At 62.7% G+C, this 48,218-nt stretch carries 41 protein-coding genes and 1 tRNA gene (1 of these 42 only partly in view); 15 read left to right on the forward strand and 27 right to left on the reverse strand.

Translation table 11 applies throughout. The features are described from left to right. The 4 genes from AB4Z53_RS09370 to AB4Z53_RS09385 all read right to left on the reverse strand — a co-directional run. Positions 1-1,144 carry the start of a translocation/assembly module TamB domain-containing protein gene (locus tag AB4Z53_RS09370; RefSeq protein ID WP_441595619.1) on the reverse strand. Its footprint begins 3,035 nt before the window's first position, so the window shows 1,144 of its 4,179 coding nt (coding positions 1-1,144); the start codon lies at positions 1,142-1,144; its stop codon lies beyond the left edge, outside the window. A 119-nt stretch (positions 1,145-1,263) separates the two neighbouring features. Continuing rightward, a complete protein-coding gene (locus tag AB4Z53_RS09375; protein WP_441595620.1) occupies positions 1,264-3,177 on the reverse strand; it encodes an autotransporter assembly complex protein TamA in 1,914 nt (637 codons plus the stop codon). Between the two features lie 270 nt (positions 3,178-3,447). Continuing rightward, positions 3,448-4,677, reverse strand: a complete 1,230-nt coding sequence (locus AB4Z53_RS09380) for an MFS transporter (RefSeq protein WP_441595621.1) — start codon at positions 4,675-4,677, stop codon at positions 3,448-3,450. A 228-nt stretch (positions 4,678-4,905) separates the two neighbouring features. Continuing rightward, positions 4,906-5,163, reverse strand: coding sequence for a glycine zipper domain-containing protein (locus tag AB4Z53_RS09385; protein ID WP_113541022.1), 258 nt, complete (start codon positions 5,161-5,163; stop codon positions 4,906-4,908). 428 nt (positions 5,164-5,591) lie between these two features. Between AB4Z53_RS09385 and AB4Z53_RS09390 the strand changes: the two genes are divergently transcribed. From AB4Z53_RS09390 to hemA, 4 genes are all read left to right on the forward strand, one after another. Then, positions 5,592-6,080 carry a (2Fe-2S)-binding protein gene (locus tag AB4Z53_RS09390; protein ID WP_034802397.1) on the forward strand — a complete coding sequence of 163 codons (489 nt, stop codon included), beginning with the start codon at positions 5,592-5,594 and terminating at the stop codon, positions 6,078-6,080. Between the two features lie 80 nt (positions 6,081-6,160). Beyond that, entirely contained in the window at positions 6,161-8,506 is a 2,346-nt protein-coding gene (locus tag AB4Z53_RS09395) for a xanthine dehydrogenase family protein molybdopterin-binding subunit (protein WP_441595622.1), read from the forward strand. A gap of 11 nt (positions 8,507-8,517) precedes the next feature. Further along, on the forward strand, positions 8,518-9,315 hold the full coding sequence (locus AB4Z53_RS09400) for an FAD binding domain-containing protein (RefSeq protein WP_441595623.1): 798 nt from the start codon (positions 8,518-8,520) through the stop codon (positions 9,313-9,315). Positions 9,316-9,646: 331 nt separating this feature from the next. Continuing rightward, positions 9,647-10,861 (forward strand): 5-aminolevulinate synthase, encoded by a 1,215-nt coding sequence (hemA, locus tag AB4Z53_RS09405; protein WP_441595624.1) that lies wholly within the window; start codon positions 9,647-9,649, stop codon positions 10,859-10,861. A gap of 44 nt (positions 10,862-10,905) precedes the next feature. On the opposite strand, the gene dxr is transcribed toward hemA, so the two are convergent. Further along, positions 10,906-12,081 (reverse strand): 1-deoxy-D-xylulose-5-phosphate reductoisomerase, encoded by a 1,176-nt coding sequence (dxr, locus tag AB4Z53_RS09410; RefSeq protein WP_441595625.1) that lies wholly within the window; start codon positions 12,079-12,081, stop codon positions 10,906-10,908. Between the two features lie 207 nt (positions 12,082-12,288). On the opposite strand from dxr, the gene AB4Z53_RS09415 reads away from it, so the two are divergent. The 3 genes from AB4Z53_RS09415 to AB4Z53_RS09425 all read left to right on the forward strand — a co-directional run bounded on the left by AB4Z53_RS09415 (position 12,289) and on the right by AB4Z53_RS09425 (position 13,817). Next, positions 12,289-13,011, forward strand: coding sequence for an META domain-containing protein (locus AB4Z53_RS09415; protein ID WP_223725733.1), 723 nt, complete (start codon positions 12,289-12,291; stop codon positions 13,009-13,011). A gap of 152 nt (positions 13,012-13,163) precedes the next feature. Next, positions 13,164-13,325: a Thivi_2564 family membrane protein gene (locus AB4Z53_RS09420; protein WP_089044368.1), complete on the forward strand. Its 162-nt coding sequence runs from the start codon at positions 13,164-13,166 to the stop codon at positions 13,323-13,325. 126 nt (positions 13,326-13,451) lie between these two features. Next, entirely contained in the window at positions 13,452-13,817 is a 366-nt protein-coding gene (locus AB4Z53_RS09425; RefSeq protein WP_441595626.1) for a VOC family protein, read from the forward strand. Positions 13,818-14,016: 199 nt separating this feature from the next. On the opposite strand, the gene AB4Z53_RS09430 is transcribed toward AB4Z53_RS09425, so the two are convergent. After that, complete coding sequence (locus AB4Z53_RS09430; protein ID WP_441595627.1) at positions 14,017-14,739, reverse strand: SDR family NAD(P)-dependent oxidoreductase; 723 nt, start codon at positions 14,737-14,739, stop codon at positions 14,017-14,019. A 113-nt stretch (positions 14,740-14,852) separates the two neighbouring features. Between AB4Z53_RS09430 and AB4Z53_RS09435 the strand changes: the two genes are divergently transcribed. Continuing rightward, entirely contained in the window at positions 14,853-15,755 is a 903-nt protein-coding gene (locus AB4Z53_RS09435; protein WP_441595628.1) for a LysR substrate-binding domain-containing protein, read from the forward strand. 5 nt (positions 15,756-15,760) lie between these two features. On the opposite strand, the gene AB4Z53_RS09440 is transcribed toward AB4Z53_RS09435, so the two are convergent. Beyond that, positions 15,761-16,258, reverse strand: coding sequence for a GNAT family N-acetyltransferase (locus tag AB4Z53_RS09440; protein WP_441595629.1), 498 nt, complete (start codon positions 16,256-16,258; stop codon positions 15,761-15,763). Between the two features lie 131 nt (positions 16,259-16,389). Then, positions 16,390-16,466: transfer RNA gene (locus AB4Z53_RS09445), tRNA-Arg, on the reverse strand. Between the two features lie 251 nt (positions 16,467-16,717). Here AB4Z53_RS09445 and AB4Z53_RS09450 point away from each other — a divergent pair. The 4 genes from AB4Z53_RS09450 (at position 16,718) to metH (ending at position 23,213) form a co-directional block, all read left to right on the forward strand. Next, complete coding sequence (locus AB4Z53_RS09450; RefSeq protein WP_223725727.1) at positions 16,718-17,614, forward strand: ROK family protein; 897 nt, start codon at positions 16,718-16,720, stop codon at positions 17,612-17,614. A gap of 3 nt (positions 17,615-17,617) precedes the next feature. Further along, entirely contained in the window at positions 17,618-18,112 is a 495-nt protein-coding gene (locus AB4Z53_RS09455) for a heme-degrading domain-containing protein (RefSeq protein ID WP_441595630.1), read from the forward strand. 36 nt (positions 18,113-18,148) lie between these two features. Then, positions 18,149-19,276, forward strand: coding sequence for a mannose-6-phosphate isomerase Pmi (gene pmi, locus AB4Z53_RS09460; protein ID WP_441595647.1), 1,128 nt, complete (start codon positions 18,149-18,151; stop codon positions 19,274-19,276). A gap of 166 nt (positions 19,277-19,442) precedes the next feature. After that, positions 19,443-23,213, forward strand: a complete 3,771-nt coding sequence (metH, locus tag AB4Z53_RS09465; protein ID WP_441595631.1) for a methionine synthase — start codon at positions 19,443-19,445, stop codon at positions 23,211-23,213. A 39-nt stretch (positions 23,214-23,252) separates the two neighbouring features. Here metH and AB4Z53_RS09470 read toward each other — a convergent pair whose 3' ends face one another. Genes AB4Z53_RS09470 through AB4Z53_RS09480 form a run of 3 tightly spaced genes read right to left on the reverse strand, consistent with a single transcriptional unit; the run spans position 23,253 to position 26,588 of the window. After that, a complete protein-coding gene (locus AB4Z53_RS09470) occupies positions 23,253-24,089 on the reverse strand; it encodes an alpha/beta fold hydrolase (protein ID WP_113541036.1) in 837 nt (278 codons plus the stop codon). A 39-nt stretch (positions 24,090-24,128) separates the two neighbouring features. Beyond that, positions 24,129-25,151: a DUF1254 domain-containing protein gene (locus AB4Z53_RS09475; protein ID WP_113541037.1), complete on the reverse strand. Its 1,023-nt coding sequence runs from the start codon at positions 25,149-25,151 to the stop codon at positions 24,129-24,131. Between the two features lie 18 nt (positions 25,152-25,169). Next, a complete protein-coding gene (locus AB4Z53_RS09480; RefSeq protein WP_441595632.1) occupies positions 25,170-26,588 on the reverse strand; it encodes a DUF1254 domain-containing protein in 1,419 nt (472 codons plus the stop codon). Positions 26,589-26,758: 170 nt separating this feature from the next. Between AB4Z53_RS09480 and AB4Z53_RS09485 the strand changes: the two genes are divergently transcribed. Further along, the gene (locus AB4Z53_RS09485) at positions 26,759-28,978 is read left to right on the forward strand and encodes an adenylate/guanylate cyclase domain-containing protein (protein WP_441595633.1); all 2,220 of its coding nucleotides are present in this window, start codon (positions 26,759-26,761) and stop codon (positions 28,976-28,978) included. A gap of 35 nt (positions 28,979-29,013) precedes the next feature. Here AB4Z53_RS09485 and AB4Z53_RS09490 read toward each other — a convergent pair whose 3' ends face one another. The 9 genes from AB4Z53_RS09490 to AB4Z53_RS09530 form a co-directional block, all read right to left on the reverse strand. Continuing rightward, entirely contained in the window at positions 29,014-29,517 is a 504-nt protein-coding gene (locus AB4Z53_RS09490; protein WP_223725720.1) for a YHS domain-containing (seleno)protein, read from the reverse strand. Between the two features lie 23 nt (positions 29,518-29,540). Next, positions 29,541-30,131, reverse strand: coding sequence for an ankyrin repeat domain-containing protein (locus AB4Z53_RS09495; RefSeq protein WP_113541041.1), 591 nt, complete (start codon positions 30,129-30,131; stop codon positions 29,541-29,543). A gap of 134 nt (positions 30,132-30,265) precedes the next feature. Continuing rightward, positions 30,266-30,925, reverse strand: a complete 660-nt coding sequence (locus AB4Z53_RS09500; protein WP_113541042.1) for an aspartate/glutamate racemase family protein — start codon at positions 30,923-30,925, stop codon at positions 30,266-30,268. Next, a complete protein-coding gene (locus AB4Z53_RS09505; RefSeq protein WP_441595634.1) occupies positions 30,922-32,385 on the reverse strand; it encodes an MFS transporter in 1,464 nt (487 codons plus the stop codon). The genes AB4Z53_RS09500 and AB4Z53_RS09505 overlap by 4 nt, the downstream gene beginning before the upstream one ends. A 285-nt stretch (positions 32,386-32,670) precedes the next feature. Further along, complete coding sequence (locus AB4Z53_RS09510; RefSeq protein ID WP_113541043.1) at positions 32,671-33,513, reverse strand: MurR/RpiR family transcriptional regulator; 843 nt, start codon at positions 33,511-33,513, stop codon at positions 32,671-32,673. A 118-nt stretch (positions 33,514-33,631) separates the two neighbouring features. Then, positions 33,632-34,552, reverse strand: a complete 921-nt coding sequence (gene ppk2, locus AB4Z53_RS09515; protein ID WP_441595635.1) for a polyphosphate kinase 2 — start codon at positions 34,550-34,552, stop codon at positions 33,632-33,634. A gap of 118 nt (positions 34,553-34,670) precedes the next feature. Next, positions 34,671-36,149 carry an aldehyde dehydrogenase family protein gene (locus AB4Z53_RS09520; RefSeq protein ID WP_113541045.1) on the reverse strand — a complete coding sequence of 493 codons (1,479 nt, stop codon included), beginning with the start codon at positions 36,147-36,149 and terminating at the stop codon, positions 34,671-34,673. 102 nt (positions 36,150-36,251) lie between these two features. Further along, complete coding sequence (locus AB4Z53_RS09525) at positions 36,252-37,457, reverse strand: MFS transporter (protein ID WP_441595636.1); 1,206 nt, start codon at positions 37,455-37,457, stop codon at positions 36,252-36,254. Positions 37,458-37,701: 244 nt separating this feature from the next. Further along, entirely contained in the window at positions 37,702-38,190 is a 489-nt protein-coding gene (locus AB4Z53_RS09530; protein ID WP_223725712.1) for a DMT family transporter, read from the reverse strand. An 84-nt stretch (positions 38,191-38,274) separates the two neighbouring features. Here AB4Z53_RS09530 and AB4Z53_RS09535 point away from each other — a divergent pair, with 84 nt between their 5' ends. Next, positions 38,275-39,201, forward strand: coding sequence for a LysR family transcriptional regulator (locus tag AB4Z53_RS09535; protein ID WP_441595648.1), 927 nt, complete (start codon positions 38,275-38,277; stop codon positions 39,199-39,201). 74 nt (positions 39,202-39,275) lie between these two features. On the opposite strand, the gene AB4Z53_RS09540 is transcribed toward AB4Z53_RS09535, so the two are convergent. The 7 genes from AB4Z53_RS09540 to AB4Z53_RS09570 form a co-directional block, all read right to left on the reverse strand. Next, the gene (locus AB4Z53_RS09540) at positions 39,276-40,295 is read right to left on the reverse strand and encodes a Tim44 domain-containing protein (RefSeq protein WP_441595649.1); all 1,020 of its coding nucleotides are present in this window, start codon (positions 40,293-40,295) and stop codon (positions 39,276-39,278) included. 252 nt (positions 40,296-40,547) lie between these two features. Next, the gene (locus tag AB4Z53_RS09545; protein ID WP_441595637.1) at positions 40,548-42,143 is read right to left on the reverse strand and encodes a GMC family oxidoreductase; all 1,596 of its coding nucleotides are present in this window, start codon (positions 42,141-42,143) and stop codon (positions 40,548-40,550) included. 94 nt (positions 42,144-42,237) lie between these two features. After that, positions 42,238-43,233, reverse strand: coding sequence for a branched-chain amino acid ABC transporter permease (locus AB4Z53_RS09550; protein ID WP_441595638.1), 996 nt, complete (start codon positions 43,231-43,233; stop codon positions 42,238-42,240). Beyond that, a complete protein-coding gene (locus tag AB4Z53_RS09555) occupies positions 43,226-44,113 on the reverse strand; it encodes a branched-chain amino acid ABC transporter permease (protein WP_113541051.1) in 888 nt (295 codons plus the stop codon). The genes AB4Z53_RS09550 and AB4Z53_RS09555 overlap by 8 nt, the downstream gene beginning before the upstream one ends. 3 nt (positions 44,114-44,116) lie before the next feature. Continuing rightward, positions 44,117-44,818 (reverse strand): ABC transporter ATP-binding protein, encoded by a 702-nt coding sequence (locus tag AB4Z53_RS09560; protein ID WP_441595639.1) that lies wholly within the window; start codon positions 44,816-44,818, stop codon positions 44,117-44,119. A gap of 1 nt (position 44,819) precedes the next feature. Next, positions 44,820-45,602, reverse strand: a complete 783-nt coding sequence (locus tag AB4Z53_RS09565) for an ABC transporter ATP-binding protein (RefSeq protein ID WP_291156561.1) — start codon at positions 45,600-45,602, stop codon at positions 44,820-44,822. Between the two features lie 4 nt (positions 45,603-45,606). Then, entirely contained in the window at positions 45,607-46,812 is a 1,206-nt protein-coding gene (locus tag AB4Z53_RS09570) for an ABC transporter substrate-binding protein (protein ID WP_441595640.1), read from the reverse strand. Between the two features lie 229 nt (positions 46,813-47,041). Here AB4Z53_RS09570 and AB4Z53_RS09575 point away from each other — a divergent pair, with 229 nt between their 5' ends. Continuing rightward, positions 47,042-47,986: a LysR family transcriptional regulator gene (locus AB4Z53_RS09575; protein ID WP_113541055.1), complete on the forward strand. Its 945-nt coding sequence runs from the start codon at positions 47,042-47,044 to the stop codon at positions 47,984-47,986. Positions 47,987-48,218 lie beyond the last annotated feature (232 nt).

Genomic DNA, 48,218 nt, shown 5'->3' on the forward strand with positions numbered 1-48,218 from the left:
GGATTGCGGCCTGCGCGTCGCCGATCAGCGACAGGTTGACGGCGTTGATCTTCGCCAGCGCCTCGCCCTTCTGCAGCGGCCAGCGGAAGTCGATCGCGCCGTTGGTGCCGGCAAGCCGGGCCTGGAGATTGTTGTCGCCCTTGCTGTCGAAAGTACCAAAGGCGCCAAAGGTAAGCGCACCGGTCGCGATCTGCCCCTTGTCGACGCGCACCATGCCCTGGCCGTTGAACGCGGCTGCGACGTCGATGCTGGTCTCGCCCTCGAACATCGGCCGCAATGCCGGCGGCATCAGCGAGCCGAAGCCGCCACCGCCCGTCACGGTCAGCCGGTGCATGCCGTCCGGCGTCTGGACGTGGCGGCCGTCGAGCTTGAGTATCTCGCTGCCGTCGAGTGCTGCCGTTGCGGTGCCGGCCCAATCGGAAAGCGGTCCCTGGCCGGTCAACTTGATGTTGACTGCGGGCTCGTTGGGCAGGCGAAGGAGCTTTGCCAGGACGCCGTTGTTGGGCTCGTCCACGGTCGCTTCGAGCTTCAGCTCGTTGCCCGCGGGATTAAAGACGATATCGGCGACGGCGCGCGCTTCCGGCCGGTCGCGCTGGGCCGCGGTCAGGCTGAGGGCGATGCTCTCGTTGGTCGCATTGATCTTGCCGCTGGCGGTCAGGAACTGGTCTTCGCCGGCGATTGCCTTGCCAATGACGATCTCCTTCAGATCGATCGAGTCGATCTTGACGTCGACTGGAAGCGCGAAGGTCGAGCGCACCTCCTTGGTCTCGGTCGAGGGGATCGGTAGCCGTTCGACACGCACCGAGCCGGCGGAGATAGCCGCGGCGTCGAAGCGGAAGGAAAGGAGGGCTGCCGGCGACCAGTTGAGCTTGAGGTCGCGGACCTCTGCATAGACACCCTGGCCGTCGAAGAGCGTGATGCTTCCCGCTGCAAACTCACCGGTCAGGAGCGCGCTCGGGTCGGCGATCCGCACGATCTGGTCAGGTGTTGCCGCATATTTTTCGATTGCCCAGGCGACGAGGCGGGCGCCAGGAGTCGTGAAGCCCACGAAGGCGACGAGAAGGAGGGCAACGACCGCAATCACGCCAAGCACTCGAAGGCCATAGCGCAGCGTCGCGCGAAGGAAGCGGACGACCTGATTCATGCTCTATCCATAGCGCAAGTTGCGCTGCAGCGGAATCGCCACAGGGCGAAACTATCAATGGATGAGGGCGATTTGCCGAACCTTGAAGGGGAATCGGTCCGATTCACCAAAATCAGGAATCAGAAGGATTGGCCGATACCGGCGTAAATTCCGTACTTGGTGCCGCCGGGGTACTTGTTGAGAGGGACGGCGAAATCGAGACGGATGGGGCCGAAGGGTGTCGCATAGCGCAGGCCGATGCCGGCGCCCGCGCGAATGTCGGAGAAGTCGGGCGTCGTGTTCGCCGAGACCGTGCCGGCATCGATAAACGGCACCACGCCGATGGTGTCGGTGACCGCGATGCGGGCTTCGAGCGAGGTGTTGACATAGGAACGCCCCCCGGTCTCCCTGTTTTCGGAATTGCGCGGGCCGATCTCCTGGTAGGAATAGCCGCGCACCGAGCCGCCGCCGCCGAGATAGAATCGGCGGTTTGCCGGGATATCCTCAAGCCCACTGCCGCCGACGAGCATGCCGGCGCCGATCTTGCCGGCGAGAACGAAACGCTTCTCGTCGCCGAGCGCATGGTAGCCCGATGCCGACGCTTCGAAGGACGAGAAGAAGGTCTGGCCCTTGATCTCGTAACTCGGCTTGGCGTTGATCATCGCCCGGTAGCCTTCGGTCGCGTTCAGCTTGTCGTTGCGGGTATCGCGCACATATTCGAGCGGAATGGCGGCCGTCAGGTAGGAGTTCGAGCCGAAGGCGTCGTCGATATTGGCCCAGCTCAGCTCGCCGCCACCGGAGACGGTGTCGGTATCCGAGAGCTCGAAGGTTGCACCGGCGGCCCCCGTGAGGATCTTGGCGCGGTAGGCATCCGGGTCCTGGATGTTGGCCTTGAGGCTGGCGGTAAAGGTCGAGGCGGGGCCGAAGGCGCCGGGCTTGGCGAAGAGGATGCCGACCGAATAGTCGAGCTTGTCCAGCTCCTTCGTCTCGCCGATGCGGTCGACCGAGCCTTCGATGCGCAGCGATTCCGCCCGCCCGAAGAGGTTGCGGTGTCCCCAGTAGCCTGAAAGACCGAGGCCGTCGGTGGTCGAAACCTGGGCGCCGAAACCGAAATATTTGTGTTTGCCTTCGGAGACCTCGATCTTCATCGGGAGCGATCCATCCGGCGACAGCGTGTTGGCTTCCTTGATCGTGACGCTCGAGAACACGCCGAGCTGGCGCAGGCGCTCGGATGCCTTGCGGATATCCTCGGGCGAATAGGGCCGGCCTTCGTTGAGGCGTGAATAGTCGCGCACGAAAGCGGGGTCGACGGTCTTGGTGCCTGACACGCTGACATCGCCGACGGGTGCTACCGGCCCGCCGCTTGCACCGATGACGACGTCGACGGTGGAATTGGCGTGGTTGGCGACGGCGCTGCGTTCGGTGAGCTTGGCCATCGGCCGGCCCTGCTCGCGCAGGTCGTTCACGACCTTTTCGCCGGCCTTGATGATCAGGGTCGAGTCTGCGCGTCCGCCGGCCGGCAGGCCATAGTCAGCAGGGTTGAACCCTGCGGCATCGCCCTCGAACTTGACGGATCCGACCGTGAATGCCGGACCGGGCGTGACGGTGACGGTCACCGGGATCGCCTTCCCGTTGGGGAAGGACGGATCCGGCGGCAGGCTGTCGATGTCCTGGCCGTTGACGCGGATCGCCACGGTGCCGCCGTAGCGGGCCTTTTCGTAGAGCGCAGCGAGCAGCCGGTCGCGATCGTCGCGCGCGCGGATGGCAAGACCGAGATCGCCGGAGACGGGCTTTTCCTGCCCCTGGACAAGCTGAGAGCTGTTTTCGAGCGCTTCCTTCAGTTCGTCGTCTTCAGTGCCGGCGTCGAAGGTGAGCGTATAGTTGACCGGGTCGATGACCGGCGCTTCCTCTTCGTCGCTCTCGAAGAACTTCATGCCAAAGAGCTTGAAGGCATGGGCGCTTTTGACGGAAATCGGGCCGAGCGCAAACGAGAAGGCGACTGCAAGCGCAGTTGCGGCCTTCCAGTACGCAATACTCGACCGTGGTGGGGACATTCGCTTCCGCATCCCGTCTTCAGGCGACCCAATACAAACTGCCTTCATATGCGGCGGGGGTCACTATTGCATGCCTAAGGTTTTCCATCTGTTAACGATGACGGCCGGCTGCATCCACCCCCGATGCCGATTTTCGGTGCCGATTTCACGGAAAAAGCTTCGAAATGTTGTCTGCGCAGCACAACCATAGGCTCTGGACAGATGGCGGCCAGCCAAGCGCGCCGGCATCTTGCCGGGCGGTTGGCTGGCTTTGTCTGCGGCTGGTCGGGCTTAGGCGGCTTCCGGCAGCGCCCGCAACTGCGGCACGCGGGAGGCGATGATGACGAGAAACTGGATCAAAAAACCTGCGGCAGCAACGGCCAGACATGCCTCGACGCCGAAGCGCGTGGCGACGACCGCCCCAAGCGCTGCGCCGATCGGCCGAGCGCCGAAGGTGGCCGTGGTGATGAAGGCGGATACACGCCCGAGCATCGCATTCGGCGTGACAGCCTGGCGCAATGTGAGGGTCGCTATCGACCAGAGAACCGGGCCGGCGCCGAACAAAAAGAAGCTCAACCCGGCAAGCGCGCCGGAGGGTACCCAGATCGTCGAGAGCATCACGGCGGCCGCTGCCAACCCGCCGAGCGGACCAAGCGCAATCATCACCCCGAACGGGATGCGGCGCGCAATGGCAGGTGCGGCGAAGGCACCGATCATCATCCCGGCGCCATAGATGCCAAGCGTGATGCCGACGCCGGCCGCCGTCAGGCCGAGGGTGTGAATGGCATAGGCAACATAGACCGCCTGCAGCACGAACCATGCCGTATTGAAGACGATCGCCGTGACGAGAATGGGCCTGAGCAGTGTGTGGCCGGCAAGGAAGCGTGCGCCTTCGACCAGATCCTGAAGAAGCTTGCGCTTGGGGCTGCTCGGCTGGTGGTGATCACCGAGGCCAGCAAGCAGGACGACGGAGAGAAGAGAAAGCGAGGTGGCGGCGACATAGGCGAGCGACGCGCCGGTCCAAGCGACGATTGCGCCGCCGATTGCCGGCCCGCCGGAATACGCAAGGCTGCGGGCGAGCTCCAGCCAGCGATTGGCATCGGCCAGTTGGTTGCGGGGAACGATCGCCGGGATGAGAGCGGGGGCCGCGACATTGTAGCAGACGGTACCGATGGCGCCGACGAAACCCATCACGGCCAGAAGCGGCAGGGTCAACAGGCCGCTGAGCATCAGCAGCAGCGTGGCGACCAGCGACAGCGCGCGCAGCATTTCCGAGGTGACCATCAGCTGGCGTCGGGAGGCGCGATCAGCGACCAGGCCGGCCGGGATGGAGAGCAGGAGGAACGGAAGCGTCTGCGCCATCTGCAGCCATCCGGTCTCGGCCGGGCCGGCGGCAAGCAGAAGCACGGCCGCAAGTGGGGCGGCCGCCAGCGCCATCTGCTCCGAGAACTGCGCGAACAGGTTGGACCAGCCGATCCGCTTGAAGGCTGACGGCAATGGAGTGCTTGGTATTTTCGACATGGAATGACCTCGATGGTGACATCTCGAGGTCAGCAGACCGATTTGCGTGGACGATAACCACCCGGTTTGCGCACGCCGGATCATTTCTTGGGCCATGCCAAGATTTACCGGGCCGAGATTTACCGGGCGCCCGGAACGAAAAACCCCCTCAGGCTATCCGCCATGAGGGGGTGGACGGATCCTCCGGCGGGCTTGCGCCACGCCGAAGGAAGATCGCCTTTGCTCGCCTTAGCGCGGGCAGGAGTCGATGTAGCGGCGGCCGTAGCGGTCGCGGTAGTAGCACTGGCCCGGCTGTTCCGTGACATGGCCGATGACCGCGCCGGAAACGCCGCCGATGGCCGCACCGACCGCTGCGCCACGGACGTCGCCGGTGACCGCGCCGCCGATGATCGCGCCGGAAACGGCACCGATGCCGGCGCCCTTTTCCGTCTGGGTGCAGCTTGCGACCGACAGGGCGACCAGCACAAGTGCGATGGCTTTCTTCATGTTGTCCTCTCCGATCTCTACGGATCTCAGCCTGTTGCTGTGTCCGTACTTGGATGATGGCGGAGCCGGGATCATCCCGCTCCACCTGAACTTGCAGTTCGGAAAATACGCGGTCCCCATTGAAAGTCTACGGGGCCTGCGGCTTCTTCCGACGCGCAAGATAATGATATCGTTCCTGAACGGGACATGAAGGCGCAGTTCCCGCAGATACAACCGGTGTAGAAAAATTTTGTCGTCCGATGAGCCGTAGCGGTTGCGGCATTCCAAAAAAAGACAAATGATACAAACAAGCCTGCGAATTCCAGGAGGAGTGGATCCGTAGGCGAAGGGCATCGATATCAGTTGGCGCGTATCCTGGTCGCGTGAACCATCTCACCCGACTTTTTGGCCGCGCTCGTGTTGGCATTGACCGACCCCGGAGGAGCGAAATGGCGAAAGTGACAATGACGGTCAACGGCCGTCAGGTGAGCGGGCATTGCGATGACCGCACACTGCTGGTGCAATTCATACGTGAAAATCTTGGACTGACGGGCACCCATGTGGGCTGCGATACCTCGCAGTGCGGCGCCTGCGTCATCCATATGGACGGAAAATCGGTCAAAAGCTGTTCCATCCTCGCCGCGCAGGCGGCAGGGTCCACGATCACCACCATCGAAGGGTTGGCGGCGGACGGCGAGCTGCATCCGGTGCAGGCAGCGTTCAAGGCCAATCACGGCCTGCAATGCGGCTTCTGCACGCCCGGCATGGTGATGACCGCCGTCGACATGATCCGCCGGCATCAGGGCCAATTGGACGAGGCGACGGTGCGCGCCGAGCTCGAAGGCAACATCTGTCGCTGCACCGGCTACCACAATATCGTCAAGGCAATCCTTGCCGCTGCCGCCGAGATGAGCGGCGCCCGGGTGGCCGCGGAGTAGCGGCCCGATGAGGGCGGACAAGGCGTCGCCCTGCATGTCATCGAAGGACTGTCGCTGGAAATCTCGGGAGGAGATCGGCAATGGGAGTTGAAGGCATTGGCGCGCGCGTGGCGCGCAAGGAGGACAAGCGGTTCCTGACCGGCAAGGGCCGCTATACGGACGACATGTCCGTGCCGGGCATGAAATATGCAGTCTTCGTACGCAGCCCGCATGCGCATGCGAAGATCCTGAAGGTGGATGCGTCTGCGGCCAAGGGCATGCCCGGCGTGATCGACGTGCTCGACGGCAAGCAGATCCTCGCCGATGGCATCGGCAACCTGATCTGCGGCTGGATGATCCATTCCAAGGATGGCTCGCCGATGAAGATGGGCGCCTGGCGCCCGCTCGCGCATGAAACTGTTCGTTATGTCGGCGATGCCGTTGCAATCGTCGTTGCCGATAGTGTTGCCGAGGCGCGTGACGCGGCCGAGGCCGTCGTCGTCGATTACCAGGAGCTTCCCGTGGTGACCGATGCGTCCAGGGCGCTGGAGGCAGGGCAGCCGCAGCTTCACCCGGAGGCACCGAACAATCTGATCTTCGACTGGCAGATCGGTGACGAAACGGATACCGACAAGGCGATCGCCGCTGCGGCGCACGTCACCGAGATCACGATCCACAACAACCGGCTCTCGCCCAACCCGATGGAGCCGCGCGCGGCGCTCGGCATCTATGACGCCGGCGACGACCACTACACCTGCTACACGACCAGCCAGAACCCGCATGTGGCGCGGCTGGTGATGAGCGCTTTCTACAATGTCGCTCCGGAGAACAAGCTTCGGGTCATCGCACCCGATGTCGGTGGCGGCTTCGGGTCGAAGATCTACATTTATCCGGAAGAGATCGTCTGTCTGTGGGCCTCGAAGCGCACCGGCGTGCCGGTCAAATGGACGTCGGATCGCACCGAGGCATTCCTGACCGATGCGCATGGCCGCGACCACGTGTCGAAGGTGAAGATGGCGTTCGATGCGAACAATCGGATCATCGGGCTCAAGGTCGATACGGTCGCCAATCTCGGCGCCTATATGTCGCTCTTCTCCTCGGCGGTGCCGACCTATCTCTATGCGACGCTGCTCTCCGGCCAGTACGACATCCCGGCGATTCATGCGAACGTTCGCACCGTCTACACCAACACGGCGCCGGTCGATGCCTATCGCGGTGCCGGGCGGCCGGAAGCGACATACCTGCTCGAACGCACGATGGAGACGGCGGCGCGCGAACTCGGCGTCTCGCCTGCGGAATTGCGTCGGGTCAATTTCATCCGCTCCTTCCCGCACCAGACGCCTGTCATCATGAACTATGACGCCGGCGACTACGACGCCTCGCTCGAAGCGGCGATGAAGGCGGCCGACTGGAACGGCTTTGCCACGCGCAAGGCGGAAGCCGCCGGCCGCGGCATGAAGCGCGGCATCGGCATGAGCTGCTACATCGAGGCCTGCGGCATTGCGCCGTCGGCAGCGGTGGGTTCGCTCGGCGCCGGCGTCGGGCTTTGGGAATCGGCCGAAGTGCGGGTCAATGCAGTCGGCACGATCGAGGTCTTGACCGGATCGCACAGCCACGGCCAGGGCCACGAGACGACCTTTGCCCAGCTCGTCGCAGATCGCTTTGGTGTGCCGCTCGACAGCGTCAACATCGTGCATGGTGATACCGACAAGGTGCAGATGGGCATGGGCACCTATGGTTCCCGTTCCGGCGCCGTCGGCATGTCGGCCGTCGTCAAGGCGCTCGACAAGGTCGAGGCCAAGGCGAAGAAGATTGCTGCGCATCTGATGGAAGCGGATGAGAGCGACATCGTCATCGAAAACGGAGAACTGAAAGTCGCCGGTACCGACAAGGCGGTGCCCTGGTTCCAGATGGCGCTTGCCGCCTATACCGCCCATAATCTGCCGGCAGGCATGGAGCCGGGGCTGAAGGAGGGCGCCTTCTACGACCCGGCCAACTTCACCTTCCCGGCCGGTTGCTACATCTGCGAGGTGGAGGTCGATCCGGAAACGGGCCGGACCAAGATCATCCAGTTCGTCGCCGCCGACGACTTCGGCAACATCATCAACCCGATGATCGTCGAGGGACAGGTGCATGGCGGGCTGGCGCAGGGCATTGGCCAGGCGTTGCTCGAAGGCGTGCACTATGATGCCTCGGGTCAGCTTCTGACGGCAAGCTACATGGACTACGCCATGCCGCGCGCAGACGATCTGCCGTCGTTCCAGGTCTCGACCTCGAACACGCCCTGCCCGAACAATCCGCTGGGGATCAAGGGCTGCGGCGAGGCCGGCGCCATCGGCTCGCCACCGGCGCTCATCAACGCCATCACCGATGCCATCGGCAACAACGCGCTCACCATGCCGGCAACACCGCACAAGGTGTGGGCGGCGGTCAACGCGGCCAACTGAGGAGGACACTCATGTACGAGACCCAATATCACCGGGCGTCCTCGGTTCAGGATGCCGTCAGCCGAATGGAAGCGGCCGGCGAAGGCAAATATGTCTCCGGCGGCATGACGCTGATCCCGACGATGAAGCAGCGGCTGGCCGCACCTAGCGACCTGATCGACCTTCGCCATATCGCCGAGATGCAGGGCATCACGGTCTCGGGCCGATCGGTACGGATCGGCGCGGCCACCACCCATTATGACGTGGCCTCGTCGGCGGCGCTCAGAGCCGTTTGTCCGGCGATCTGCAACCTTGCCAGCCATATCGGCGACCCACACGTACGGCACATGGGTACGATCGGCGGCTCCATCGCCAACAACGACCCGGCGGCCGACTATCCGGCAGCGATGCTGGCGCTTGGGGCAACGATCGTGACCAACAGGCGCGAGATCGCGGCGGACGATTTTTTCGCCGGCCTCTTCGAAACGGCGCTGGAAGACAGTGAGATCGTCATCGCGATCAGCTTCGACGCGCCGGCGAAGGCCGCCTACCAGAAATTCGCCAATCCGGCATCGCGCTATGCGATGACCGGCGTCTTCGTAGCGAGGCGGGATAGTGGCGAGGTTCGTGTGGCTGTGACCGGTGCCGGTGCAAACGGTGTCTTTCGCCAGTCGGACATGGAAGCGGCACTTTCGGCCAACTGGTCGCCGGATGCGCTCGCCAATATCAGCGTCGATGCTTCGGACCTGCTCTCCGACATTCACGCCGATGCGGCCTATCGCGCCAACCTGGTGAAGGTCATGGCCAAGCGCGCCGTGGCGGCGGCTTGAACGGCGTCGACATCGCCAATGCGAACAGCAAAAAAGGACGGTTTCGGCCGTCCTTTTTTCATCCTTGCTTGACTTCGATCAAGCTTGCAGGAATGAACATGCGCTAAGGCTTTCTTTGGAATGTTTCAAAACTAGGGCTGTCTGGTTTGAAATGGTTTCCGTGAAAGCAGCGAAGATGCTTCGGCCCGAAAATGCTAGATCATCCGTGATGCATTCATTGGACGCGCAGCGCTTCAGGGGCCTTTTGCCGCAGTTGGCAGATGCCGAGCATTCCGAGGTTGACCCCAGGTCGCTTTGAATCAAGAAAAGCGACCGGGCACTGGAGAAAATGATGGATTTCGAGAATTTCTTTAAGAACGAGCTGGACGGGCTGCATCAGGAAGGCCGCTACCGAGTTTTCGCGGACCTCGCCCGTCATCGCGGCAACTTTCCGAAGGCAGCGCGCCATACGGCTGCGGGCGTCCAGGAAGTCACCGTCTGGTGCTCGAACGACTATCTCGGCATGGGCCAGCATTCTGTCGTCACCGAGGCCATGAAGCGCGCCATCGACGAATGCGGCGCCGGCGCCGGCGGCACCCGCAACATCTCCGGTACCAACCACTACCACGTCCTGCTTGAGCGCGAGCTCGCGGACCTGCATGGCAAGGAATCGGCGCTGCTGTTTACCTCGGGCTACGTGTCCAACTGGGCCGCCCTTGGCACGCTCTGTTCCAAGATTCCTGGCGTCATCGTCTTCTCGGACGCCGGGAATCACGCTTCGATGATTGAGGGGATCCGTCACTCCAAGTGCGAACGCGTCATCTTCAAGCACAATTCGGTCGCTGACCTCGAAGCCAAGCTCGCCGCCGCCGATCCGCGCGCGCCGAAGCTCATCGCCTTCGAGTCCGTCTATTCCATGGACGGCGACATCGCGCCGATCAAGGAATTCTGCGACCTCGCCGACAAGTACGGCGCCATGACCTATCTCGACGAAGTCCATGCCGTCGGCATGTACGGTCCGCGTGGCGGCGGCATTGCCGAGCGCGAAGGCCTGATGCACCGCCTAACGGTCATCGAGGGCACGCTCGGCAAGGCCTTCGGCGTCATGGGCGGCTACATCACCGGCTCCGCGGCGCTCTGCGACTTCATCCGCTCGTTTGCCTCCGGCTTCATCTTCACGACGGCGCTGCCGCCGACGCTTGCGGCCGGCGCGCTCGCCTCGATCCGTCACCTGAAGGAAAGCCAGGTCGAGCGCTTCGCGCACCAGGAGCGCGTGCGTCGCCTTCGTTCGCTGCTCGACCAGCGTGGCATTCCGCATATGCCGAACCCGAGCCATATCGTGCCGGTCATGGTGGGCGATGCTGCCAAGTGCAAGTGGATCTCCGACCTGCTGCTCGACAACTTCGGAGTCTATGTTCAGCCGATCAACTATCCGACGGTGCCGAAGAAGACCGAGCGTCTGCGCATCACGCCTACGCCGCTGCACTCGGACGCCGACATCGATCACCTCGTCGGCGCGCTGCATTCGCTGTGGTCGCGCTGTGCGCTGGCCCGCGCCGTGGCCTGAGGCCAATCAAGCCGGCGCCGGGTGCGCCGGTCGAAAAAAATGGACTACTGAAGAAGCCCGGCCGCCAGTTGCCGGGCTTTTTCGTCTGCGGCGAAGACGTCGTCCATGGTTGCGGCGGCCGGTAGGTCGGCGAGCTTGTCCATGACCTTTTCGACGATCTCTGCCATGGCGAGAAAGCCGGTGCGGCCGGCAATGAAGGCGTCGAGCGCCGTTTCCTTGGCGCCGTTGAGCACGGCGCCCTGAACACCGCCTTCGACCATGGCGCGCCGCGCCAGGCGGATGGCCGGGAAGCGCACTTCATCCGGCGCTTCGAAATCGAGCCGCGACAGCTTGGCGAAATCGAGCCGCTCGATCGGCAGGTTGCAGCGGCTCGGATAGGACAGCGCATAACCGATGGCGGTGCGCATGTCCGGGCAGCCGAGCTGCGCCAGCACCGAGCCGTCGGTGTAGCCGACCATCGAGTGGATGACCGACTGCGGGTGCACGATCACTTCCACCTGTTCAGGCTTCAGCGCAAAGAGGTGCTTTGCCTCGATCATCTCCAATGCCTTGTTGAACATCGAGGCGCTGTCGATCGAGATCTTCAGGCCCATCGACCAGTTCGGATGCGCGCGCGCCACATCCGCGGTCACGTGGCGCATCTCCTCGAGCGACTTGGTGCGGAAGGGGCCGCCCGACGCCGTCAGGATAATGCGCTCGACCGCGTGGCGCTGGTGCTCTTCCAGCACCTGGAAGATGGCGTTGTGTTCGCTGTCGACCGGCAGCAGTCGGCCGCCGCCCTTCTTCACCGCCTCGATGAACAGGCTGCCGGCGGAAACCAGGCACTCCTTGTTGGCGAGCGCGATGTCTGCGCCGCGGCGCGCGGCGGCGAGCGTCGGGGCAAGGCCGGCATTGCCGACAATGGCCGCCATCACCCAGTCTGCGTCACGTTCGGCCGCTTCAATCAGCCCGGTCTTGCCGGCGGCAACGGCAATGCCGGTGCCGGCAAGTGCCGCCTTCAGGTTTTCGTATTGGTTTTCGTTGGCGGTGACGGCGAGCTCTGCGCCAACTTTCACGGCCTGCTCGGCGAGCAGGGGAATGTTGCCGTTGCCGGTGACGGCAACGACGTCGAACCGCTCGCGGCCGCCGAGACGCTCGATGACGTCGAGCGTGTTGGTGCCGATCGAGCCGGTCGAGCCGAGGATCGTCAGTCGGCGCTTCGCACTGTCGCGGGATGCCATGCCAATACCCATGTTCTTCTTTTCGGACGGGGTGCCGGCGCAGCTTTCGCCGCGGACACGTGATCTTCGCGAGATCCATCCGAGTTTTTATGTTGTGCGCTAGGCTCTACAGGCGAATTTCGCCGGCAACAAGGGCGCGGCCTTCAATCCGTCGCGTCCACGGGTTAAGAATCGGACATCTTGAGTCGACGCCGGAAGGAATTCGCGATGCTGAAAGTCATTACCGCCGTTTCCTGCGCTTGCGTGACCATCGAGATGGCCTCGATGCAGCCCGTTGCGGCCGAAGACGTGCCACAGCAGCTGGTCGGCACTTGGCTTGCCGAGGATATCGGTGGCGGCGGCGTGATCGACAATCTGCAATCGACGCTCGAAATCCGCGAGGACGGCACGTATGGCGGCATGGCCGGCTGCAACCATTTCACCGGCACCTTCAGCCTTTCGGGCTCGAAGATCACCTTTGGTCCCGCTGCTGCAACGCGCAAGATGTGTGTGCCGGCGGCGATGACCCAGGAGCAGAAATTCCTGGAGGCGCTTCGCAGCGAACTCTCCTGGACCGTCGAGGGCTCCAAGCTCGTGCTCGACAAGCCAGAGGGCCGGACTGCGATCAAACTGGCGTTGATGGCGGCCGGTTCCGAAGGGGCCGACGTGACCTTCCGCGTCCCGGGCGCCGGTGCCGTCGATCGGCAATCGATGCGCTACGATTGCGGCGGCAAGCCGGTGGAAGCCGAGTACATCAATGCCGGGCCGGTCTCGCTGGTGACTTTCACCATCGACGGCACCTTCGTCGTGGCATCGAACGTGATCTCGGGCTCGGGCGCCAAATATGCCGGTGGTCAGTACATCTGGTGGACCAAGGGTGACGAGGCGACGCTGTTCGATGCGACGAAGGGCGAAGGTGATCAGGGGATCGCATGCAAGCCTGCCTCCTGACGCCGATCCTTCGGCGGCGTGAACCGCATTCTCCCCGCGCGTATCAGCCTGTCGGCCGTATAAGTTCACGCCCCGATTGGAACTTTTGCCCTAGCCTCATAGTTACATTTCCGACGCCATCGCGGCGCTGTTGTGAAAATGGGAGTTGATCCATGGGGCTGCTTATCGGAATTCTGATTACTTTTCTTGTCATCGTGCTGGTGCTTTATCTCGTCCAGCGGCTGCCGCTCGACGCGCGTGCCAAACAGATCGTCCAGATCATCGTGATCATCATCGGTATCATCTCTCTGTTGAAATACCTGGCCGTCTTCTGACGTGCCGCCTTCCAGCCAAAGGCCGCCGGATCGCAAAGTCCGGCGGCCTTTGGCTATGCGCTGCATGCTGACAAAATCTGACAGCGGTAACGTCTAGGTTCCGGGCATCGAAAAGGAGATCCGACGATGCTGTCACCGAACCTCATCCTCTATGTGAACGATCCGGCAAGAAGTGCTGCGTTCTATACCGACCTCTTTGGGCGCGACTCCGTCGCATCCTTCCCGACCTATGTCGCCTTCGCGCTCGAAAACGGCTTGACCTTCAGCCTCTGGTCCACTGCGGCGAGGGACTTCGTCTCATCAGGCACAGGGCATCGTTCGGAGGTGGCTTTCATGGTGAGGAATGACGCGGAGGTCGAGCGTCTCTATGATGGCTGGCGGGGCCAAGGGATTACGATCGAGCAGGAGTTGAAAACAGCCGTTTTCGGCCGCACCTTCGTCGCGCTCGACCCGGATGGCCATCGCCTGCGCGTATGCAGGCCGGATGATTGAAGGCTCGCCTAAGCAGTCCGTCCCAACAAAAAAGGCCGGGGCAAACCCGACCTTCCTCATCACCTTCCGTCGATGCCAGTTCATCCGTGGTCATCAAGAAGGTGTGACTGTTCAATAGCTTGTGTTCGTGACAGGCAAATGACGAACCGCTCTTTCTGATCGAACTGATCGAGTGCGAAGCGGCCGGTGCCGTTTGCGGTCACCATTTCCCCAGGTGCGCGCCGCCATCGACGTTCAGCACCTCACCGGTTATCCGCGGCGCCCTGGTCAGGAACAGCACGGCATCGACGATCTCGTCGACACTGGAAATGCTGTGCATCGGCGAGAGCGTGCTCAGGAAATCCTTCGGGTTGTCCTTGTGGAGCGGTGTGTCGACGACGCCTGGTGCCACGACGTTGACGCGGATTCCGTCCCTTGCGTATTCCATGGCGATATTCTTCGAGATCGCGTTGATGCCGCCCTTGGTCAGCATGGCGACCGAGGCGTTCATGCCTGCGATCGGGCGATCGGCGAGCGGCGTCGTGATGCTGACGATGCTGCCGCCTCGCTTCTGCGCAAGCATCTGCCCGACGACCAGTTGGGTCAGGTGCAGGAAGCCCTCGATGTTGGTGGCACTCAGCAGTCGATAGTCCTCAGCCGTGTAGTCGACAAAAGGCTTGGTGAAGAAGATGCCGGCATTGTTGACGAGCGCGTCGATCGAACCGAAGCGGTCGATCGCGGTTTCGACGACGCGCCTGGCGGTGGCGGGATCGGCGATATCGCCGTCGACCCGCGCGAGTCTGTCCGACCCGGTGATTTCGCGCGATCCGCTGACATTGCGCGAGGTCGCGACGACGCTATAGCCCTGTGCCAGAAAAGCATTTGCCAGGCCCGCGCCGATGCCCTGGGATGCACCGGTGACGATGGCGACTTTGTTTGTCATCTGATCTCTCCGTGGTTGGACGGTTTCGGTGAGATCAATATGGCTGCCACCCGATTGCGCGATTAGATGGAAATATATGGAATTACTTTTCCAGTAGTGCAAAAATAATCGGCATGGTCGATCTGAACGACATCGCGGTCTTTGCGGCCGTTGCCCAATTCGAGAGTTTCAGCCGGGCGGCGCGGGCGCTCGGCATGCCGGTCTCCACCGTCAGCCGCAAGGTCACGGCTTTGGAGGAACGGCTCGGCGTCACACTGATCCAGCGGACGACGCGCAAGCTCAGCCTCACGGCGCAGGGGCGCGCCTATCATGCGGAGTGCAGCGAACCGCTGAACCAGCTTCGCGACGCGGAACGGGTGCTGAGCGAAGCGCAGAGAAAACCCGAGGGATTGCTGCGGGTCACCGTTCCCATGACCCTCGGGCAGCCTCCGTTCTTCGACTTCCTGTCCGCATTCCTGAAGAAGTACCCGGATATCGAGGTCGATCTGCTCGTCACCAATATGTTCATGGACCTCGTCGCCGAAAATATCGACGTGGCGGTGCGATTTGGCGAATTGCGCGATTCGTCGCTTGTCGCGCAGCGCATCGGCAGAAGCACGCACTTCCTTGTGGCAGCTCCGGATTATCTCGACCAACAGGGCGTGCCGTTGCAGCCCGAAGATCTACGCGGCCACCGCTGTGTGCTGGTCAATGCCCGCAGCAACGAAGCCGAATGGCACCTGGTCAAGGGTGCCGAATCGATCAGGCTTCCCGTGACCGGAGCGGTTTCTGTCCACGATATTCAATCGGCGAGCGCCATGACCGAACGCGGCCACGGCATCGGCCGACTTCCGCCGATCTTCTGCGACAGCCTGCTGGCGAGCGGCAAGCTCGTGCGCGTGCTTCCGGGGTGGTCGGCACCGGATGTTTTCGTGCACGCGGTTTATCCGACCCGGCGGTTCCTGCCATCGCGCCTACAGGTGTTTCTGCAGGAGCTTAAGGCTTGGCGAGGGCCGGCATGGCAACCACTTCGGTGAGCGCGCTAGGCGATCTCTTCGTGCTTTTGCGCAAAGACGCTGAAACCGGCGCGGCGATAAGTGTCTTGCGCCTTGGGGTGATCCCATTCGTCGGTGTGCAGCCAGACGAGGTTCGGTCTGCGGACCCACACGGCGCGTAGCGCGCTGTCGAGGAGGAACGGTCCAAGCTTTCTGCCATACGCCTCCGGTATAAGGCCGAAATGGGTGAGCTCGATATCCGGCGTATCGACACGGTCAAACTCGCAGAGCCCGATCGCGCGACCATTCAAGCGGAGAATGTAAAAGCCCGCCGCGGGACTGCTGAGGAAGCCGCCGAGATCGGCTGCGGGCATGTGCAGCCGCTGATCCCAGCGCAACGGTTCCCCGACGGCGCGATAGAGCGACAGAAACGCGGCGGCATCCGGACGTTCGGACGCGACCGCTGCATGCTCGATCGGCGGCGGAAGCGCTTCGCCCGCGGGCTGCGTGCGCATTTCCATGTAGGTCACGAGCAGCTCGACCATGCGTGCACCAGAGTAATGCGCCTGGCTGCGATCTCACGTTTTTGGCAGGGCATGGAGCGTTGCGCAAACATAAGTGGGAACGCCTGTCGGAACGTGTAGGATCGCGCTCCACTGTAAGTGTCTGAAATTAATGGTGATCCCGCCGCGATTCGAACGCGGGACCCCCAGATTAGGAATCTGGTGCTCTATCCTGCTGAGCTACGGGACCACTTGGATAGCACCCATACAAAAGCGCGGCCTCTTCGCCAAGTGTTTTTGCGCATGGGCAGGCGGAAATGCAGGTGGCACCAAGCTTTGGCTGTCTTGACAGGCGGCGCGTTGGCGCCATCGCCCGGGCGTTTAAATCGATTACGAAACGGGGCTGGTCTTTCAGGTCTTTCGAATGCTAAGCAAGGCGGGCGTCGGCTTGAGGAGGCGGGCGCTCCCCTTTGAGACCTTCATCAGAGACCTGATCCACATATGTTCATCGGAATAGATTGGGGCGGCACGAAAATGGAAGTCATCGCGCTTGGCCGCGATGGCGAAATGCGCGCCCGTCATCGCGTCTCGACCCCGACCAGCGGCTATGACGATTGCATTCGCGCCGTTCTCGATCTCGTTGCCGCGGCCGAACAGACGGCCGGCGAAAAGGGCTCGATCGGCATAGGCATTCCCGGTAGCCCCAATCCGCGCACCGGCATCGTGCGCAACTCCAACGCGGTGCTGATCAACGGCAAGCCGCTCGGGCGTGACCTCGAAACGGCGCTTGGCCGTCCGGTGCGGCTCGCCAACGACGCCAACTGCCTGGCGGTTTCAGAAGCGGTCGACGGCGCCGGCAAGGACGCCCATGTGGTGTTCGGCGTCATCGTCGGTACCGGCCATGGCGGCGGGCTGGCGATCGACAAGAAGGTCCATGCCGGCTACCAGGGCGTTGCTGCCGAGATCGGCCATTATCCGCTGCCCTGGATGACAAGGGACGAATATCCCGGACACAAGTGCTGGTGCGGCAAGCACGGCTGCCTCGACATGTATGCCTGCGGCACCGGCGTCGAGCTCGACTACCGGATCACCACGGGCGTCGAGCGCCGTGGCCGCGACATCATCGAAGCGAAGCGGGCTGGCGATCCGGTTGCGACGGGCGTCTACGAGCGTTTCGTCGACCGGCTGGCGCGGAGCCTGGCGCTCCTTACCAATATCGTCGACCCCGACGTCTACGTGCTTGGCGGCGGCATGTCGAATGTGGATGAGATCTATGACGACGTCCCGCCACGGGTGGTCAATTATCTCTTCGGCGATACGTTCGAAACGCCTGTTCGCAAGGCCCTGCATGGTGACAGCTCCGGCGTGCGCGGCGCAGCCTGGCTCTGGAAGGAATGACCCATGAATATCGACAAGGATCTGAGCCGCATCGCGCGGCAAGAACAGGAATTGCAGTTCGAGCGCTTTGATCTCGAAACGGCCTGGGAACTCGGCGCACTGCTGCGCAAGATGGCGGTCGAGCGCAAGCTCGGTGTCGTCATCGACATTACCCTCTTCTCGATGCAGGTGTTTTATGCCGCGCTCGAAGGGGCGACACCCGACAATCCGAACTGGGTGCGCCGCAAGCGCAACACGGTGTTCCGGCTGTTCAAGAGCAGCTATGCCACCGGCCGCGAGCTCGCGAAGGCGCAGACCAATCTGCAGGCGAAGCTCGGGCTATCGGATGCCGACTACGCTGCCCATGGCGGCAGCTTCCCTATCGTCGTCAAGGGCACGGGCTGCGTCGGTGCAGTCACGGTTTCCGGCCTGCCGCAGCGCGAGGACCACAACATGGTCGTAGAGGCGCTGGCGCTTTTGCTCGGCAAGGATCATGACACGTTGAAGCTCGAGGGCTGAGTGTTGGCAGGCGATATCTTTTCTCAGTCTCAGCGCATGTCTCAATGGCTGGCCGACAAAGCCCTGCCGCTCTGGCGCGACAAGGGCGTTGATGCGGCCGGTGGTTTTGTCGAAACTATCGATATGGCCGGTGAGGCGACGCGCGCCAATCGGCGTGCGCGTGTACAGCCGCGGCAGGTCTATTGCTTTGCCGAAGCCGGCAGACGCGGCTGGTCCGGTGACTGGCGCGGTGCTGCCGAAGGCGGACTTGCCTATTTCGATCGCGTCTTCAAGCAGCCGAGCGGCTTCTACGGCGCGCTCGCCGATGCCGACGGCAATCTGCTCGACGGATCCTTCGATCTTTACAACCAGGCTTTCGCCCTGCTCGCCTTCGCCTATCTGGCCGAGGTCACGCCGGCGCGCAAGGCAGAGATGATCGAACGCAGCAACGATCTTCGGTCTCGGATCGAGGCGCATGTCAAGCATCCGGTCGCCGGTTTCGAGGAAGACAATCCCCCACGCCTGCCGCTCTGTTCCAATCCGCACATGCATCTCTTCGAGGCGTGCCTCGCCAGCGAGGCCGTAGTCGGTTTCGATCAGGTCGCCTGGGCCAATCTCGCCGACGAGATTGCGGATCTGGCGATGGACCATTTCATCGACGCCGAGATCGGGGTGCTGCGCGAATTCTTCGACCACGACTGGGCGCCGATGGCCGGCGAGAAGGGCCGCATCGTCGAGCCCGGGCATCTCTTCGAATGGGCGTGGCTGCTGCTTCGCTGGGCGGAGCGTCGCGGCAGCGCCGAGGCGATCGTGAAAGCGCGGCGGCTCTTCGAAATCGGCGAAGCCCATGGCATCTGCGCGGATCGAAACGTCGCGATCATGACGCTTCTCGACGATTTCTCGGTGGCAGACCCGATCGCGCGGCTCTGGCCGCAGACCGAGTGGCTGAAGGCGGCAGTCCGCTTTGCGGCGCTTACCAATGGCACCGAGCGTGAGCGCTATCTCGCTTCGGCCGCGCGGGCGGCTGCAGCACTCCAGACGTTCCTGGAGACGCCCGTTGCTGGCCTCTGGCGCGACAAGCAGAAGGCCGACGGCAGCTTCGTTGACGAACCGGCGCCGGCGAGCAGCTTTTACCACATCCTCTGCGCCATCTACGAAACAGAGGACTGCCTGGCGCGGCTCTAGGATTACCGTTCCGAATCAGGGGTGTGCTCGATGGCCCGTCGCAATTGCGGCGGGCCATTTTCTTTGATTTGTCGGGCAAATGTGATCATGTCATATGTTGACATAAAGATATCTTTATGTGATTGACTCGCTTATTGTTTGTCGTTTTCAGAACGGGAGATTTCCCATGTCCGCCATCGGCGCCCTTTTCGGTGACGTTTCCTCCAAGCCGGATGGCTCCGAGATCAAAGAGGCGCTCGCCCGCGCGGCGCGTGAGCGCATCCTGATCATGGATGGCGCGATGGGCACGGAAATCCAGCAGCTCGGCTTCATCGAGCAGCATTTCCGTGGCGACCGATTCGGCGGCTGCGCCTGTCACCAGCAGGGCAACAACGATCTTCTGACGCTGACGCAGCCGAAAGCGATCGAGGATATCCACTATGCCTATGCGATCGCCGGCGCCGACATCCTCGAGACCAACACCTTCTCCTCGACCCGGATCGCCCAGGCCGATTATGGCATGGAGGACATGGTCTATGAGCTCAACCGCGACGGCGCCCGGCTGGCGCGCCGCGCCGCCAAGCGCGCCGAGGCCGAGGACGGCCGTCGCCGCTTCGTCGCCGGTGCGCTCGGACCGACAAACCGTACGGCGTCGATTTCGCCCGACGTCAACAATCCCGGCTATCGCGCCGTCACCTTCGACGACCTCCGGATCGCCTATGCCGAGCAGATCCGCGGTCTCATCGACGGCGGCGCCGACATCATTCTGATCGAGACGATCTTCGACACGCTGAACGCCAAGGCGGCGATCTTCGCGACCAAGGAAATCTTTACCGAAAAGGGCGTCGACCTGCCGGTCATGATCTCCGGCACGATCACCGACCTCTCGGGCCGCACGCTTTCCGGCCAGACACCGACGGCGTTCTGGCATTCCGTGCGCCATGCCGAGCCCTTCACCATCGGGCTCAACTGTGCGCTCGGCGCCAATGCCATGCGCGCTCACATCGATGAGCTCTCCGGTGTTGCCGATACCTTCGTCTGCGCCTATCCCAATGCCGGCCTGCCGAACGAGTTCGGCCAGTATGACGAGACGCCGGAGCAGATGGCGGCGCAGGTGGAAGCCTTCGCCCGCGACGGCCTCCTCAACATCGTCGGCGGCTGCTGCGGCTCGACGCCCGCCCATATCAGCGCCATTGCCAAGGCCGTTGCCAAGCATCCGCCGCGCGAAATCCCCAAGGTCGAGCCGCTGATGCGTCTTTCTGGCCTGGAGCCGTTCACGCTCACCTCCGACATCCCCTTCGTCAACGTCGGCGAGCGCACCAACGTCACCGGCTCGGCGAAGTTCCGCAAACTGATCACCGCCGGCGACTATTCGGCCGCTCTCGACGTCGCGCGCGACCAGGTGGCGAACGGCGCCCAGATCATCGACATCAACATGGACGAGGGCCTGATCGATTCGAAGCAGGCGATGGTCGAGTTCCTGAACCTCGTGGCCTCGGAGCCGGACATTGCCCGCGTCCCCGTGATGATCGATTCGTCGAAATGGGAGGTGATCGAGGCGGGCCTGAAATGCGTTCAGGGCAAGCCGCTGGTCAATTCCATTTCCATGAAGGAAGGCGAAGAAGCGTTCCTTCATCACGCGAGACTTTGCCGTGCCTACGGTGCTGCCGTGGTCATCATGGCCTTCGACGAAGTGGGCCAGGCCGACACCCAGGCACGCAAGGTCGAGATCTGCACGCGCGCCTACAAGCTCTTGACCGAACAGGCGGGCTTCCCGCCCGAGGACATCATCTTCGACCCGAACATCTTCGCGGTGGCGACAGGCATCGAGGAGCACAACAACTACGGCGTCGACTTCATCGAGGCGACGCGCGAGATCATCAAGACGCTGCCGCATGTGCATGTGTCGGGCGGCGTCTCCAACCTTTCCTTCTCCTTCCGCGGCAACGAGCCGGTGCGCGAGGCGATGCATGCTGTGTTCCTCTACCACGCCATCCAGGCGGGCATGGACATGGGCATCGTTAATGCCGGCCAGCTGGCCGTCTATGATGCGATCGATCCGGATCTGCGCGAGGCTTGCGAGGACGTGGTGCTCAACCGCCGCACCGATTCGACCGAGCGCATGCTGGAGATTGCCGAGCGCTATCGCGGCCAGGGCGGGGCTCAAGGGCGCGAGAAGGATCTCTCCTGGCGTGAGTGGTCGGTGGAGAAGCGTCTCGAACACGCGCTCGTCAACGGCATTACCGAGTACATCGAGGCCGATACCGAAGAAGCACGCCTGACCGCTGCGCGACCGCTGCACGTCATCGAAGGTCCGCTGATGGCCGGCATGAACGTCGTCGGCGATCTCTTCGGGTCCGGCAAGATGTTCCTGCCGCAGGTGGTCAAATCCGCGCGTGTGATGAAGCAGGCGGTGGCGGTGCTGTTGCCGCATATGGAAGCGGAAAAGCTTGCCAATGGTGGCGAGGCGCGCCAGAGCGCCGGCAAGATCCTGATGGCGACCGTCAAGGGCGACGTGCACGACATCGGCAAGAACATCGTCGGCGTCGTGCTTGCCTGCAACAATTACGAGATCATCGATCTCGGCGTCATGGTGCCCTCGGCTAAGATCCTCGAAGTGGCGCGCGAACAGAGGGTGGACATCATCGGCCTCTCCGGCCTCATCACCCCGTCGCTCGACGAGATGGTGCATGTCGCCTCGGAACTGGAACGCGAAGGTTTTGACGTGCCGCTTCTGATCGGCGGCGCGACGACCAGTCGCGTGCATACGGCGGTCAAGATCAACCCGCGCTACGACCGCGGCCAGACCGTCTATGTCACCGATGCCAGCCGTGCCGTCGGCGTCGTCTCCAGCCTGTTGTCGCCGGAGGCGCGCGACAATTACATGGAGACGGTGCGGGCGGAATATCGCAAGGTTGCCGACGCGCATGCGCGCAACGAGGCGGAAAAGCGCCGGCTGCCGCTGTCGCAGGCGCGCGCCAACCAGCACAAGATCGACTGGTCCGGCTATAGGGCGAAGGCGCCGTCCTTCCTCGGCACGCGCGTATTCGACACCTGGGACCTGGCAGAACTCGCCCGCTATATCGACTGGACGCCATTCTTCCAGACCTGGGAGTTGAAGGGTGTCTATCCGAAGATCCTGGACGACGAGGCGCAAGGGGCTGCGGCCCGACAGCTGTTCGATGATGCGCAGTCGATGCTCAAGAAGATCATCGAGGAAAAGTGGTTTGCGCCGAAGGCCGTTGTCGGCTTCTGGCCGGCGGGCACGGTCGGCGATGACATCCGGCTTTTCACCGGCGAAGATCGGACTTCGCCGCTCGCGACCTTCTTCACGCTACGCCAGCAGCTCAGCAAGCGCGATGGTCGCCCCAACGTGGCGCTGTCCGATTTCGTCGCGCCGGCCGAGAGTGGCTCCAACGACTATGTCGGCGGTTTCGTCGTGACGGCCGGTATCGAGGAAGTGGCGATCGCCGAGCGTTTCGAACGCGCCAACGACGACTACTCCTCGATCATGGTCAAGGCGCTGGCCGACCGCTTCGCCGAAGCCTTCGCCGAGCGCATGCATGAGCACGTGCGACGGGAGCTCTGGGGTTACGCGGCCGATGAGACCTTCACGCCTCAGCAGCTGATCGGCGAGCCCTATGCCGGCATCCGTCCGGCGCCGGGCTATCCGGCCCAACCCGACCATACCGAGAAGGCGACGCTCTTCCGGCTGCTCCATGCCGAGGCGGCAATCGGCGTCAGCCTGACGGAGAGCTATGCCATGTGGCCGGGCTCGTCGGTGTCTGGCCTCTATATCGGCCACCCCGAGGCCTACTACTTCGGTGTCGCCAAGGTCGAACGCGATCAGGTTGAGGATTACGCCGAACGCAAGCGCATGCCGGTGCGTGAGGTCGAGCGCTGGCTGTCGCCGATCCTCAACTATGTGCCGATGCCGGAGACCGAAGCAGCAGAGTAACGTTGCGATAGGGAATGATGGCGAGTCGAATCCGGCCCGTCATTGCCGGCGCTGCGTGTCGCGTTCGGTCTCATCATCCAGTGCAGCAAGGAAGGCCGTGAGTGCGGCATTGAAGCGGTCCGGCCGCTGCAGCGGTGCGAAGTGGCTGACGCCATCAAGCAGGATGAATGCGGCGCCAGGAATGCTGCGGGCGAGATAATCCGCGTGCTCGCGTTTGATGAATTCGTCGTTTTCGCTCTGGACGATTGCGACCGGCACGCGGATCCTGCCGAGGTCTTCGGCCGTGTAATTCGGCTCGGTCTTTTGCATCGCGCTGACGGCATCGACGAAAGCGCCGAAAACATCGGGCGTTGCCGATAATGCTCTGTAGTCGGCGGAATGCCGTCCGAAGCAACGGTCGAGCACCCGACTGGGCTCGATCTCCCTCGTTCCGCTCGGGTCCATGTTGCAGGCGAAGAAGAACACGCCGCTTACGCGTTCCGGTGCCATCGAGGCAAGAACGAGCGCGATGCAGGCGCCATCGCTCCAGCCGGCAAAGGCTGCGTTTTGAATTTCCAGTCTGTCCATGACCGCGAGCACGTCCGACTCCATGAGTTCATAGGTGTAGGGCTTTGCATCGCGGGTGCTGCGGCCGTGTCCGCGGCTGTCGATCAGGATGACGCGGTGGCCCGTCTCAAGCAGTGCCGGGACCTGAAAGCCCCAGTTGCCGCTGTGACCGAGGCCGCCATGCAACAGGATGACCGGCGTGCCCGATCCGTAGGCAGCACACCAGATGCGCGCGCCGTTATGCTCGACGTGCCCCTCGACGGTTGCTGCGGGCAGGGGCGTTGCGCCATGCTCGGCGAAAGCCGCGAGGTCGTCATCCCGGAACTCCATGCAGGCGACCTCCGCAGCCTGTTTCGTGATGCGGGAAGCCTAGTTCACAGGTTGTGGCTCGGGAAAATGCCAGGATCCATCGAGGATTTCCTTGCGGGGTCGGTAGAGCCGCACCGTGTAGTTCCAGCCGTCGACCACGGGCAGGCAATTGGCGATCTTGCCGTCGCATCCGCCGAACTGGATCGAGACGCTGCCGTCCTCACCCTTCTTGGCGGTGATGTTGTTGATCGCATAGGCGTTGTAGGGGTTCTTCTCGTAGAAGCCTTGCGCGTCGTAGACGCTGACTGACCAGAAGGCATCGACCGGCACGTCCTTGACATCGAGCTTGTAGGTCGTCTTGCCGTCGTTCTTGGCCGGTGTGACGTTCAGATAGGTCGCGTCCTTGTCCGGATTGCCGCCCCATCCGGTCGCGGTGCCGATCAGGTGGCGAACAGGATCGACCTCCTGTTTGGTGCCGAAGGCCTTCTTGAAGTCCGGTATCGTGGAACCAAGCACCAGCAGCGCCTCGCGCACGGTCTTCTGACTGGCCGGATCCCAGGCCGGGATCTCGAACTTACCCTCAGCCTTCTGGCTGACCTTGATTGCGTCCTGCAGCGCATGCACCGCGGCGATATCCTTCGGGTCGGCTGGATCGACGAGGGTACGGATGCCGACGACGACGTATCGGGTTCCTACTTTTTCCTTGGTCAGCGTCGTTTCACCGGCGCCGTAGACGACTTCGGGTACATAGTGATCCTCGCTGATCACCTGCATCGACATGAAGCGCTTTCCCGCGTCCGGCATGGTGATGGTAACCGGACCGGCATCGAGATCGAACACGGCGGATGAATAGAGCGTGTCGCGGTTGAGGCGGATGACGGTCTGATTGTCGATCGAAGCCGGTTCGCGGCGGTGCAGGAATTTGCCGAAGGCGCCGTCCTTGACCATGCTGGCCGCATACATGTCGCTCTCGGCGCGAATGAAGTTGTCGACACCGACGGTCACGGGGTCGGCGGCACTCGAATGTGCGGCGCCGGCGATTACCAATGCACCAGCCATGAAGAAAGAACGGGAATGCAACATCTTCGGAGTTCCTTTTGATCAATTGGCGCGCTGCATCGGCGGCGCTTTCCATTTGCCGTCCAATGCGTCCGGCTTCGGCCAATAGAGCCGCATGGCCGTGAAGAATGGGCCGCTCGGTGCCGGCAGCCAGTTGGCTTCCTTCTCGGCGCCCGGCGTCTCGTGCTGGATGTAGAGCGTCACACCGCCGTCGGCGTCCTTCTTCAGATCCGCAACCATCGGCGAATTGATCAGGTAGCGGTTGAGCGGATTGGCGTAGAGCAGGCTCTGCGGCAGTTCGTAGAGCGTCAGCGACCAGAAGGCGTTGACCGGCGGCAGCATGCCCGGTTCGAAGCGCAGCGTATACCGGTTCTCGCCCGAAAGCGGCTTCTTGTCGTCGCTGGTAAAGTAGGCGGGATAGATCGCCTCGTCCTTGGAGTTGCCGTAGATGCCGAGCACGGCGCCGGACATGCGGTCGAGATAGCGGCCGTTGAGGTATTCACGCGTGCCGAAGCTGTCGCCGCTCGTTCGTTTTCCGGTATCGAGTTCGGTTTCCTTGAACTCCTTGAAGGCGGCCCAGGCGTCGGCGATGCCGCCTTCGATCGCCTGCTGCATGTCCGGAGAGAACGTATCGAAGTCGAAGCTCTTCCCACCACCGACATTGATCTTCGCGAAGCGCTCCATCAGGCCGGATTCGGATGGATTCGTCGGGCAGAAACCGAGCACGAAGTTGAGGATCTTGAAGAAGTCCGGCGAGGTTTTTTCCTCTTCTGGGCTGAGCGGCTTGGCAAAATCGACGGCCACGGCGGGCGCCGGTGCCGGCTGGCCGAGGAACGTCGACAGCGRCTCGACCTTGTAGCCGGCCTGGACCTTCTTGACGTTCTCGATATCAGCGGGATTGAACATCTGCGTGCGGTAAAGCACGAAGGCGAATTCGGTTTCCGAGCGGATCACCGCCTTTACTCCGGGCGGAGTTTCGCCTTTCCAGCCCGGTCCCGCCAGCAGGAAGCTGCCGGCCTCATTGCCGGTGGCGCGGCTGCCGACATAGGCGAAATTGAACGTGTACATGTCGACGAACTGGAGCGAATAGTAGCGCTCCTTCTCGACGGCCGGCACGGTCAGGACCAGCGGCTCGGCCCGCAGATCGACACCGAGGAAGGAATAGGGCGTGTCGGAGTTCGGCGTCTGGATCGCCTTGTCCTCGGGCGTATAGACCCGAGCGATGTTGTTGAGCGTGTTCCAGCCGCTCTTGAACTCGGGACTGTTGCGATCGACGAAATAGGAATGTTGCACCCGGTAGCTGTCGACCAGCGGAAAGCCGTAGATGTACGCGTCCTTGGCAATGGCGCGGGCTTCGTCTGCGGAAAGGCCCGCATCGGCAGCGCTCGCCCCCGTTACCTTGAGTGCCGGTAGTGCGGTCGCAAGAGCGCCGAGCACCAACAGAGACCGTCGTTTGAGCATGGCTGGTTCCTTCGGATGATCGCCAACGATCGTGCCAGTTCGGCGGGGTACTTCAAGTACGTAACGGTTACGGCGCTGGCGACCGCTCCCGCCCAAGCGCGCCGATGGCGCCGCCCGCCAAGCTGCGGTAACATTGTCGCTGGAGTACATCGTACGTTGAGAGCTCGTCGATGGAGCGCCGCCTCGCTGCCGTCCTGATCGCGGATGTCGTCGGTTACAGCCGCTTGAGCCGGCTGGACGAGGAAGGGACGCGCCTTAGATTCCAGTCTGACCTTTCCAACATCCTGGAGCCGCTCTTTCACGAACATCACGGTCGCCTGGTGAAAACGATGGGCGATGGCCTGCTCGTCGAATTCCGCAGCGTCGTCGACGCGGCGCTATGCGCGATCGACATCCAGAGGCGCAAGGCAACGGTGGAGGACGAGAAGGGCCCGGACGGCGAAAGGCTGGATTTCCGCATCGGCATCAACCTCGGTGACATCATCGTCGAGGGCGACGACATTCACGGCGACGGGGTCAATATCGCCGATCGCGTGCAGGGGCTGGCGCAGCCGGGCGGCATTGCGATCTCCGGCACGGCCTATGACCAGATCAGCTCCAGGCTGAAGGTGGGCTTTGCATCGTTGGGGCAGCAGACGGTCAAGGGCATCGCCGAGCCGATCCGTGTCTACCGCGTGCTTCTCGCCCCAGAAGCCGCGGGCAAGACGATCGCCGAGAAGGGAGCGCCGACCGCTGCCCGGCTGAAAGGCGTGGGGATCGGCTTGCTCGCGCTGGTGCTGGTGGCTTTGCTCGCCTGGTGGCAGCCCTGGATGCTGATCTCGTCGATAGGCCCGGCGCAGCGCTTCGCCTATCCCCTGCCGGACCAGCCTTCCGTTGCGGTGCTGCCCTTCATCAATGTCAGTGGCGACAGCGACCACGATCACCTGGCCGAAGGGCTGACGGACGATCTCATCACCGAACTGTCCAAGGTCTCCGGCCTGTTCGTCATCGCCCGCCATTCGGTGTTTGCGCTGAAGGGCAACGCCACCAGGATCCAGGACGTGGCGGCCGAACTGGGTGTGCATTACGTGCTGGAGGGCACGTTGCAGCGTGCCGACCAACGACTGCGGATCAACGTCAAGCTGATCGACGCGGTGAGCGGACTTTCGCTTTGGGCCGAGCGCTACGACCGGCAATATGCCGACCTCTTCGCTGTCCAGGACGATGTCATCGGCAAGATCATTGCCGCGCTCGAAGTCAAGCTCAGCGAGGGTGAGCGCGACCAGTTGGCGCGCATTCCAACCGACAATCTGGAAGCCTACGACAACTACATGCGTGCCGAGCAGCAGGGTCTCGTCTGGCGCGACGTCGACACCTACCGCCAGACGCTCTCCTTCTATCAGCGGGCGATCGACCTCGACCCGGATTTCGCCGATGCCCACGCCGGCATTGCCCGCGTCGCGGTCGACGTCTGGCGCAACGACTACAACTATCTCTGGTCGGCGGCCGTGGCGCGCAAGATTGCTTATGATGCAGCGGGTCAGGCGCTGAAGCTCGACGCCAACAACGCCCGCGCCCATACGGTGCTGGCGCTGCTACAGCTGGTCGACGGGCGTGCGACGGAGGCGAAGGAATCCGCGCTCAGGGCCGTTTCCGCACAGCCCAACGATGCCGAGGCGCTGGCCAACCTGGCGCTGGTGCTTGCCCAGACCGGCGAACACGAGCAGGCGATCGAGGATATCGACCGGGCCTTGAGGCTCGACCCGTCACCATCCTCCAGCCTGCAGCTACTTGCCGGTATCGTCTACTACACGGCGCGCCGCCTGGAACGCGCCATCCCACTGATCGAGACGGCTGGAAAATCGCTTCCGAAGGCAGAAGCCGTGCGGGAATATCTGGCCTCGGCCTATGCACAGCGCGGCGATCAACAGAGTGCGGCGGCGGAAGCGGCAGAACTCCTGAAGCTCTTTCCCGACACAAACCTCACTTATTACGGCTATCTCTACGACTACTGGCGCGAAGAGGATCTCTACCGCCATCTCTTTGGCCTGCGCGTTGCGGGTATCCCGGAATGGCCCTTCGGCTTCGTCGGTGCGCCCAGCGATCGGCTTGGGCCGGCTGAACTGCAGCAACTGACCGTCGACAAGACTTGGGTGGGCGTGCACAAGAACGGCACGAGCTTCGCACAGTTCTTCGACAAGGCGGGCAATACCGCCTATCGCACCAGCAATACGAACATCACCGGCCGTGTCGAAGTGAAGGGCAACCAGCTTTGCGAAAAATACGACGGGTACTTCCTCGACCGCATGGTCTGCGGCTACGTCTATCGCAATACGGCCAGGGGTGATCGCACCGCCGATTACATCAACGTGACACCGCAGGCGCTGAAGTTCTTCTCGATCGAGAAATGACGGCGGTCATCCGGCCACGCTTAAGTGGATCGATTTCAGGGCGAGGGTTTCGTCCAGTTGATCGACGCCTTTTCCGTGAGCAGCGTCTGCTCGACCTCGGACCAATGCTTGCGCGAATCGACCACCTTGTTCGGGTTCTTCACGAGACCGTCGGCAGCGCCCGGATCGTAGCTCAGATAAAGCTTGTCCTCGATGATGCGCCAGGCCTTCGGGTCGATGTTGGTCGTCACCGTGCCGAAGGAAACGCCATCCGCGCAATAGCCGCCATATTGCGGCGCATAGCGGGTCGGTTCCTTGATGAACTGATCGCGGTGTTCGGCACTGGCGAACTGCCAGGTGGCGCCGAGCCAGCGGTAGGTGAATTCGGGCGATCCTTCCACTGCCTTGCTCTCGGTGAAATAGGCGACAGGATCATAACCCTTGATCGCCACGTCGCCGAAATAGCCGGTGTTGACGGGCTCTTCCGCCCGTGCCGGGCCGGCGAATGCAAACAGCGCCGCTGTCGCCGCGATCGCGCCCGTTATCGGATATCCAGACATGTCATGCCCTCCGTTTCCGGATGTTACTGTCGTTTGGTGCATTCGCCGTAGAGCCATTCACCGACGAGGTCGGCTTTCTGGCAGGTGGCTCCGGCCTTCAGGAGAAGCTCGGCCGCTGGCCAGTGCGAGCGCCATCCTGCTTGCGTCAATGGTGTGTAGCCATTGCGCTCCTTGGCTTCGATGTCGGCCTTGTTGGCGAGCAGGAAGGCGACCACCTCGGCATGGCCCTCTTCGGCTGCCGCATGCAGCGGTGACATCTTGTAGAAGTTGGAGACGTCGTTGACCGCAGCGCCCTTGGCGACGAGCAGTTTGACGGTTTCGAGATTGCCGCCATAGGCAGCCGCATGCAGGGCCGTCAGGCCGCCCTTGTTGCGAATCTCGATGTCGCCGCCGCGGTCGATGAGAAGAGCGACCACCTCGGTGCGTCCTTTGAGAGCGGCGATCAACAGCGCCGGCTCACCGGCCGCATCGGGCTCGGCTATACTGCTTCCCTGGTCGAGCAAGGTTTTGACGCGTCCAACGTCACCGTCCCGTGCCGCGTCGTGCAACGGACCCGCCATCGCCGCCGCGGTAAATGACGCCACCGCGGCGAGCGCAGCAATGAGAGATTTCATCGCCCAACCTCCGCCCCAGCTTCGGTCTCGCTCAATTGGAAAGGGCGAAAATACCACAGAGCGAGGGGTGGAAACAGGCTTACGGCGGTACGGCCCCTACTCCTTTCGGGCGAGGTTTGCGGCGATGGGGCCTGTCAGGCGGCAACCTGCATCAGGTCGAGCATGCGATCGATCGCGCTCGGAATCGGCGCGATGATCGGCGTCGAAAACAGCGGCTGGAGCTGTTCGGCCGCCTGGCCGAGCGGGCCGCCGCCGATGATGACGGCTTCGGCGCCATCCTGTTCGACGCATTGGCGGACGGCGGCGGCGAGGGCCTTCAGCAGCCGCTCCGGGTGGGCGGAGAGCGCAAGCGGATCGCCCGAGGTGCAGCGGATGCCGGTGTACTGGTTCCAGACGCCGAGGTCGCGGGCGCGGTCGTCGATCGCCTGGATCAGTTCCGGCGTCGTGGTGGCGACGCCGAACTTGCGGCCACCCTGTGAGGCCTCGATCATCGAGGCCTCACAGATACCGATCACGGGGATCGCGAGACGGTGCTTGAGGGCGGCAAGGCCGGGATCGCCGAAGGCGCTGACGACGATGCCGAGGCATCCGGTCTCATGCTTTTCGCCGATCTCGACGACCTCGGCAGCGGCTGCATACAGTTGCTCGGGGGTCACGATCATCGGTGGGTTCCGCATGGCCGTGGCGACTGCCACGGCCATGCGTCCTGATGCAGCTTTGCGTGCGATGGCGACCATCATGTCGCTGGTGGCATGCGAGCTGTTCGGGTTGATCAGAAGGATATGTGAGCTCACGTTCTCAGTTCCGCGCCGACTTTGATTTCAGAGGTGTCAGCCTTTGCAAGGTCGGCACCTGCAGGCTGGGTCAGATCCTCCATCGACATGCCGTAGGTCTCGGGCCCGAGCTGGATGCAGAAGGCGAAGACCGCATACATGCTGGCGGCGAGACCGAAGACACCGACCATGCCGTAGACGTCGAAGAGCGCGCCGGCGATGGTGGGGATGAAGGAACCCGCGGCCGAACCGGTTGCCAGGATCAGCGCCACGCCGAAGGCGCGGATGCGGGTGGGGAAGAGTTCAGGCGCATAGATCCAGATCGACGTGTTGAGCAGCAGTACGAAGAACTGGAAGATCGCTCCGAACGTCAGGACGAGGTAGATGTTCGTGCCGAGATACGCGATCGAAACCGCGGCAAGGCAAGCGAAGACGGCACCGAGCGTCAGCACCTTCTTGCGCGGGAAGTAATAGCCGAACATCGAGGCGGCGATGGCGCCAAGCACGCTGCCGCTCTGGATGATCATGCTGTAGAGCAGGCTGCCCTGGAGCGTGTAGCCCATGGAGACGAAGATGATCGGCATCAGGGTCAGCACCGAAAGCTGGGCGCCGTAGCTCATCAGGATGGCGATGGCGACCGGGATGGTGCGGCCGAGATAGGGTGCGCGGAAGAGTTCCTTCCAGTCGCTCTTGACCGGTTCCTCGTCCTTCAGGTGGTCCTTGGTCAGGTATTCCTGGACCTTGAGGTTGCGCGGCCGCAGCGAGCCGGAGGCAAGGATCGAAAGCACCTTGTTGGCCTCGTCGATCTTGCCCTGAGACGCCAGGAAGCGGGGCGTTTCCGGCACGAAGCGGCGGTAGAAGACGACGAGCAGGGCCGGCAGGGCAAGTGCGGCGAAGAGCCAGCGCCAGCTGTTTTCACCCGGGAAGAGGGTGAAGATCATCAGGCCGAAGGCGGGCGCCAGGAAGTTGCCGAAGCCGCCGGCACCCACATTGACGAGGCCTGCCGCCGTGCCGCGGAATTTCGGCGAGCAGAATTCCGACAGCATGGTCACCGCCGTCGAGATTTCGCCGCCGACGCCGAAGCCGACGATGGCACGGGCAAAGCAGAGCGTTGCGAAGTTCGGCGCCATGGCGCAGGCGGCCGAGCCGATGGTGAAAAGCAGGAGGTTGATCGTCAGCATCACGCGGCGGCCGTAGCGGTCGCCGAGAATGCCCGAAAGAAGCCGGCCGATCGCGGCGCTGCCGAAGGTGATGGTGTTGAGGAAGCCGATGTCGGTTCCGGTCAGGCCCCAATGTTCCTTCAGGATCGGGCCGGCAACGCCGATGGTGTTCTGCTCGAAGCTGTCGAACAGGCAGCCGATGAGCACGAGGGCGAGGATCTGCTTGTGGGCGCCGGTGACGCCGATTTTGGTGAAGGCTGATTCCAACTGTCTGATGACCGGCGATGACCTGCCGGACGGCACCATATTTTCCGCTGCCATGGTTCGTTCCCCTTTATGGCTTAACAACGTGAAAACTTAGTTTCATGAAATCTACATCACGAAACCGTGGTTTCATAGAAGATTCTATGATGCGCTGCGAAAGGACGAAGCCGTTCGGTCGCATGGTTCATGGAATGCAGATTTCGTGCCATATTGTGAGAAACCGAGGTTTCTCATTTGGTATCAAAAGCTTCGCGGAAACAGATCGCTAGCGAGGCGACTGAAACTCAGGTTTCGCTTGCTTGAAAAATATTCTGGCGTTTCAGGCAAATGCCCAATCTGCGCTCACAATTCCTCGAGCGCATCGTTGATGGCTTCGATGCCGCGGAGGCGATTTCGGCCGGACGTTCCGGCGATTTCAATGCATCGGGTGGTGAGCAGATGACAGAGCGCCATGACCGAGACGTGGTTGAACAGCGGCCCCGGCGCCAGCGTCTGACAGCGGAAGTGCCATTCCGCCTGGTTGAGGAAGGGTACGCCCTCGTCAGTGATGTAGAGCAGGTGCGCGCCTGACTTTTCGAGTTGCGCCAGGATGGGCTCCATCAGGGAGACGCGCCGGCGCAGGCCGAAGAGGATGACGACGTCGCTGCTGTTGATGCTGACGAGATGTTCGCCGAGTGTCTGACCGCCGCCCGGGATGGCCGCGATGTTCTCGATCACCTGGGTCATCTGCCATTGCAGATAGGTGGCGAAGGAATGACTGGCGCGGAAGCCGATGACCCAGACCTTGCGGGCGCCGAGAATGGCGGTTGCCGCCGCCGTCACCTGGGTTTCGGATATGGCGAGAAAGGTCGCCTCGATGTTGGCGACGCCTTGCGCCACGTGCGAGGTGAGCGACTGCTCGCCGCCGCTGTCGGTGGCGGTTGCGAGGAACAGACGCGAGCCTGTCTGTTTGTCGGCGCGGGCATGCCGGCGTGCTTCCTCGTAGTTGTCGTAGCCGAGCCGCTGGATGAAACGGGAGACGGTCGCCTTCGACACATGCGCCAGCGCCGCCAGCTCCTGGGCCGAGTAGCTCGCGACCTCGCCGGGAAAATCGCAGAGGAAGTCCCCCAGCCGCCGTTCGGCCGGATGAAGTTCCGGCAACACCTGGCGCACACGCGTGAGGAAGGACCGTTCTTTGGGGCTCATGTCGATTCCATGAAACTGTCGTTTCACGGCAATCTCCGATTTTCGGGGGGATATTGCAAGCGAGGCAGGCGGGTGCCGCCTCGCTTTCAACTGCTACCGGGCGAGCGGGCCGCGCGCGTCAGTATTTCGACGGCACGTAGAGTTCCGGTGGCAGCACCTTGCGCTCGTAGTCCGGATTGAAGACGCGTTCCGGCAGGGAGATTTCCTCGTGCGGCACGTCCTCGTAGGGGATCTGCGTCAGGAGATGATCGATGCAGTTGAGCCGCGCGCGCTTCTTGTCGTTGCCTTCGACGATATGCCAGGGCGCTTCCGGGATGTTGGTGCGAGCGAAGGTCTCTTCCTTGGCCTTGGTGTAGCCTTCCCAGCGTACCCGCGACTGCAGGTCCATCGGCGAAAGCTTCCACTGCTTCAACGGGTCGTGAATGCGCACGAGGAAGCGCATCTGCTGCTCTTCGTCGGTGATCGAGAACCAGTACTTGACCAGCCGGATGCCGGAGCGGACGAGCATGCGCTCGAATTCCGGAACGTCGTCGAAGAACTGCTCGACCTGGTTCTCGGTGGCAAAGCCCATGACGCGCTCGACGCCGGAGCGGTTGTACCAGGAGCGGTCGAACAGCACGATTTCGCCGCCGGCCGGCAAATGCGGCACGTATCGTTGGAAATACCATTGCGTCTTTTCGCGGTCGGACGGTGCCGGCAGTGCGACGACGCGCACGACGCGCGGATTGAGCCTCTGGGTGATGCGCTTGATGACGCCGCCCTTGCCGGCGGAGTCGCGTCCCTCGAAGATCACCACCACCTTTTCCTTGTGGTAGACCACCCAGTCCTGAAGCTTGATCAGCTCCGACTGCAGCCGGAGCAGCGAGCGAAAGTAATCGATGCGCGGGATCGATGGCGGGTGGTTCTTGCGATAGATCTTGCGGATCTCTTCCGACAGCGCCGGCTCGGAGAGTTCGAGCTCATAGTCCTCGTCCAGCGTGTCGGCCAGTTCCGCTTCCAACCAGTCCTGCGTTTCGCTTTCGTCGTTCGACCTGTTCATCTGAGCCTCCGGATTCCGTGTGTTCCACGACAACCTTGCATGATGCCATCGTTAGTCGGCTTATTTCACAAACGCATGAAAGGAATTTGACGCGGGTTCGTCTGCGCCCTGATCGGCCCTATTCCTTGAGGTACCAGCCCCAGGGTTCGTCGGCGTCGAAGCTGGTGATCTGCTTGGTTTCCAGATAGTTCGAAAGACCCCAGCGGCCGAGTTCGCGGCCGATGCCCGATTGCTTGTAGCCACCCCAGGGCGCCTCGGTGAAGGTCGGCTGCGAGCAGTTGATCCAGACGATGCCGGCGCGAAAGGCCCGGGCGACGCGCTCGCAGCGCTCGCGATCGGCCGACATGACGGCCGCGGCAAGGCCGAAGCGGCTGTCATTGGCCATGCGGATCGCGTCTGCCTCCTCGCGGAAGGGCTTGACGCAGACGACCGGGCCGAAGATCTCCTCGCGCCAGACGAAGCTGTCCTCGCGCATGTCGGTGAGCACGGTCGGTTCGAGGAAGTAGCCGCTGTTGAGGCCGGCCGGGCGCCCCCCGCCGGCGGCGACCGTGGCACCGTCCTGCCGGGCGCGGTCGATGGCACCCAGCACCTTGTCATATTGGCCACGGGAGACGATCGGCCCGAGCAGCGTGCCGTCCTCCAGGCCAGGGCCGATCTTGATTTTCGCGGCCTCTTCGCAAAGACGCCTGACGACKGTTTCGTAGATCCCCTCTTCGACGAGCACCCGCGAAGTCGCCGAGCAGACCTGGCCCTGGTTCCAGAAAATGCCGAACATGATCCATTCGACCGCCTTGTCGATGTCGCTGTCGGCGAAGACGACGAAGGGCGATTTGCCGCCGAGTTCGAGGCTGACATTCTTGATGTCCTGGGCGCCGGCCATCATCACCTTGCGGCCGGTGACGACAGAGCCGGTAAAGGCAAGCTTGTCGACCAGCGGATGTTCGGTGAGCGGCTGGCCGGCATCCGCGCCGGTGCCGGTGACGATGTTGAGCACGCCGGGCGGCAGGTCGATCTCCTCGGCGATGACACCGAGTTCCAGTGCCGTCAGCGGCGTCAGCTCGGAAGGCTTGAGCACGATGGTGCAGCCCGCAGCAAGCGCCGGCGCCACCTTCCAGGAGACCATCAGCAGCGGGTAGTTCCACGGCGTGATGGCGCCAACGACGCCAAGCGGTTCGCGCACGGCGCGCGCGGTGAAGCGGCTGTCGCCGACGGCGATCGTCTCTTCCGGATTGGCGTCCAGTTCCTCGGCGAGGCCGGCATAGAAACGAAAGCAGCCGGCGGCATCGTCGATGTCCCAGAGCGCCTCCGGCAGCGGCTTGCCATTGTCGGCGACTTCGAGCCGCGCCAGCGAGTGGCGCTTTTCCTCGATCTTGGCGGCGATCGCCCGGAGATAGACCGCACGCTCGGCGCCTGACAGTTTCGGCCAGGAGCCGCTGTCGAAGGCGATGCGGGCGGCCTTTGCGGCCCTGTCCACGTCTTCATACGTTGCGGCCGGCGCGCGGTGGATGACCTCCTCCGTCGCCGGGTCGATCACCTCAAGCGTGCCGCCGCGCCGCGGTTTTTCCCATTTGCCACCAATGAACAGCCGATCCTGCATACCACACCCCTTTTAGCCCGGAGCGAGTATGGCCAGTCGATGCGAAACGCGCCAGCCGCAAGTTACGGCTGGCGTTGATCTTTTTGCCGCGGGGACGTCGCTTCAGCGGTCGGTCGTTCGCCTGCGCCACGCGAGGAAGGGCAGAACCGGCAGCACGGCGCATGCGCTGGCAAACAGCCAGAACTGCCCGAGGGACAGGAGATTGCTGGTATACAAGGCTCCAGAGACGATGCCGGCGATCAAGCAGGCATCCATGAGTGGCAAGCTGATGGCGTAAAGTACCGTCTGGCGCTCCAGAGGCAGGCAGCGCTGCACGAGGGTAAAGTACGTGGCGAAGGCGATCATCTCCGGTATGCCGCCGACGATCAGCAGTGTGCTGGCCGCCAGGTAGTTGGGGGCAAAAATCAGCGCAAAGGTCGAAAGGCCTTCGAGCAGGCTGGAGAGGAGATAGGCGCGAAGCAGCGCCCGCGTAGTGGTCAAAGCCCCTGCCAACCGGTGTGAGACGAAGGCGCCAATCAGGGCGCCGGCACCCTGTGCCGCCAATAGCAAGGTCCACATCTCCGGGCCCAGATGAAACTGGTCACGATTGAGCCAGAACAGGAACGGCTGCAGCGCACCGAGCGAGACCATGTAGCCGAAGGCGGGGAGCAGCAAAGCCCAGATCAAGGGGTTCTCGCGGAAAATCGCAATGGTTTCTCGCCCGAAGCCCGATGTGTGCGAGGGGGCCGCGTTCTGTCGCACCGGCTTGTCGCCCGGTTGAAGCATCAGCAGAAGGACTGCCCCGATCTGGGCGAGGGCCAGCGCAACAAGCGTTGTCACGATCGAGGTGGAGGCGGCTGCGAGACCTGCTGCCGGTGGCCCGAAGATCTTTGCGAAGCGGTCGATCGCCTGGAAGGCGGTGTTGGCCTCCATGTTGCGGCCGGCTGGAACGACGGCGGCGCGCAGCGTCAACAGACCCGGCGTGATCACCGCATCCGCAGCGCCGATTACCAACACGATCATCTGCAATGTCATCGCGTTCGGCGCAAGTGCAAGGCCGGGAATGGCGACGGCGGTCACCGACAGGGAGCACAACACAGGAAGCCGCGGGCCGCTACGTCGTAGGAGCGACGCGACGATCGGCGCAAGCAGGAGGCTCGGCAGCAGGCGCAAGGCAAGACTGCTGACCAGTTCCGCACCGGCGCCGAAGCGGGTTGCAACAACGAGCGGCAACGCGGCGACGAGCATCCAGGAGCAGACGGAATCGACGGCGAGAACGAGGCTGATGCGCCGAAAGGCGGCATCGCCCCAAAGTTTGGAATGGTCCATAGGAGAGCCCGATGAGACGCAATCGATCTCGGGTCGGCCGCATGGGGCAGGTGAGATGAGATCGACGCGAACAGGATAAGCCCGCGCAAGAGGCGGACGGTTCTGGGCTCACAGATGCAAGCCCCGCCTTGCGGGGCAGATCAGGCCATCAAATGGGGTTCGTTCGACATGGTTAGCCAATACCATGCGCGTTTCTCGTGTGACAAGCGGCAGCCAGTTTGGCTGCCGCTGTACCGGGCTACGGCTATCGCGTTGCGTTGGCCAAGGCCGGCGTGACATTGGCGATCTGCGTGATCACCATGCCGCCGACAATGAAGAGCAGACCGGTCAGCCGTGCCGCATTGACCGGTTTCACCGGGAAGCCCATCAGGCCGTAGTGATCGATCAGCATGGAAATCGCCATCTGGCCGGCGATGACGGCAACAATGAAGCTTGCCGCGCCCAGCTTCGGCGCAAGGAGGAGAGCCGCGGTGATGTAGATCACGCCGGCGAGGCCGCCGATCCAGATCCACCACGGACCCTTGAATGCCACAGCAAGGCTGGGCAACGGCGCCCGGAAGGCAATCAGCATCGGCAGGATGAGCGCGAGGCTGACACCGAGCGAGACGACCGTCGCCCAGAGCGGATGACCGAGGAGGCGGCCAAGGTTGGCATTGGCGCCGGCCTGGAGGGGGACGACGGCGCCGGCGAAGATCGCCACGGCAAGCAACAGGAGGGAGGAGAGATTGGGCATTGTTTTTTCCTTCTTCATTGACCCTTTCTCTCTCATTGATACGAAGAATGGAAATTCCATTTTCTTACGTGCTATATTCATATGATGAATAATTTGGCTGGCATCGACCTGAACCTACTCGTCGTACTCGACGCCCTGTTGGCGGAACGCCACGTCTCGCGTGCGGCTCTCCGGCTGAACAAAAGCCAACCAGCGGTCAGCCATGCGCTGGCGCGTTTGCGCGCCCTCTTCGACGATCCGCTGCTGGTGCGTCATGGCGGACAGCTCGAGCCGACTGTACGCGCATTGGAGATCGCGCCGCGGCTTGCCGAGGCCCTCGCGCATATGCGCCAACTCGTGGGATCCCAGCCGTTCGATCCGGGGCGTGAGCGTCATGTCTTTCGGTTGGCGATGTCCGACTACGCCGCCCTCGTTCTGCTACCGCAATTGATGGCGGTGCTGCGCCGGCAGGCGCCGAACGTCGATCTCATCGTCAGCCAGGCGAGCCGCGAAGTGATGATGTCGCAGACGATAGACGGCGAGATCGATCTGGCGCTCGGCGTGTTTCCGACGCTGGCCGAGGATTTGAGGACGTCGCTGCTGTTTGAGGAATACTTCGCCTGTCTGGCCGATGGCGCGAGCCTTGGTGACGAAAAGGCGATGGATCTTGCCGCGTACCTGGAGCGGCCGCATATTCTCGTCTCGCTGCGTGGCGATACCGGCAACGAGATCGACCTGGCGCTTTCGGCTGCCGGACATAAACGCCGCATTGCGCTGGCGCTGCCCCATTGGAGTGCGGCGCCCGGTCTCGTGCTCGGAACCGATCTGGTACTCACCGTTGCGCGGCGTATCCTGCCGCGCGAGGGGGAGACTGGGCCGTTGGCCATTTTCGCGCCGCCCTTCGCCATCCCGCCTTTTTCCTTCCGGCAGATCTGGCATCGGCGGCGTGATGGCGACCCGGCTCACCGCTGGCTCCGGGAGCTGATCAACGAAATCCTCTCGCCGCCGGATGCTATGCCCGCGTCCATGTGATCGTGTGATCCCGAAAATTAAAAGGCCCGGTGCGGCGACGCCGACCGGGCCTTTCTTATAGGCTTTGTTTCGCGTCAGTCGTGGCTGACGCCCTGGATTGCCGAAACCTGCCATTCAGCACCGGGCTTGCGAACGAAGGTCCAGAGCTCGACCGCTTCGGTCAGCTTGTCCGGATCGCCGCTGATCACCTTGCCCGTGGTGCGGTCACGCATCACGTCGATGCTTTCATAACGCATCGCAACGGTCGCGTAGTCGGTGCCGTTTTCGGACCAGGCTTCCGCCACATCGCCCTGGACGAGATGCACGTCGCGCACATCGTTCTTGACGCCGCTCGTTGCGTTGTCGCTCAGCTCTTCGGCGAGGTAGGACATGGCTTCCGGCGTCGTCAGGCGACGCAGCGTGCCATAATCTTCCTCGGCGTAAGCGGCCTGCACGTCCTTCAGCATCTTTTCGAACTGCTCAAGGTCGGATCCCTGGATGCCGATTTCATCGGCCGGACCATCAGTAGCTGGTACTGGTGCCGGTGTTGCCGTCGGGCGTGCATTCGCCTGGCCGCCGGCTTGGCCATTCGACTGGGCACCGCCGATGCTCGGGATCTTGAACGAGGGCATACCGCTCGACGCCGACTGGGCCGACGACCGCTCGGACGGGCCGGCATAGGCCGTCTGCTGACGGTTGCGCCCGAAGAAGCGCATGGCGAGCATAATCAGGCCACCGATCAGCAGCATCTGCACGATCAGGCCGAGGAAGCCGGCAGCGCCGCCGAAGCCGCCACCCATCAGCATGCCGATCAGACCGCCGACCATGAGGCCGCCGAGCAGCGAACCGCCAAAGCCGCTGAAGAAGCCGGGACGGGCGTTCGGCTGGGCAGCGTTGGTCGGGCGTGTCTGGCCGGCTGCCGGATTGGTAGCAGCAGGACCGGCATCCTGGCGCGGCGTCATCGAACGGTCGATCGGTGCCGCGTTGGTCGGCGCGGTACGGGTTACGGGCGGCTGCGAGAAGGTGCGGGTGCCGCGGCTGCCGAAGCCGCCACCCGAACGCCGCGCTTCGGCGACGTCCACAACTGTCAGCGCGACTGTCAAGCCGATCGCCATCATTGCCAGAGCTCGTCCAAAACGCCCAAATCGCTGCATTGCCATCAAAACCCCTTATCTTGCTTGGGCTCAAAATGAGCCGTCACGGCATGATATAGGGGCTCAAGCACCGAGATTTAAGCGTTTCGCGTCGCATTTCGGCCAGTTTACCGTTATCCGCTGCCGATCTTCGGGCCGAATCCGGCATGGAATCAGCATCTTCGATCGCACCGGATCTCGTGTTCTCTGACGTAAAGCCTCCCTGCACTTTCGCTAGCGATTGGCCGCCAGGATCATGGCAGCGGCCTTTTCAGCGATCATGATCGTCGGCGAATTGGTGTTGCCGGAGGTGATCGTCGGCATGATCGAGGCGTCGGCAATGCGCAGCCCCTTGAGCCCGCGCAGGCGCAGTTCCGGATCGACGACGCTCTCCGGGTCCGTGCCCATGCGGCAGGTCCCGACCGGGTGGAAGATCGTCGTGCCGATATCCCCGGCGGCGCGCTTCAGATCATCCTCGGTCTCATAGGATGGGCCCGGCTTGAACTCGACCGGGTTGAAGCGGGCGAAGGAGGGCTGCTTGACGATCCGTCGCGTCAGCCGGATGGCGTTGACGGCGACGTTGCGGTCGGCTTCCGCCGTCAGATAACGCGGCCGAATGTCCGGTGCGGCGGCGAAGTCCGGGCCTTTAAGGTGCACGGAGCCGCGGCTTTCCGGTCGGAGATTGCAGACGCTGGCGGTGATCGCCGGGAAGGAATGGACCGGCTCGCCGAACTTGTCGAGCGAGACCGGCTGGACGTGATATTGCAGATCAGGGGTTTCCTTCTCCGGGCCGGACCTGGTGAAGATGCCGAGCTGGCTCGGCGCCATCGCCATCGGCCCGGAGCGCTTCAACAGATATTCCAGTCCGATCGATGCCTTGCCGAAAAGCGAGTTGGCCTTTTCGTTGAGCGTCGGTACCCCCGTGACCTTGTAGGCCATGCGGAGCTGAAGGTGATCCTGCAGGTTTTCGCCGACGCCGGCGCGTTCGTGGCGAAGCTCGATGCCGTTTGCCTGAAGCACGTCGCCACGGCCGATGCCCGAGAGTTCGAGGATATGGGGCGAGCCGATCGCGCCGGCGGAGAGCACCGTTTCGCGGCCGGCGCGGGCGCGCTTGACCATGCCGTCATGCTGAAACTCGACGCCGGCGACGCGATCGCCCTCGATGATCAGCTTGCGCACATGCGCCTTGGTGAGAACGGTGAGGTTGCCGCGCTTCTGCGCCGGACGAAGGAACGCCTTGGCCGTATTCCAGCGGATGCCGGAGCGCTGGTTGACGTCGAAATAGCCGGAGCCCTCGTTGCTGCCACGGTTGAAATCCGGTGTCTCGGGAATACCGGCTTCGGTGGCAGCCTTCTGGAAGGCATCGAGTACGGCCCAGCGCACGCGGGCCTTCTCCACCCGCCATTCGCCGCCGGCCCCGTGCATATCGTTGGCGCCGCGATAGTGGTCCTCCGACTTCTTGAAGAGCGGCAGAACGTCGTCCCAGCCCCAGCCGGCGCAGCCGAGTTGACGCCAGTGGTCGTAGTCACTCGCCTGGCCGCGCATGTAGATCATGCCGTTGATCGACGAGCAGCCGCCGAGCACCTTGCCGCGGGGATAGCCGAGCGAGCGGCCGTTGAGGCCCTCTTCGGCGGCGGTCGTGAAGCACCAGTCCGTGCGCGGATTGTTGATGCAATAGAGGTAACCGACCGGGATGTGGATCCAGTGGTAATTGTCGCGGCCGCCTGCCTCCAGCAACAAGACGCGATGGCTCGGATTTTCGGAAAGCCGGTTGGCAAGCACGCAGCCGGCACTCCCCGCTCCGACGACGATATAGTCGAACGTGTCCATGGTTCTCTCTCAATGTTCGGGGCTCGGTCCCTGCTAAATCCGGGCCGGGCTTTGGCTCCGTTCCGCCCACGGGCCGCGGGCGGGGAAGGCGCCGTTATTGTCTGTGTTCAAAACCGAGCTTGCGGCCGAGCCGCGAATGATAGAACTCGCCGACGATGCCGCGGCGGAAGACCAGCACGCAGACCATGAAGACGAGGCCGGTGATGATCGTCACCGGGAATTCCGATGTCGCGAGGTAATTCTGCAGCGTCACCACCAGCCCGGCGCCGAAGAGCGGGCCGATCAAAGTGCCGATGCCGCCGAGCAGTGTCATCAGGATCACTTCGCCCGACATCTGCCAGCCGACATCCGTCAGCGTCGCGAACTGGAAGACCAGCGCCTTGACCCCGCCGGCAAGGCCGGTGAGCGCTGCCGACATGACGAAGGCGGCGAGCTTGTAGTTGCGCACGGAGTAGCCAAGCGACACGGCACGCGTCTCGTTCTCGCGGATCGATTTCAGGATCATGCCGAAGGGCGAATGGATGATGCGCCAGATGATGGCGACGCCGATGACGAAGACGCCGAGCACGAAATAATACATGTTCGTCGACTGGCTAAGATCGATGAATCCGAAGAGATGGCCGCGCGGCACGGACTGGATGCCGTCTTCGCCCTTGGTGAATTCGGCCTGCAGGCAGAAGAAATAGAACATCTGCGCCAGCGCCAGCGTGATCATGGCGAAGTAGATGCCCTGCCGGCGGATCGCAAGGTATCCGACGATCAGGCCGAGGAACGCCGCGCCGGCGACACCGACCAAGATGCCGAGCTCCGGCGGCAGACCCCATTCCTTGACCGCATGCGCGGTGAAATAGGCAGCCCCGCCGAAGAAGGCCGCATGACCGAAAGAGAGCAGGCCGGTATAGCCGAGCAAGAGGTTGAAGGCGCAGGCAAAGAGCGCGAAGCAGAGAAGCTTCATCAGGAAAACGGGATAGAAGAACAGCGGCGCCAGGATCAAGAGCACCAGTCCAATTCCAAGGAACACCGTCTGCGCGACGGCTGGACCCTTTTCCTTCGGTTTTTCGATGTCGAGTGTCAGCGTCATATCAAGCATCCCGGCCGAAGAGGCCTGCCGGCCGTATCATGAGAACGATGGCCATGATCACGAAGATCACGATGTTGGAGGCCTCCGGATAGAAGACCTTGGTCAATCCCTCGGCGACGCCGAGCAGATAGCCGGTGACGATCGCGCCCATGATCGAGCCCATGCCGCCGACGACGACGACGGCGAAGACGACGATGATGATGTTCGAACCCATCAGCGGCGAGACCTGGTAGATCGGCGCGGCAAGCACGCCGGCAAGGGCTGCAAGGGCGGCACCCAGCGCATAGGTCAGCGTCAGGAGGAAGGGCACGTTGATGCCGAAGGATTGCACCAGCACCGGGTTTTCGGTGGCAGCGCGCAGATAGGAGCCGAGCTTGGTCTTCTCGATTACCAGCCAGGTGCCGATGCAGACGATCAGCGAGAAGACGATCACCCAGCCGCGATAGATGGGCAAGAACATGAAGCCGAGATTGGTGCCGCCGGTGAGCGCTGCCGGCGTCGCATAGGGCTGGCCGGACGCACCATAGAGATAGCGGAAGGTGCCTTCGATCGTCAGCGCCAGGCCGAAGGTGAAGAGCAGGCCATAGAGCGGGTCGAGCGTATAGAGGCGGCGCAGCATCGTGCGCTCGATGACGGCGCCGACAAGGCCGACGGCGACGGGTGCTATGATCAGCGCCGGCCAGTAGCCGATGCCGAAATGCGACAAAAGCATCCAGGCGAAGAAGGCGCCGAGCATGTATTGCGCGCCGTGGGCGAAGTTGATGACCCTCAGCAGGCCGAAGATGATTGCGAGACCGAGGCTCAGAAGCGCGTAGAACGAGCCGTTGATCAACCCGATCAGCAGCTGCCCGAGAAAGGCCTGCAGGGGAATTCCGAAGATCGTGCTCATGGTTCAGACCCCCAGCACATCATGCAGCGTGTCCATGCGGGCGGACAGTTCCGAAACCGGGAACTCGCCGACCATCTGGCCATGGTCCATCAGATAGAAGCGGTCGGCAACCTTGCTGGCGAAGCGAAAATTCTGCTCGACCAGAAGCACGGTCATGCCGCGTTGCTTCAGGGTTTTCAGCACGTCGCCGATGCGCTGGACGATGACCGGCGCGAGACCTTCCGTCGGTTCGTCGAGCAGCATCATGCGCACGCCGGTTCGCAGGATCCGGGCGATCGCCAGCATCTGCTGTTCGCCGCCGGAAAGCTTCGTTCCGGGGCTGCTGCGGCGTTCGTAAAGGTTCGGGAAAAGCTCGAAGATCTCGTCGACCGTCATGCCGCCGCTAGCGACCGCCGGCGGTAGCAGCAGGTTTTCGTGGACCGAAAGCGTCGAGAAGATGCCGCGCTCTTCCGGGATGAAGCCGAGGCCGTGATGGGCGACCCGGTGCAGCGGCACTTTCATCAGGTCTGCGCCGGCAAAGCTGATTTCGCCCTTGCGCTTGCGCACGATGCCCATGATCGAGCGTAGTGTCGTCGTCTTGCCGACGCCGTTGCGACCAAGCAGCGTGACCATCTCGCCTTCGCCGACCGTCAGGTCGACGCCGTGCAGGATGTGGCTTTCGCCATACCAGGCGTTGAGGCCGGAGACTTTGAGAAGCGGTTTCATGTCAGGCCTCCTCGGTGCCCATATAGGCGGTGCGCACGCGCGGATCCGCCGACACCTTCGCGTAGTCGCCCTCGGCCAGGATCTCGCCCCGCTGGAGCACGGTGACGTGATGACAGAGCGTCGAGACGACGGAGAGATTGTGCTCGACCATCAGCACGGCGCGTTCGCACGCCACTTCGCGGATGATCTCGGCGACCATGCCGACATCCTCGTGGCCCATGCCGGCCATCGGCTCATCGAGCAGCAACACCTTGGGATCGAGCGCCAGGGTGGTCGCGATTTCCAGCACGCGCTTGCGTCCATAGGAAAGATCGGCGGCAACCGCATTGCGCTCCCTGTCGAGACCGACCGAACGGATCAGCTGATCCGCCTTGGCCGTCAGCCCGTCGAGCGCCGACATCGGCTTCCAGAACTGGGTCGCGAGCCCGTTCGGTCGCTGCAGCGCCACGCGCACATTGTCGAGCACGCTCATATGCGGAAACACCGCCGAGATCTGGAACGAGCGCACCAGGCCCATGCGCGCCACCTTGTCCGGCGCCGTGCGGGTGATGTCCTCGCCGAGCAACGTGATCGTGCCGTCGGTCGGCTGTAGGAACTTGGTCAAAAGGTTGAAGACCGTGGTCTTGCCGGCGCCGTTGGGTCCGATCAACGCATGTACCCGCGCATCATGGACGTCGAGATTGACGTTGTTGACGGCGGTGAAGCCGCCAAAGTCACGGCGCAGGCCGCGGGCGGAGAGAACCACCCGCGGCGCGCCATTCGGTTCGATGACCGGTGCGCTCATCGCGTCAGGACTTCACGAGGTCGCAGCCGCTCTTGGCCGGATCGATGAAGGCTTCAGCACCGGGAATGGTGGCGAGCACCTTGAAGTAGTCCCAGGGTTCCTTGCTTTCGTCCGGCTTCTTCACTTCCAGCAGGTACATGTCGTGGATCATGCGGCCGTTGGCGGCAACCGTGCCGTTCTCGGCAAAGACGTCGTTGACCGGAAGCGCACGCAGCTCCTTGGCGACGGCGTCGGCATCGTCGGTTCCAGCCTTCTCGATCGCCTTCAGATAGGAAAGCACGGCCGAATAGGTGCCGGCATGGACCATGTTCGGCATCTTGCCGGTGCGCTCCATGAAGCGCTTGCCGAATTTGGCGCTCTCTTCGTTGCGGTTCCAATAGAAGCCCTCGGTCAGCGTCAGCCCCTGAGCCGCTTCGAGGCCGAGGCCATGAACCTCGGCGAGCGTGAAGAGCAGGGCCGCGAGGCGCTGGCCGCCCTGGACGATCCCGAATTCGGCCGCCTGTTTGATGGCGTTGGACGTATCGAGGCCGGCATTGGCAAGGCCGATCACCTTGGCGCCGGAGGATTGCGCCTGCAGGAGGAAGGAGGAAAAGTCCGTGGTCGCCAGGGGATGGCGGACGGAGCCGACGACCGTGCCGCCGTTTTCCTTGACGTAGTTGCTGGTGTTTTCTTCGAGCGAGTAGCCGAAGGCATAGTCGGCGGTCAGGAAGAACCAGCTGTCGCCGCCCTGCTTGACGAGCGCGCCGCCGGTACCGACCGCAAGCGCATGGGTGTCATAGGCCCAGTGGAAACCATAGGGCGAGCACTGCTTGCCGGTGAGTTCTGTCGTTGCAGCACCGGTGTTGATGGTGATCTTCTTCTTTTCCTTCGACAGCGCCTGCACGGCAAGGCCGACCGAGGAGCTGGTCAGCTCCATGATGCTGTCGACCTGCTCGGTGTCGTACCATTGGCGGGCGATGTTGGACGCGATGTCGGCCTTGTTCTGGTGGTCGGCGGTGATGACTTCCACCGGCACGCCCAGCACCTTGCCACCGAAATCCTCCACCGCCATCAGCGCCGCCACATAGGAGGATTTGCCGCCGAAATCGGCATAGACGCCGGACTGGTCGTTCAGAATGCCGATCTTGACCTTGCCATCGGATGCATCGGCGAAAGCGGCCGTGCTGCTGGCGAGCATGGCTGCCAATGTTACGATCAGTTTCTTCGTCATTGTGTCCTCCTCCAGAGACGTGAACCGTCGCGTGAAAATACGCGCGGGTTCCGGCGCGCCAGGTGGCGGTGCCGGATCGTTCATTTCGTTCTGTTCATATTTGGCCAGACATGCTCCTCAGATGTCGGCTCTGGTCGTTACAATCCGGAAAAAAACGCTTGGATGCAAGCGGCCCGAACCGTAAATTGCAAACAGGGTCTGTTCATTTTCGAACAGATGGGGAGTGGCGATGAATCCGAATTTCACCTGGGACGATCTGCAGTTCTTTCTGGCAGTGGCCCGCACCGGGCAATTGTCGACGGCGGCGCGGCGGCTCAGAACCAGCCATGCCACGGTGTCGCGGCGGATCGACCGCCTGGAATTTGCGCTCAAGGTGAAGCTGTTCGAGCGCAATCCGCGCGGTTACGTTCTGACCAGCATGGGGCAGCGCTTCATTGAGACGGCCGAGCGGATCGAGCGCGAGACCGAACAATTGCAGCTCGACATCAATGACGGCCTGACGGCGCAGCGTGGTGTCGTGCGGCTGAGCACGCTCGAAGGCTTCGGCAACTTCTTCCTTGCCGATCGGCTGGCGGATTTTGCTGTGAGCTATCCGAATGTGTCGCTGGAACTGGTGGCAATCCAGCAGATCATGTCGCTGTCGCGCAAGGAGGCGGATATCCAAGTGGCGCTGACGGCGCCGAAGGCCGGTCCTTACCATTCCGAGGTGCTGACCCCCTATACGCTGCATGTCTATGGCGCGCGCAGCTACCTCTCGAAACACGCGCCGATCATGGGTCGCAACGATCTGGCTGCGCATCGCTTCGTTGGCTACATCGAAGACATGATCTTTGCGCCGGGGCTTGATTATCTCGGTGAACTGCAGCCGGGATTGCGGGCGCATTTCCAAAGCTCGAGCATCCTGGCGCAGCTGAAGGCGGTGCGCCAGGGGCTCGGCCTCTGCGTGCTGCCGCATTTCATGGCGCGGGAAGAGCCGGATCTGCAAATCGTCCTGCCGGAGGAGATCGAGCTCAAGCGTACCTACTGGATGGTTTGCCACCGGGATCTGGTGGCGGTGCCGCGGGTGAGGGCGGTACGCGAGTTCCTGATGCAGATCGTCAAGGAGAACAGGGGCTATTTCACCCGTGAAGCGGCGGCGCTGACGACAAGCGCACGACGCATGTCGCGGACTTAATTCCAGCGGGATAGCGATGAGGTGCCATCTCTGAGGCGAAAGTGGATGATTTTCGCTCTGAAAGCTCGGGGATTTGATCTTCCAAATCGACCAAGTTTATCAACAGTGGAAAGAAGTGTTTAATTTCAATATCTTGTCGAATTTTGAAGTTTTTTTGAAGATCGTTGTTGACGTCTCGGTGGGGGCAGGTCTATAAGCCCGATCACTGACGAGGGCGGCGGCGCTGCTGGCG

This window comes from Ensifer sp. 2TAB8 (genome assembly GCF_052115125.1).
Classification (GTDB): domain Bacteria; phylum Pseudomonadota; class Alphaproteobacteria; order Rhizobiales; family Rhizobiaceae; genus Ensifer.

What these genes read in the sequence shown, in the direction of transcription:
- AB4Z53_RS09475 (WP_113541037.1), bottom strand. Translation starts at nt 25,151, where the DNA reads ATGTTGCATTCCCGTTCTTTCTTCATGGCTGGTGCATTGGTAATCGCC.
- AB4Z53_RS09570 (WP_441595640.1), bottom strand. Translation starts at nt 46,812, where the DNA reads ATGACGAAGAAACTGATCGTAACATTGGCAGCCATGCTCGCCAGCAGC.
- AB4Z53_RS09470 (WP_113541036.1), bottom strand. Translation starts at nt 24,089, where the DNA reads ATGGAGTTCCGGGATGACGACCTCGCGGCTTTCGCCGAGCATGGCGCA.
- AB4Z53_RS09440 (WP_441595629.1), bottom strand. Translation starts at nt 16,258, where the DNA reads ATGGTCGAGCTGCTCGTGACCTACATGGAAATGCGCACGCAGCCCGCG.
- AB4Z53_RS09545 (WP_441595637.1), bottom strand. Translation starts at nt 42,143, where the DNA reads ATGGACACGTTCGACTATATCGTCGTCGGAGCGGGGAGTGCCGGCTGC.
- AB4Z53_RS09535 (WP_441595648.1), top strand. Translation starts at nt 38,275, where the DNA reads ATGAATAATTTGGCTGGCATCGACCTGAACCTACTCGTCGTACTCGAC.
- AB4Z53_RS09395 (WP_441595622.1), top strand. Translation starts at nt 6,161, where the DNA reads ATGGGAGTTGAAGGCATTGGCGCGCGCGTGGCGCGCAAGGAGGACAAG.
- AB4Z53_RS09435 (WP_441595628.1), top strand. Translation starts at nt 14,853, where the DNA reads ATGGTCGATCTGAACGACATCGCGGTCTTTGCGGCCGTTGCCCAATTC.
- AB4Z53_RS09415 (WP_223725733.1), top strand. Translation starts at nt 12,289, where the DNA reads ATGCTGAAAGTCATTACCGCCGTTTCCTGCGCTTGCGTGACCATCGAG.
- AB4Z53_RS09565 (WP_291156561.1), bottom strand. Translation starts at nt 45,602, where the DNA reads ATGAGCGCACCGGTCATCGAACCGAATGGCGCGCCGCGGGTGGTTCTC.
- dxr (WP_441595625.1), bottom strand. Translation starts at nt 12,081, where the DNA reads ATGGCATCCCGCGACAGTGCGAAGCGCCGACTGACGATCCTCGGCTCG.
- AB4Z53_RS09490 (WP_223725720.1), bottom strand. Translation starts at nt 29,517, where the DNA reads ATGTCTGGATATCCGATAACGGGCGCGATCGCGGCGACAGCGGCGCTG.
- AB4Z53_RS09385 (WP_113541022.1), bottom strand. Translation starts at nt 5,163, where the DNA reads ATGAAGAAAGCCATCGCACTTGTGCTGGTCGCCCTGTCGGTCGCAAGC.
- metH (WP_441595631.1), top strand. Translation starts at nt 19,443, where the DNA reads ATGTCCGCCATCGGCGCCCTTTTCGGTGACGTTTCCTCCAAGCCGGAT.
- ppk2 (WP_441595635.1), bottom strand. Translation starts at nt 34,552, where the DNA reads ATGAACAGGTCGAACGACGAAAGCGAAACGCAGGACTGGTTGGAAGCG.
- AB4Z53_RS09550 (WP_441595638.1), bottom strand. Translation starts at nt 43,233, where the DNA reads ATGCTTGATATGACGCTGACACTCGACATCGAAAAACCGAAGGAAAAG.
- AB4Z53_RS09400 (WP_441595623.1), top strand. Translation starts at nt 8,518, where the DNA reads ATGTACGAGACCCAATATCACCGGGCGTCCTCGGTTCAGGATGCCGTC.
- hemA (WP_441595624.1), top strand. Translation starts at nt 9,647, where the DNA reads ATGGATTTCGAGAATTTCTTTAAGAACGAGCTGGACGGGCTGCATCAG.
- AB4Z53_RS09575 (WP_113541055.1), top strand. Translation starts at nt 47,042, where the DNA reads ATGAATCCGAATTTCACCTGGGACGATCTGCAGTTCTTTCTGGCAGTG.
- AB4Z53_RS09380 (WP_441595621.1), bottom strand. Translation starts at nt 4,677, where the DNA reads ATGTCGAAAATACCAAGCACTCCATTGCCGTCAGCCTTCAAGCGGATC.
- AB4Z53_RS09555 (WP_113541051.1), bottom strand. Translation starts at nt 44,113, where the DNA reads ATGAGCACGATCTTCGGAATTCCCCTGCAGGCCTTTCTCGGGCAGCTG.
- AB4Z53_RS09420 (WP_089044368.1), top strand. Translation starts at nt 13,164, where the DNA reads ATGGGGCTGCTTATCGGAATTCTGATTACTTTTCTTGTCATCGTGCTG.
- AB4Z53_RS09530 (WP_223725712.1), bottom strand. Translation starts at nt 38,190, where the DNA reads ATGCCCAATCTCTCCTCCCTCCTGTTGCTTGCCGTGGCGATCTTCGCC.
- AB4Z53_RS09450 (WP_223725727.1), top strand. Translation starts at nt 16,718, where the DNA reads ATGTTCATCGGAATAGATTGGGGCGGCACGAAAATGGAAGTCATCGCG.
- pmi (WP_441595647.1), top strand. Translation starts at nt 18,149, where the DNA reads ATGTCTCAATGGCTGGCCGACAAAGCCCTGCCGCTCTGGCGCGACAAG.
- AB4Z53_RS09540 (WP_441595649.1), bottom strand. Translation starts at nt 40,295, where the DNA reads ATGGCGATCGGCTTGACAGTCGCGCTGACAGTTGTGGACGTCGCCGAA.
- AB4Z53_RS09430 (WP_441595627.1), bottom strand. Translation starts at nt 14,739, where the DNA reads ATGACAAACAAAGTCGCCATCGTCACCGGTGCATCCCAGGGCATCGGC.
- AB4Z53_RS09525 (WP_441595636.1), bottom strand. Translation starts at nt 37,457, where the DNA reads ATGGACCATTCCAAACTTTGGGGCGATGCCGCCTTTCGGCGCATCAGC.
- AB4Z53_RS09390 (WP_034802397.1), top strand. Translation starts at nt 5,592, where the DNA reads ATGGCGAAAGTGACAATGACGGTCAACGGCCGTCAGGTGAGCGGGCAT.
- AB4Z53_RS09510 (WP_113541043.1), bottom strand. Translation starts at nt 33,513, where the DNA reads ATGAGCCCCAAAGAACGGTCCTTCCTCACGCGTGTGCGCCAGGTGTTG.
- AB4Z53_RS09425 (WP_441595626.1), top strand. Translation starts at nt 13,452, where the DNA reads ATGCTGTCACCGAACCTCATCCTCTATGTGAACGATCCGGCAAGAAGT.
- AB4Z53_RS09375 (WP_441595620.1), bottom strand. Translation starts at nt 3,177, where the DNA reads ATGTCCCCACCACGGTCGAGTATTGCGTACTGGAAGGCCGCAACTGCG.
- AB4Z53_RS09455 (WP_441595630.1), top strand. Translation starts at nt 17,618, where the DNA reads ATGAATATCGACAAGGATCTGAGCCGCATCGCGCGGCAAGAACAGGAA.
- AB4Z53_RS09485 (WP_441595633.1), top strand. Translation starts at nt 26,759, where the DNA reads ATGGAGCGCCGCCTCGCTGCCGTCCTGATCGCGGATGTCGTCGGTTAC.
- AB4Z53_RS09505 (WP_441595634.1), bottom strand. Translation starts at nt 32,385, where the DNA reads ATGGCAGCGGAAAATATGGTGCCGTCCGGCAGGTCATCGCCGGTCATC.
- AB4Z53_RS09495 (WP_113541041.1), bottom strand. Translation starts at nt 30,131, where the DNA reads ATGAAATCTCTCATTGCTGCGCTCGCCGCGGTGGCGTCATTTACCGCG.
- AB4Z53_RS09560 (WP_441595639.1), bottom strand. Translation starts at nt 44,818, where the DNA reads ATGAAACCGCTTCTCAAAGTCTCCGGCCTCAACGCCTGGTATGGCGAA.